At 60.8% G+C, this 55859-nt stretch carries 57 protein-coding genes and 4 pseudogenes (2 of these 61 only partly in view); 50 read left to right on the top strand and 11 right to left on the bottom strand.

Annotation, left to right across the window (positions count from 1 at the left end):
• The 6 genes and pseudogenes from ACMHYJ_RS08880 to ACMHYJ_RS08855 form a co-directional block, all read left to right on the top strand.
• Positions 1-626: the 3' portion of a branched-chain amino acid ABC transporter permease gene (locus tag ACMHYJ_RS08880; RefSeq protein ID WP_414245818.1), read on the top strand. 307 nt of this gene lie to the left of the window's left edge; the window shows 626 of its 933 coding nt (coding positions 308-933); its start codon lies beyond the left edge, outside the window; the stop codon is at positions 624-626.
• Positions 627-630: 4 nt separating this feature from the next.
• On the top strand, positions 631-1392 hold the full coding sequence (locus tag ACMHYJ_RS08875; RefSeq protein WP_414245817.1) for an ABC transporter ATP-binding protein: 762 nt from the start codon (positions 631-633) through the stop codon (positions 1390-1392).
• Positions 1358-1801 (top strand): annotated as a pseudogene (locus ACMHYJ_RS08870) (hemerythrin domain-containing protein); the annotation flags it as partial. The gene ACMHYJ_RS08875 and the pseudogene ACMHYJ_RS08870, both read left to right, overlap by 35 nt.
• Before the next feature lie 219 nt (positions 1802-2020).
• Complete coding sequence (locus ACMHYJ_RS08865; RefSeq protein WP_414245866.1) at positions 2021-2722, top strand: ABC transporter ATP-binding protein; 702 nt, start codon at positions 2021-2023, stop codon at positions 2720-2722.
• Between the two features lie 4 nt (positions 2723-2726).
• A complete protein-coding gene (locus tag ACMHYJ_RS08860; protein ID WP_414245816.1) occupies positions 2727-4382 on the top strand; it encodes an FAD-dependent oxidoreductase in 1656 nt (551 codons plus the stop codon).
• 4 nt (positions 4383-4386) lie between these two features.
• Positions 4387-4611: a DUF2783 domain-containing protein gene (locus tag ACMHYJ_RS08855; protein WP_414245815.1), complete on the top strand. Its 225-nt coding sequence runs from the start codon at positions 4387-4389 to the stop codon at positions 4609-4611.
• A gap of 160 nt (positions 4612-4771) precedes the next feature.
• Here ACMHYJ_RS08855 and ACMHYJ_RS08850 read toward each other — a convergent pair whose 3' ends face one another.
• From ACMHYJ_RS08850 to paaN, 7 genes are read right to left on the bottom strand one after another with little or no spacing between them, the layout of a single operon-like run.
• Positions 4772-5917 (bottom strand): ABC transporter substrate-binding protein, encoded by a 1146-nt coding sequence (locus tag ACMHYJ_RS08850; RefSeq protein WP_414245814.1) that lies wholly within the window; start codon positions 5915-5917, stop codon positions 4772-4774.
• Positions 5917-7140 carry a 3-oxoadipyl-CoA thiolase gene (gene pcaF / locus ACMHYJ_RS08845; protein WP_414245813.1) on the bottom strand — a complete coding sequence of 408 codons (1224 nt, stop codon included), beginning with the start codon at positions 7138-7140 and terminating at the stop codon, positions 5917-5919. The genes ACMHYJ_RS08850 and pcaF overlap by 1 nt, the downstream gene beginning before the upstream one ends.
• A 4-nt stretch (positions 7141-7144) precedes the next feature.
• Positions 7145-8467 (bottom strand): phenylacetate--CoA ligase PaaK, encoded by a 1323-nt coding sequence (gene paaK / locus ACMHYJ_RS08840; RefSeq protein WP_414245812.1) that lies wholly within the window; start codon positions 8465-8467, stop codon positions 7145-7147.
• A gap of 32 nt (positions 8468-8499) precedes the next feature.
• Entirely contained in the window at positions 8500-8961 is a 462-nt protein-coding gene (gene paaI, locus ACMHYJ_RS08835) for a hydroxyphenylacetyl-CoA thioesterase PaaI (protein ID WP_414245811.1), read from the bottom strand.
• Entirely contained in the window at positions 8951-10477 is a 1527-nt protein-coding gene (locus ACMHYJ_RS08830) for a 3-hydroxyacyl-CoA dehydrogenase (protein ID WP_414245810.1), read from the bottom strand. The genes paaI and ACMHYJ_RS08830 overlap by 11 nt, the downstream gene beginning before the upstream one ends.
• A gap of 3 nt (positions 10478-10480) precedes the next feature.
• A complete protein-coding gene (gene paaG / locus ACMHYJ_RS08825) occupies positions 10481-11275 on the bottom strand; it encodes a 2-(1,2-epoxy-1,2-dihydrophenyl)acetyl-CoA isomerase PaaG (protein WP_414245809.1) in 795 nt (264 codons plus the stop codon).
• A gap of 15 nt (positions 11276-11290) precedes the next feature.
• Complete coding sequence (gene paaN, locus ACMHYJ_RS08820; protein ID WP_414245808.1) at positions 11291-12958, bottom strand: phenylacetic acid degradation protein PaaN; 1668 nt, start codon at positions 12956-12958, stop codon at positions 11291-11293.
• A gap of 367 nt (positions 12959-13325) precedes the next feature.
• Here paaN and ACMHYJ_RS08815 point away from each other — a divergent pair, with 367 nt between their 5' ends.
• From ACMHYJ_RS08815 to ACMHYJ_RS08655, 33 genes and pseudogenes are all read left to right on the top strand, one after another.
• Positions 13326-14351 carry a hypothetical protein gene (locus ACMHYJ_RS08815; protein WP_414245807.1) on the top strand — a complete coding sequence of 342 codons (1026 nt, stop codon included), beginning with the start codon at positions 13326-13328 and terminating at the stop codon, positions 14349-14351.
• 94 nt (positions 14352-14445) lie between these two features.
• A complete protein-coding gene (locus ACMHYJ_RS08810) occupies positions 14446-15477 on the top strand; it encodes a 2Fe-2S iron-sulfur cluster-binding protein (protein ID WP_414245806.1) in 1032 nt (343 codons plus the stop codon).
• A 38-nt stretch (positions 15478-15515) separates the two neighbouring features.
• On the top strand, positions 15516-16472 hold the full coding sequence (gene paaX / locus ACMHYJ_RS08805; RefSeq protein ID WP_414245805.1) for a phenylacetic acid degradation operon negative regulatory protein PaaX: 957 nt from the start codon (positions 15516-15518) through the stop codon (positions 16470-16472).
• A gap of 148 nt (positions 16473-16620) precedes the next feature.
• The gene (locus ACMHYJ_RS08800; RefSeq protein WP_414245804.1) at positions 16621-17199 is read left to right on the top strand and encodes a YceI family protein; all 579 of its coding nucleotides are present in this window, start codon (positions 16621-16623) and stop codon (positions 17197-17199) included.
• A gap of 278 nt (positions 17200-17477) precedes the next feature.
• Positions 17478-17750, top strand: coding sequence for a BrnT family toxin (locus ACMHYJ_RS08795; RefSeq protein WP_414245865.1), 273 nt, complete (start codon positions 17478-17480; stop codon positions 17748-17750).
• On the top strand, positions 17710-17976 hold the full coding sequence (locus ACMHYJ_RS08790) for a BrnA antitoxin family protein (protein ID WP_414245803.1): 267 nt from the start codon (positions 17710-17712) through the stop codon (positions 17974-17976). Before ACMHYJ_RS08795 ends, ACMHYJ_RS08790 begins: the two co-directional genes overlap by 41 nt.
• A gap of 393 nt (positions 17977-18369) precedes the next feature.
• Complete coding sequence (locus ACMHYJ_RS08785) at positions 18370-18663, top strand: plasmid mobilization protein (RefSeq protein WP_414245802.1); 294 nt, start codon at positions 18370-18372, stop codon at positions 18661-18663.
• Positions 18664-18785: 122 nt separating this feature from the next.
• Positions 18786-19043 carry a type II toxin-antitoxin system Phd/YefM family antitoxin gene (locus ACMHYJ_RS08780; protein WP_414245801.1) on the top strand — a complete coding sequence of 86 codons (258 nt, stop codon included), beginning with the start codon at positions 18786-18788 and terminating at the stop codon, positions 19041-19043.
• A complete protein-coding gene (locus ACMHYJ_RS08775; protein WP_414245800.1) occupies positions 19043-19462 on the top strand; it encodes a PIN domain-containing protein in 420 nt (139 codons plus the stop codon). Before ACMHYJ_RS08780 ends, ACMHYJ_RS08775 begins: the two co-directional genes overlap by 1 nt.
• A gap of 68 nt (positions 19463-19530) precedes the next feature.
• A complete protein-coding gene (locus ACMHYJ_RS08770) occupies positions 19531-20208 on the top strand; it encodes a TrbM/KikA/MpfK family conjugal transfer protein (RefSeq protein WP_414245799.1) in 678 nt (225 codons plus the stop codon).
• A 12-nt stretch (positions 20209-20220) separates the two neighbouring features.
• Positions 20221-20919 (top strand): lytic transglycosylase domain-containing protein, encoded by a 699-nt coding sequence (locus ACMHYJ_RS08765; protein ID WP_269358226.1) that lies wholly within the window; start codon positions 20221-20223, stop codon positions 20917-20919.
• Between the two features lie 137 nt (positions 20920-21056).
• Positions 21057-21377, top strand: coding sequence for a TrbC/VirB2 family protein (locus ACMHYJ_RS08760; protein ID WP_269358224.1), 321 nt, complete (start codon positions 21057-21059; stop codon positions 21375-21377).
• 3 nt (positions 21378-21380) lie between these two features.
• The gene (locus ACMHYJ_RS08755) at positions 21381-21785 is read left to right on the top strand and encodes a type IV secretion system protein VirB3 (RefSeq protein ID WP_269358222.1); all 405 of its coding nucleotides are present in this window, start codon (positions 21381-21383) and stop codon (positions 21783-21785) included.
• Complete coding sequence (locus tag ACMHYJ_RS08750) at positions 21782-24211, top strand: VirB4 family type IV secretion/conjugal transfer ATPase (RefSeq protein ID WP_269358220.1); 2430 nt, start codon at positions 21782-21784, stop codon at positions 24209-24211. The genes ACMHYJ_RS08755 and ACMHYJ_RS08750 overlap by 4 nt, the downstream gene beginning before the upstream one ends.
• Positions 24212-24263: 52 nt before the next feature.
• Positions 24264-24815: a hypothetical protein gene (locus ACMHYJ_RS08745; RefSeq protein ID WP_368644360.1), complete on the top strand. Its 552-nt coding sequence runs from the start codon at positions 24264-24266 to the stop codon at positions 24813-24815.
• 190 nt (positions 24816-25005) lie between these two features.
• Entirely contained in the window at positions 25006-25386 is a 381-nt protein-coding gene (locus tag ACMHYJ_RS08740; RefSeq protein WP_269358216.1) for a hypothetical protein, read from the top strand.
• A 37-nt stretch (positions 25387-25423) separates the two neighbouring features.
• Positions 25424-26128 carry a type IV secretion system protein gene (locus ACMHYJ_RS08735; protein WP_269358214.1) on the top strand — a complete coding sequence of 235 codons (705 nt, stop codon included), beginning with the start codon at positions 25424-25426 and terminating at the stop codon, positions 26126-26128.
• Positions 26129-26200: 72 nt separating this feature from the next.
• Positions 26201-27091, top strand: a complete 891-nt coding sequence (locus tag ACMHYJ_RS08730; protein WP_269358212.1) for a type IV secretion system protein — start codon at positions 26201-26203, stop codon at positions 27089-27091.
• Between the two features lie 105 nt (positions 27092-27196).
• Positions 27197-27334 (top strand): conjugal transfer protein, encoded by a 138-nt coding sequence (locus tag ACMHYJ_RS08725; protein ID WP_269358209.1) that lies wholly within the window; start codon positions 27197-27199, stop codon positions 27332-27334.
• A gap of 3 nt (positions 27335-27337) precedes the next feature.
• On the top strand, positions 27338-28024 hold the full coding sequence (locus tag ACMHYJ_RS08720; RefSeq protein WP_414245798.1) for a virB8 family protein: 687 nt from the start codon (positions 27338-27340) through the stop codon (positions 28022-28024).
• A 27-nt stretch (positions 28025-28051) separates the two neighbouring features.
• Positions 28052-28879: a P-type conjugative transfer protein VirB9 gene (gene virB9 / locus ACMHYJ_RS08715; RefSeq protein WP_269358206.1), complete on the top strand. Its 828-nt coding sequence runs from the start codon at positions 28052-28054 to the stop codon at positions 28877-28879.
• Positions 28876-29979 carry a type IV secretion system protein VirB10 gene (gene virB10 / locus ACMHYJ_RS08710; protein ID WP_269358204.1) on the top strand — a complete coding sequence of 368 codons (1104 nt, stop codon included), beginning with the start codon at positions 28876-28878 and terminating at the stop codon, positions 29977-29979. Before virB9 ends, virB10 begins: the two co-directional genes overlap by 4 nt.
• Complete coding sequence (gene virB11 / locus ACMHYJ_RS08705) at positions 29957-30976, top strand: P-type DNA transfer ATPase VirB11 (protein ID WP_269358202.1); 1020 nt, start codon at positions 29957-29959, stop codon at positions 30974-30976. The genes virB10 and virB11 overlap by 23 nt, the downstream gene beginning before the upstream one ends.
• A 124-nt stretch (positions 30977-31100) precedes the next feature.
• Positions 31101-32021: a TrfA gene (locus ACMHYJ_RS08700; protein ID WP_269358200.1), complete on the top strand. Its 921-nt coding sequence runs from the start codon at positions 31101-31103 to the stop codon at positions 32019-32021.
• Between the two features lie 433 nt (positions 32022-32454).
• A complete protein-coding gene (locus ACMHYJ_RS08695) occupies positions 32455-32925 on the top strand; it encodes a hypothetical protein (protein ID WP_269358198.1) in 471 nt (156 codons plus the stop codon).
• Between the two features lie 20 nt (positions 32926-32945).
• Positions 32946-33428: a hypothetical protein gene (locus tag ACMHYJ_RS08690; RefSeq protein ID WP_269358196.1), complete on the top strand. Its 483-nt coding sequence runs from the start codon at positions 32946-32948 to the stop codon at positions 33426-33428.
• 4 nt (positions 33429-33432) lie between these two features.
• Positions 33433-34140, top strand: a complete 708-nt coding sequence (gene stbB, locus ACMHYJ_RS08685) for a StbB family protein (protein WP_269358194.1) — start codon at positions 33433-33435, stop codon at positions 34138-34140.
• A complete protein-coding gene (locus ACMHYJ_RS08680; RefSeq protein WP_414245797.1) occupies positions 34112-34594 on the top strand; it encodes a hypothetical protein in 483 nt (160 codons plus the stop codon). Before stbB ends, ACMHYJ_RS08680 begins: the two co-directional genes overlap by 29 nt.
• Before the next feature lie 16 nt (positions 34595-34610).
• Positions 34611-36209: a type IV secretion system DNA-binding domain-containing protein gene (locus ACMHYJ_RS08675; protein WP_269358190.1), complete on the top strand. Its 1599-nt coding sequence runs from the start codon at positions 34611-34613 to the stop codon at positions 36207-36209.
• Between the two features lie 185 nt (positions 36210-36394).
• A complete protein-coding gene (gene tnpA / locus ACMHYJ_RS08670) occupies positions 36395-36763 on the top strand; it encodes an IS66 family insertion sequence element accessory protein TnpA (protein WP_269360395.1) in 369 nt (122 codons plus the stop codon).
• The gene (gene tnpB, locus ACMHYJ_RS08665) at positions 36763-37119 is read left to right on the top strand and encodes an IS66 family insertion sequence element accessory protein TnpB (protein WP_269360396.1); all 357 of its coding nucleotides are present in this window, start codon (positions 36763-36765) and stop codon (positions 37117-37119) included. Before tnpA ends, tnpB begins: the two co-directional genes overlap by 1 nt.
• A 206-nt stretch (positions 37120-37325) precedes the next feature.
• Positions 37326-38849 (top strand): IS66 family transposase, encoded by a 1524-nt coding sequence (gene tnpC, locus ACMHYJ_RS08660; RefSeq protein WP_414245864.1) that lies wholly within the window; start codon positions 37326-37328, stop codon positions 38847-38849.
• 22 nt (positions 38850-38871) lie between these two features.
• A pseudogene (locus ACMHYJ_RS08655) lies at positions 38872-39261 on the top strand (DUF3363 domain-containing protein); the annotation flags it as partial.
• Positions 39262-39344: 83 nt separating this feature from the next.
• On the opposite strand, the gene ACMHYJ_RS08650 reads toward ACMHYJ_RS08655, so the two are convergent.
• The 3 genes from ACMHYJ_RS08650 to ACMHYJ_RS08640 all read right to left on the bottom strand — a co-directional run bounded on the left by ACMHYJ_RS08650 (position 39345) and on the right by ACMHYJ_RS08640 (position 42691).
• Positions 39345-40751 carry a Cu(+)/Ag(+) sensor histidine kinase gene (locus ACMHYJ_RS08650; protein WP_269360380.1) on the bottom strand — a complete coding sequence of 469 codons (1407 nt, stop codon included), beginning with the start codon at positions 40749-40751 and terminating at the stop codon, positions 39345-39347.
• Between the two features lie 3 nt (positions 40752-40754).
• On the bottom strand, positions 40755-41438 hold the full coding sequence (locus tag ACMHYJ_RS08645; protein ID WP_269360379.1) for a heavy metal response regulator transcription factor: 684 nt from the start codon (positions 41436-41438) through the stop codon (positions 40755-40757).
• A gap of 218 nt (positions 41439-41656) precedes the next feature.
• Complete coding sequence (locus ACMHYJ_RS08640; protein WP_269360378.1) at positions 41657-42691, bottom strand: cytochrome D1 domain-containing protein; 1035 nt, start codon at positions 42689-42691, stop codon at positions 41657-41659.
• A 452-nt stretch (positions 42692-43143) separates the two neighbouring features.
• Here ACMHYJ_RS08640 and ACMHYJ_RS08635 point away from each other — a divergent pair, with 452 nt between their 5' ends.
• From ACMHYJ_RS08635 to ACMHYJ_RS08600, 8 genes are all read left to right on the top strand, one after another.
• Entirely contained in the window at positions 43144-43392 is a 249-nt protein-coding gene (locus ACMHYJ_RS08635) for a DUF2933 domain-containing protein (RefSeq protein WP_269360377.1), read from the top strand.
• Between the two features lie 12 nt (positions 43393-43404).
• Positions 43405-45375 (top strand): protein-disulfide reductase DsbD, encoded by a 1971-nt coding sequence (dsbD, locus tag ACMHYJ_RS08630; protein ID WP_269360376.1) that lies wholly within the window; start codon positions 43405-43407, stop codon positions 45373-45375.
• Positions 45376-45511: 136 nt separating this feature from the next.
• Entirely contained in the window at positions 45512-46093 is a 582-nt protein-coding gene (locus ACMHYJ_RS08625; RefSeq protein WP_269360375.1) for a M23 family metallopeptidase, read from the top strand.
• 254 nt (positions 46094-46347) lie between these two features.
• Entirely contained in the window at positions 46348-48186 is a 1839-nt protein-coding gene (locus ACMHYJ_RS08620; protein WP_269360383.1) for a copper resistance system multicopper oxidase, read from the top strand.
• A complete protein-coding gene (locus tag ACMHYJ_RS08615; RefSeq protein WP_407932668.1) occupies positions 48183-49391 on the top strand; it encodes a copper resistance protein B in 1209 nt (402 codons plus the stop codon). Before ACMHYJ_RS08620 ends, ACMHYJ_RS08615 begins: the two co-directional genes overlap by 4 nt.
• A 76-nt stretch (positions 49392-49467) precedes the next feature.
• A complete protein-coding gene (locus tag ACMHYJ_RS08610) occupies positions 49468-49977 on the top strand; it encodes a cupredoxin family protein (protein WP_269360374.1) in 510 nt (169 codons plus the stop codon).
• A 4-nt stretch (positions 49978-49981) separates the two neighbouring features.
• The gene (locus ACMHYJ_RS08605; protein WP_269360373.1) at positions 49982-50461 is read left to right on the top strand and encodes a c-type cytochrome; all 480 of its coding nucleotides are present in this window, start codon (positions 49982-49984) and stop codon (positions 50459-50461) included.
• Between the two features lie 66 nt (positions 50462-50527).
• A complete protein-coding gene (locus ACMHYJ_RS08600) occupies positions 50528-50944 on the top strand; it encodes a DUF411 domain-containing protein (protein ID WP_269360371.1) in 417 nt (138 codons plus the stop codon).
• Positions 50945-50961: 17 nt separating this feature from the next.
• Here ACMHYJ_RS08600 and ACMHYJ_RS08595 read toward each other — a convergent pair whose 3' ends face one another.
• Complete coding sequence (locus tag ACMHYJ_RS08595; protein WP_407932667.1) at positions 50962-53211, bottom strand: heavy metal translocating P-type ATPase; 2250 nt, start codon at positions 53209-53211, stop codon at positions 50962-50964.
• Positions 53212-53660: 449 nt separating this feature from the next.
• Here ACMHYJ_RS08595 and ACMHYJ_RS08590 point away from each other — a divergent pair.
• The 3 genes and pseudogenes from ACMHYJ_RS08590 to mobF all read left to right on the top strand — a co-directional run.
• A pseudogene (locus ACMHYJ_RS08590) lies at positions 53661-53786 on the top strand (LysR family transcriptional regulator); the annotation flags it as partial.
• 49 nt (positions 53787-53835) lie between these two features.
• Positions 53836-54362, top strand: a pseudogene (locus tag ACMHYJ_RS08585) (IS3 family transposase); the annotation flags it as partial.
• Between the two features lie 1217 nt (positions 54363-55579).
• On the top strand, positions 55580-55859 hold the 5' portion of the coding sequence (mobF, locus tag ACMHYJ_RS08580; RefSeq protein WP_368644364.1) for a MobF family relaxase. The gene runs 2618 nt beyond the window's last position; 280 of the gene's 2898 nt are visible here — the first part of the coding sequence; it begins with the start codon at positions 55580-55582; its stop codon lies beyond the right edge, outside the window.

Below are 55859 nucleotides of genomic sequence, written 5' to 3'. Positions count from 1 at the left end.
TCCTGCGCCTGAAAGGCCACTATCTGGCCATGGCCACACTGGGGCTGGGCATCATCATCCATATCGTGATCACCAACGAAGCCGCCTACACCGGCGGGCCGGACGGTATGCCGGTGCCGTCCATGGACGTCCTGGGCTTTTCCTTCATGCGCGACCAGCAGTGGTATTGGGTCGTGGCGATTTTGCTGGTGTGCAGCGTCTGGGGCGCCCTGAACCTGATCAATTCGCCCTTTGGCCGGGCCTTGCGCGGCCTGCACGGTTCCGAGGTCGCGTCCCAGGTGGTGGGCATCGACGTCCCCCGCTACAAAACCGTGATCTTCGTCCTGTCGGCCGTGGTGGCGAGCATCATGGGCAGCATCTTCGCGCACTACATCGGCTTCATTACGCCCGACGTGGCCAATTTCTTCCACTCGATCGAACTCATCACCATGGTGGTGGTCGGGGGCATGGCCTCGGTGTTCGGCTCGGTGCTGGGCGCGGTGCTGCTGACCGCCCTGCCCCAGCTGCTGGCCACCTTCGAAGGCTGGGAAATCGTCATCTACGGGGCCATCCTGATCCTGTGCATGATCTTCCTGCCCCGCGGCATCGTCCCCACCCTGGCCGCCCGCCTGCGCCTGGAGAACTGACACCATGCCATTGCTCGAAGTCAACAGCCTATCCATCCATTTCGGCAGCGTCCGCGCCGTGCAGGACGTCAGCTTCTCGGTGGACGAAGGCATCGTGTATTCCGTCATCGGCCCCAACGGCGCGGGCAAGACCACGCTGTTCAACCTGATCACGGGCCTCTACACCCCCACGTCCGGCAGCATCCGCCTGAACGGCCAGGAAATCCAGGGCCGCAATCCCTGTGATCTCGCCTGGCGCGGCATGGCGCGCACCTTCCAGAACCTGCAGATCTGGATGAACATGAGCGCCATCGAAAACGTCATGGTGGGCGCCCACCAGCACCTGGACACCAGCTTGTTCAAGGCCCTGCTGCGGGTGCGCTCACTCAGCCGGGGCGAAGCCGAACTGCGCCGCCAGGCCGCCGATCTGATGGGTTTCGTGGGGCTGGACGCCTATGTCGGCGCGCGCGCCGACAGCATGCCTTACGGCGCCCTGAAGCGCCTGGAAATCGCCCGCGCCCTGGCCATGAAGCCGCGCCTGCTGTTCCTGGACGAACCGGCCGCCGGCCTGAACCCCAAGGAAACCCAGGAAGTCGACGCCCTGGTGCGCCGCATCGCCAACACCGGGGTCACCGTGGTGCTGGTCGAGCACGACATGAAAATGGTCATGAACCTATCCGACCGCATTCTGGTTCTAGACTACGGCAAGCGCCTAGCCGAAGGCACCGGGGCCGAAGTCCGACGCAATCCAGATGTTATCGCCGCCTATCTGGGCGGTCACGCCTGACCAGGGATCACAGATGCACGCACTCGAAATCATCCAGGAAGAACACCGCAACCTCTGGCGCATTGCCCGGACCATTGATCTGGTCATCGACGAACTGCAGGCCGGCACCCCGGTGGACGCCGATTTCTTCCACGCGCTGTTCGACTACATCCAGGAATTCATGGATGGCTGCCACCACGCCAAAGAAGACCAGCACCTGTTCAAGGCCATGCGCCTGCGCGCGCCCGACGAAGTCGCCGGGGTGCTCGACGCCCTGGAGGCCGAACACCAAAGCGGCCCGGGCCATCTGCAGGCCCTGCGCCAACAGCTGGCATCCGGCCAGCCGACCACCCAGCCCGAATTCATCGCCGCCCTGCGGCGCTACATCGACGGCCTGAAGCAGCACATCACCACCGAAGAAACCCAGGCCATCCCCCTGGCCAAAAAACACCTGCTGCCGGAAGACTGGGCCGAGATCCTGGCGGCATTCTCCGACAACCACGACCCCCTGTTCGGCGAAGACGCCCGCGCCGAATACCGCGAGCTGCACCACCGCATCGTGTCGCTGGCGCCGGACTCCGTCGGCCTGGGCGCCACCCAGGCGGGCGGGTTCCGGCACCTGTCGGCCAGCGCGCCCAGCCAAAAACCATTGCTTCAGGTCACCGACCTCGAATCCTGTTATGGCCGCATCCAGGCCCTCAAAGGCATCAGCCTCGAAGTCTACAAAGGCGAACTCGTGTCCCTGGTCGGGGCCAACGGCGCCGGCAAGACCACGTTCCTGCGCACGCTCTCGGGCATCCAGCCCATGAGCGGCGGGATCGTCCAGTTCGCCGGGCGCGACATCTCCCGCCTGCGGGCCGACCGTCGCGTCCAGGCGGGCATCTGCCACAGCCCCGAAGGCCGCCAGGTATTCGGCCCCCTGTCGATCGAAGACAACCTGCTGCTGGGCGCCTACCTGCGGGCCAAGGACAAAATCCCGCGCGACCTGGATCGCGTCTACGAGATGTTCCCGATCCTGCACGAGAAACGCCACCTGCCCGCCGGCACCTTGTCCGGGGGGCAGCAGCAGATGCTGGCCATCAGCCGGGCGCTCATGGGCGGGCCCAAGCTGCTGCTGCTGGACGAGCCCTCCATGGGCCTGGCGCCTTTGCTGGTCGACGAAGTCTTCAACGTCATCCGCACCCTGAAATCCCAGGGCATCACGATCCTGCTGGTCGAGCAGAACGCGTTCGCCGCCCTCGGGATCGCCGACCGCGCCTATGTGCTGGAGACCGGCAACATCGTGCTGTCGGGCACGGGCAAGGAAATGATCAGCAATGAGCAGGTCCGGGCCGCCTACCTGGGCATGTAGCGCCATGATGAACACCTACCGGCTCCAGGCCCGCGCCGCCGCCGAAGCATCCACCGGCGCCCCGGCCCGCCACCCCGTGGCGATCGTCGGGGCCGGGCCCGTCGGCCTGGCCTGCGCCATCGACCTGGCCCAGCACGGCGTGCCGGTCGTCCTGCTGGACGAGGACGACACCCGAACCATGGGGTCGCGCGGCACCTGCCTGGCCAAGCGCACGCTGGAAATCCTGGATCGCCTGGGGGTGGGCGACGAATGCGTGGACAAAGGCGTCGGCTGGGACATCGGGCGCACTTTTTTCCGCAACGAGGAAATCTACTGCTTCAACCTGCAGCCCCAGCCGGATCACCACCGCGCGGGTATCGTCAACCTGCAGCAGTATTACCTGGAAGACTTCCTGCTGCGGCGGGCGCAGTCGCTGCCGCTGCTGGACATCCGCCGCCAGCACCGCGTGGTCTCCGCGCAGGCCGGCCCGGACGGCGCCGTCCTGCGGATCGACGCCCCCGACGGCGCGCATACCCTCGCCGCCGACTGGCTTGTGGCCTGCGACGGCGCGCGCAGCACTGTGCGCCGTTCGCTGGGTCTGGACATCGAGAGCACGCCGTTCATGGATCGCTTCCTGGTGGCCGACATCCTCATCAAAACCGATTTTCCCTCCGAACGCTGGTTCTGGTTCGACCCCCCGTTCCACCCCGGCCAGTCCGTGCTGCTGCACCATCAGGCCGACAACGCCTGGCGGGTCGATTTCCAGCTGGGCTGGGACGCCGACCCCGAACTCGAAAAACAAGCCGACCACGTCATCCCCCGAATCCGGGCCATGCTGGGCGAAGACCACGACTTCGAACTGAAATGGGTCGAAGTCTATACCTTCCAGTGCCGCCGCATGCCGCACCTGCGCCATGGCCGGGTGCTGTTCGCCGGCGACGCGGCGCACCAGGTCTCGCCCTTCGGGGCGCGCGGCAGCAATGCCGGCATCCAGGACGCGGACAACCTGGGCTGGAAACTGCGCCTGGTGGTGCAGGGGCTGGCCCCCGAAACGCTGCTCGACAGCTATTCGGCCGAGCGCCTGGCGGCGGCCCAGGAAAACATGCAGAACTCGGCCCGGTCGATGGACTTCATCACGCCGAAAACCCGGACCACGCTGGCCTTTCGCAATGCCGTCCTGGGCTTGGCGCGGCATTACCCCTTTGCCCGGGCGCTGGTGAATGCCGGGCGACTTTCCGTTCCCACCGTACTAAAGGAGTCCACCTTGAATACCCCCGATACCACCCAATACACCGGCGACATGGTGCCCGGCGCCCCCTGCGACGACTGCCCCATGCGCGCCCAGGTCGATCACTTCTGGCTGCTCAGTCGCCTGGGCGGCGATTTCAAGCTGCTGGTCTACGTCGAAGACCCGGCCAATGTCGAGCAGGGCACCGCCCTGCAAAGCCTGCACGGCGGCCGCCTGTCGGTCGACGTCATGCTGGTCACCCCGAAGGGCGGGCGCTCGCCGCACGGCCTGCTGGTGATCGAAGACTACACCGGGCGCTTCGCCGAGCGCTACGACGCGCAGCCGGGCGCGGTCTGGCTGATCCGGCCCGACCAGCACATCGCGGCCCGCTGGGATCACCTGGATGTGGCCCTGGTGCGCGAAGCCATCAGCCAGGCGACGGCGCAGGCATAGCGGCATGGGCCTGAACCTGGATCTGAATTTCCACGAACCGGGGCGGCAGTACCTGCGCCCCTACACGCCCGGCGACGATTTCTACGAGGCGTTGATGCAGTTGCACCACGACCTGAACGACGAGCAAAGCGCCCAGGTCAACGCCCGCCTGATCCTGCTGCTGGCCAATCATATCGGCGATCTCGGCATCCTGCGCGAAGCCATGGCCATCGCCCGGCAAGACCCCTGACCCGCAAGACATCCCCCTCCCCCACCCCGCGCACCGAAAAACGGCACAGGCTGCTTCAGCACCGTGCCGTTTTTTGCCTTGGGCCGCCTCAAGGCGAAAACGCCCCCCGCAGCTCGTGCCGCGGGGGGCGTCTTTTGCCGAGAGGGGGTTCAGTCCGGCGTCAGTCCACCAACGTCCACTTGCCGTCCTTGATCTCCAACAGGCGGAAAGCAGTCAAGTCCAGGCCCATGTGGTCGGTGGGCGAAAGGTTGAATTCGCCGCCGGTGCCCATCACCCCCTGGGTGGTGTTCAAGGCATCCAGCACCTTGGCCTTGTCGGTCGAGCCGGCGCGCTTGACGGCGTCGACATAGATCATCAGCGCGTCATACGCGTGGCCGCCGAACGTCGACACGTCGGATTTCCAGCGCTGCTGGTAGTCATGGGCGTAAGCCGTGACCACCGGCTTCTGCAGATCGGAATCCGGCAGATCCTTGGCCACGATCAGCGCGGCGCAGGGCAGGCGGGTGCCTTCGGCGGCATCGCGGGCCAGCTTGATGAATTCATCGGAACACACGCCGTGCGATTCATAGACCGGCAGCTTGATGCCCAGCTGTTTGTAGTTGCGCTGCACCAAGGCTGGCCCCTGCCCCAGGCCGAAGATCAGGACGGCCTGGACATTGGGGTTGTTCTTGATGTTGGTCAGCTGCGGCGTCATGTCGGTATCCTTGGGGCCGTAAGTTTCCTGGGCCACGATATCAATACCGTACTGAGGCGCGACAATCTCGGATTCCTTCTTGCCGGATTGGCCGAACCCGCTGGTTTCGCTGATCAGGGCGATTTTGGTCAACCCCTGCTTCTTCATGTCTTCAAAGACTTTTTCGGCCGCCATGCGATCCGTGTGCGGCGTCTTGAAGACCCACTTCTTGACCGGGTCGATGACCACGACGGCCCCGGCCAGCGAGATGAAGGGGATCTCGGCCTGTTCGACCAGCGGCACCATCGACATGGTGGCCCCGGTGGTGGTCCCGCCGATGATCACATCCACCTTGTCGTCATAAATCAGGCGCTTGGTGAAGCTGTTGGCCTTGCTGGCATCCGTGCCGTCGTCGTAGGACACGAGTTCCAGCGGGCGATCCAGCACACCGCCGTCCTTGTTGATTTTTTCAACATACATCTGCAGGGTCTTGGCTTCCGGGTCGCCCAGGAAAGCGGCCGGCCCCGTGACCGACAGCACCGAGCCGATCTTGATGGGATCGGCCGCCTGGGCAGTCATCCCGAACGAGACCAGGGCAATCCCGGCCATCCAACGCCATGTTGTGGTTTTCATCAGTTGTCTCCTTGGGTGGGGGTAAGGTTTTCGATAATCATGGCAATGCCCTGGCCCACGCCGATACACATGGTGCACAGGGCATAACGGCCGCCAATGCGCCGCAATTGCGCGCTGGCGGTGGTCACCAGCCGGGCACCGCTCATGCCCAGCGGGTGGCCAATGGCGATGGCGCCGCCATTGGGGTTGACGTGAGGCGCATCGTCCGGCAAACCCAGATCGCGCAAGACCGCCAGCGATTGGGCCGCAAAGGCCTCGTTGAGTTCGATCACATCCATCTGTTCCAGGCGCAGGCCCGTCTGGGCCAGGACTTTTCGCACCGCGGGCGCGGGCCCCATGCCCATGACGCGCGGGGCCACCCCGGCGGCGGCCATCCCCAGTATCCGGGCCCGGGGCGACAGCCCATACTGCCGAACCGCCTGCTCGGAGGCCAGCAGCACGGCACAGGCCCCGTCGTTGACCCCGGAGGCGTTGCCCGCGGTGACGGTCAGATCGGGCCCATTGATGGCCTTCAGGCCCGCCAGGGCCTGGACGGTGCTGTCCGGGCGCGGGTGCTCGTCGGTGTCGATGACCAGATCCTCGGCCTTGCGGCGGGGAATCCGCACCGGAATGATTTCGTCGGCGAAGAACCCGGCCGCCTGGGCCTGCGCCCAGCGCTGTTGGCTGCGCGCGGCAAAGGCGTCCTGATCCGCGCGCGAGATGTGATAGTCGTGCGCGACGTTATCGGCCGTCTGCGGCATGGAATGGGTGCCGTAGGCTTTTTGCAGCAGTGGATTGACGAAGCGCCAGCCGATGGTGGTGTCGTACATCGCGGCCTGGCGCGACCAGGCCTTGTCTGCCTTGCCCACCACGAATGGCGCCCGCGACATGGACTCGACCCCGCCCGCCAGCATCAGGTGGGCCTCGCCCGCCCGGATGGCCCGTGCCGCCATGCCGATGGCATCCATGCCCGAGCCGCACAGGCGGTTGATCGTGGTGCCCGGCACGGTTTCGGGCAGTCCCGCCAGAAGCACCGCCATGCGCGCCACGTTGCGGTTGTCCTCGCCCGCCTGGTTGGCGCAGCCCATGATCACATCGTCAACCGCCGACCAGTCCAGGCCGGGGTGGCGCTCGGCCAGCGCCTTGAGCGGCAGCGCCGCCAGGTCATCGGCCCGCACGGCCGCCAGGGCGCCGCCGTAACGGCCGATCGGGGTGCGCACCGCATCGCAAAGATAAGCATGCATGGCGTTATTCCTGGCGAGGACGCTGGTCGAACACGCGCCGCGCCTTGCCGGTCTGCGAACGCGGCAATTCGCCATAGCGCATTACCGTGACCTGGGTGCTGATGCCGACGTTGGTCTTGATGTAATGCTGCAGCTGCTTCGCGCAGCGCGCCACCGCCTCGGCCGACGCCGCGTTGGCCTCGTGCTGCAGTTCGCAGCGGATCTCGACATTGTCCAGGTGGCTGGCCTTGGACACGACGATCTGGTAGTTGCAACTGAGCATCGGGTCACGCATGATCTGTTCTTCGATCTGGGTGGGGAAGACATTGACGCCCCGGATGATCAGCATGTCGTCCGACCGGCCCGTGATGTGCCCCATGCGCCGGAAGCTGCGCGCCGTGGGCGGCAGCAGGCGCGTCAGGTCGCGGGTGCGATAGCGGATCACCGGCAGCGCTTCCTTGGTCAGGGTGGTGAAGACCAGTTCGCCTTCCTCGCCGTCGGCCACGGGTTCGCCGGTCTCGGGGTTGATGATCTCGGGATAGAAGTGGTCTTCCCAGATCACCGGCCCATCCTTGGATTCGATGCACTCGGACGCCACCCCCGGCCCCATGACTTCGGACAAGCCATAGATATCCACGGCATCCAGGCCCAGCTTGTGCTCGATCTCGTTGCGCATGCCCTCGCCCCAGGGCTCGGCGCCGAAAATGCCGACCTTCAGCGAGATGTCTTCGGGGGCGATGCCCTGGCGGTCGAATTCCTCGGCGATCACCAGGGAATACGACGGCGTGACCATGATGATGTCGGGCTTGAAGTCCATGATCAGCTGGACTTGCTTTTCGGTCTGGCCGCCCGACATCGGCACCACGGTACAGCCGGCGCGCTCGGCCCCGTAATGGGCCCCCAGCCCGCCGGTGAACAGGCCATAACCATAGGCCACATGCACCGTATCGCCGGGCCGCCCGCCCGCTGCGCGAATGGAACGCGCCACCAGGTCGGCCCAGGTGTCGATGTCCTTCAGGGTATAGCCCACCACCGTGGGCTTGCCGGTCGTGCCCGACGACGCATGCAGGCGGGCGATGCGGTCGCGCGGCACGGCAAACATCCCCATGGGGTAGTTGCGCCGCAGGTCTTCCTTGGTGGTGAAGGGAAACTTGCTGATGTCCGCCAGGGTCTTCAGGTCGTCGGGATGCACGCCTTTGGCGTCGAACGCCTGGCGGTAATGCGGCACATTGTCGTACACGTGATGCAAGGTCTGCCGCAGGCGCTGCAGCTGCAGCGCGGCGATCTCGTCGCGGCTGGCGGTTTCGATGGGGGCCAAATCCCCCGGCTGGGCTGTTTTCACAGGCATGGATTGTCTCCTACTACATTTAAATTCTGGTATCAGCTGGCTTCGGCCGTCAGGGACTCGGTGACTAGGCCCTGGATGCGATGCGATTTCCCCCGGAACAGCGCCACATCGCGCCCAGACGTCAGGTTGTGCACGGTAATGTCGTACACCCCGGTGCGCCCCCCCTGGGTGCGCACCTGGGCATGCGCCTGCAGGCGGTCGCCCAGGCGCGAGGGCGCCAGGAAATCGATATAGGCCGCCGAGGCCACGGTGTTGTGGTTATCGCTGTTGCAGGCATAGGCAAAGGCCGTATCCGCCAGCGTGAACAGCATGCCGCCATGGCAAATGGCATGGCCGTTGAGCATATCGGGACGCACGCTCATGGAGAGGCGCGCACTGCCGGGGGCGATGGAATCCAGTCGCATGTCCAGGGCATGGGCGGCGTGGTCGCGCGACCACATGGCCGTCGCCACGGTTTCGGCCAGGGTTTGAGGATCTAGGGCTTCATGCGACATGGAGAGGGATTCCTGAATAGATAGAGGATTTCAAGGCTGCGCAGGGCAGGTAGCGTTCGCCATAGGCGGCGTGCAGGTGCGTCAAGACCGTGCCGACGGTGTCCGCGCCGATGCGGGCGCACCAGGCCAGCGGCCCCAGCGGGTAATTGACCCCCAGCCGCATGGCCTGATCCACGTCCGCCGCGCTGCAGACCCCCTGGCTGACGGTGTCCAGGGCTTCGTTGGCCAGCATGGCCACCGTGCGCATGACCACCATGCCCGGCACGTCGCGGATGGGGGCGACGTCCAGGCCCGCCGCCTGCAGCAGCCCCGTGGCAGCGGCCACGGCGGCCGGCGGGCACTGGCGGGCGGCCGCCAGCGGCATGCAGCGCGCCGTCGCGGGATCCAGGGACAGATCCAGCAAAAGCGTGGCGGGCTGGCCGAGATCGTGCGCCCGCTGGGTGGCCGAACGGCCATCGGTCAGGTACAGCAGGGCTTCGTCCGCCTGGGCGACACGCCCGTCGCCCCGTTCGGCACAGGCCTGGAAAGGTACGCCCGCCGCCCGCAGGCGGCTGCCCAGGGCCTGGGCCAGGGGACTGCCGCCGAACAGCGCGATGACGTCCGGGCGCGGCTGGGACGCAGCCAGGGACGGCGCCGGCGCGGGCGCCCCGTCGGCATAATCAAAGAAACCCCGCCCGGCCTTGCGCCCCAGGCGCCCCCCGTCCACCAGTTCCTGCTGCACCAGCGACGGCTCGAAGCGAGGGGCATGATGAAACGCGGCCCAGACGCTGCGGCTGACCGCCGCATTGACGTCCTGGCCGATCAGATCGGTGAGTTCGCACGGCCCCATGCGAAAACCGCCGCAAGCCCGCGCAATGTAATCCAGCGTGGCGGCATCGACCGCCTGTTCCTGCAGCAGGCGCAGGCCTTCGCCGTAAAAAGGGCGCGCCACCCGATTGACGATGAAGCCGGGGGTGGATCGAGCCCGCACCGGGGATTTGCCCCAGGCGAAGGCCGTGTCGAACAGGCACTGCGCCGTGTCCGGGCGGGTATCCAACCCGGAAATGATCTCCACCAGCGGCAGGCGCGGCGCGGGATTGAAGAAATGCATCCCGCCCAGGCGCCCGGGATGCTTCAGCGCGGCGCCAATGGCGGTCACGGGAATGGACGAGGTGTTGGTGGCCAGCAGACAGGCGGGCGACACGATGTCTTCCAGCGCGGCAAACAGCTGCGCCTTGGCATCCAGGCGCTCGACGATCGCCTCGACCACCAGCCCGCAATCGGCCAGATCCGCCAGGGTTTGCGCCGGTTTCAGCGCCGCCACGGCCCGTGCCGCCTGGGCCGAATCGACTTTCTGCCTGGACGCCAGGGTTTGCAGGGTTTTGCCGATGCCCGCAATGGCCTGGGCCGCCGCGCCTTCGCGGGTGTCGTACAAAATGACCGGGTGGCCCGCCATGGCCGCCACCTGGGCAATCCCGGCGCCCATGGTGCCCGCACCGATGACGGCCACGGCGCGCTGAGAATCCAGTGTGGCCATGGCTTATTCCCCCGTAAAGCGCGCCGGGCGCTTTTCGAGAAAGGCGGCCACCCCTTCGGCGTAATCGTGGCGCCAGCCCAGTTCGCGCATGAAGCCGGCTTCCATGGACAGCTGTTGTTCCAGCGTGTGCGAGGCGGCGGCCTGCATGGCCTGGCGGGTGCGCACCAGCGCCCGGGTGGGCGCCTGGGCCAACAGACCGGCCAGGCGGTCGATTTCATCCGGGAACGCGGCATCCGGCACACAGGACCAGATCAGGCCCCAGTCGGCCGCCCGCTGGGCCGGCAGTTTTTCAGCCAGCAAGGCCAGCCCCATGGCGCGGGCCAGGCCGATGCGCTGGGGCAGCAGCCATGTCCCCCCGGTATCGGGAATCAGGCCGACCTTGCTGAAAGCCTGCAGGAAATAGGCGGATTCGGCGGCCACCACCAGGTCGCAGGCCAGGGCCAGCGAGGCCCCGGCACCGGCCGCGATGCCATTGACCGCCGCCAGCGTGGGCACCCGCAGGTTTTGCAGGGACAGGATCAGGGGCTTGTAGAATCGCTCGACCGTGGCGCCCAGGTCGGGCGCCTGGCCGGCGGCCATTTGCATGCCGCGATCGCCCAGATCCTGGCCGGCGCAAAACCCCCGCCCCGCGCCCGTCAGCACCAGAACCCGCGCGTCGGCGTCATCCTGCACCCGGGCCAAGGCGTCGCGCAGTTCGAGGTGCATGGCCTCGGTGAAGCTGTTGAGCTTGTCGGGGCGCGCCAGCGTGACGCGCGCGACGCCCTGTTGAACAGTGAACTGAATATGCTGATAAGTCATGTCGAATACAAGTAGTCAGGCGTGGCGGCGGCGTTGGACGACGCGGAAGCGGTTGGCCACGAACGCCGAATCGGCATACGAAGCGTTGGCCGCCGGATTGCCCCCCGTGCCGTGAAAATCCGAGAACGCGGCGGACTGGTTGACGAATACCCCGCCGGTGAGGTTGATGGACAAGGCGACCTTGGCGCGCCAGGACGCCTGGATGGCGGCGTCGATCACGGCTTCGTTTTGACTGTACACGCCCAGGGTGAGCGCGCCATGCTGGCGGGTCAGGGATTCGACCAGTTCGAGGGCGGCGGCGGTGTCGGCCGCTTTCACCAGAAAGCTGATGGGGCCGAATTGTTCCTGGGCATAGTGTTGCGCATCCGCCGCATCGCAGGCGACCAGGACGGGCGTGCGCACCCGGGCCTGGGGAAAGTCTTCGTAGCGCAAAGCGCGGGGCGCCAACACCACCCGGCCCATCCCACCCTGGCCGGCCTGTTCGATGCGCTGCAGCGTGGCATCGGACTGCACCGCGCCCAGCACCGCCTGGGCGGTTTCCGGCTTGGACAGGAATTTGTCGATGGCCCCGGCCAGATCCTGGCACACCTGGTCATAGGACTTGTGGCCGTCGTTGGTCTCGATGCCCCCGGCGGGCACGACCAGCGCCTGGGACGTCGTGCACATCTGCCCCGAATACAGGGACAGCGTGAAGGCCAGATTGCGCAGCATGCCGGCGTAATCGTCCGTGGAATCGATGACGATGCTGTTGACCCCGGCCAGTTCGGCATAGACCTGGGCCTGGCGGCAGTGATCGACCAGCCACTGGCCAAAGACGTTGCTGCCGGTGTAGTCGATAGAGTGCACGTCGGGATGCTGATACAGCGCCTGCGCCGTCTTGCGATCCTGCGTCAGGCACAGGCTGACGAGGTTGGGATCCAGGCCGTTTTCGGCCAACACCGCGCGGATGGTGCGCACGGTGATGGCGGCGGGCAGCACCACGTTGCCGTGCGGCTTCATGATGACCGGGTTGCCCGTGGCCAAGGCGGCGAACAGGCCCGGATAGGTGTTCCAGGTGGGGAACGTCGCGCAGCCGATGACGACCCCCACCCCGCGCCCGACGATTTCGTAGTGTTTCTGCATGACCAAGGCGGGGTGCTTGCCCTGGGGCTTTTCCCAGGTGGCCTGCGCCGGGATGAAAGACATCTCGCGCCAGGCGTAGGCCACGGCTTCGAGCCCGCGATCCTGGGCGTGCGGGCCGCCCGCCTGGAAAGCCATCATCCACCCCTGGCCGCTGGTCATCATGACGGCATGGGCGATTTCGAAGCTTTGGCGGTTCAGGCGCTGCAGGATTTCGAGGCACACCCCCACGCGGCCCTCTGCCCCCAGCGCCTGCCAGGCCGGCATGGCGGCCAGCGCAGCCCGAACCAGCGCGTCGGGATCGGACACGGGGTAGCGGATGCCCAAGGCCTGCCCATAAGGCGAGGTTTCCTGGTCGTGCCAGCCCACTTGGCCGGGCTGGTCGAGTTCGAACGCCTTGTCCAGATGGGCTTCAAAGGCGGCCCGGCCTTCCGCCGGCGCGGTTTCGCCATACGCCTTGGGGCTGGGGGATTCGGCAAAAGCGGACCAATAGCCGCGGGTGGCGATGGTGTCGAGCGCACCGTCCAGCAGCGCGCGGTGCTGATCCAGCAAGGGGTGAGACATGAGTCCTCCGGTGCCGGGCAAGCCCCCGGCCTGTGACGTCAAAATACCAAAACAAACAGATTTGTCTTGGACAATGTATCACTTTTCAAGCGATGTTTTTCAATTTTGGTTTATTTATCTGAATATCTAATGAATACATTAGCACAGCCTATATCTGCGTATTTGCTTGCATTCCCGCGAGGATCAAGGGGGGAAACCGTGGCTTTCCTTAATGATTAAGGAAAACCCTAGGTAATAAGCGATACAAATAAATTGACAAACAGGCCTATTACGTAACATGATGTCGATACGCCAGGCATTCGCCGGGTGTACATGATTCGAATCAGCCTGAAACCACATTGCCCCACCCCACTCAAGGAGATTATTTATGTCCAGCAAGGAACGTTTCGCGGACAAGATGGAGTTCCCGCCCGAAATCGAACAACCCAACGTCTACCCCCTGTCCTGGGTGCGCAAGACCACCAAGCTGCAAGAGATCTGGGAAGCCTCGTTGCGCGAATACTGGAAACCGGAGGAACTCCCCTGGGATACTTTCGACGTCGAAAGCTACACCTGGGAAGAACGCGAAGCCATCGCCTACTGGTGGACGCTGCTGTCCGTCTTCGACGCCTCCGCGCCGCCGGTGTTTGCCGCGGCCCTCATCAAGACCTACGAGGATCACGAAGAAGACCCCGTTCGCAAATGCTTCTTCTCGGTCACCAGCGACGAGCAGAACCATGAAATCATGTGCGGCCTGTCCATCACCAAGCTGCTCGACCATCCCGATCCACTCACCTACGAACCCAAGACCGACCTGGGCCGCCGCCTGCAGAAAAACGCCAAATGGCTGTACTTCAACGGCGCGCGCTACTGGAACGGCTTCAAGAGCGCCGCACCCAAATACGATTTGGCGGTATTGTTCAGTTCGTTCCTGATGGGTGAAATCGCCGCGGCCACCATCTTCAAGCAAATGCACGACAACACCCGCGAGCCCGTCTTCAAAGAAGCCTTCAAGAACGTTGGCCGCGACGAAGGCCGCCACATGGCCATCTGTATGGCGGTGATGGAACGCGACTACCCCGGCCTGTCCGAAGAAAACCGCTCCATCGTCACCAAGCAGATCCGCGCAGGCTACCTGTTCCTGTCGGCCGTGCTGTTCGAACCGCCCGCAGACTTCTGGGATCTGCCGCCCGATTTCATCGAAAACCAGCGTGCCGGCGAAGAAGTCGCCCGCAATGCGGGCTTCGGCATCCCCACCTACGAAGCCAAGCGCGAAAACTGGCGCAACGCCATCATCAACCTGAAGGGTGTGCTGGATCACTACAACATCCCCTTCCCCGCCATTCCCGAAGTCGGCATCTCCGGCGAGGAAATCTCGGACGTCGCAATGGAAGACATCATCCCGGTGTTCTAACCGGCTGATCCCCATTCAAAACCCCGGCCCGGTCGCTGTGCACAACGCTCGACCGGGCCTGCCTTTCAAAGTTTTGCATCATTACGGAAGCACTATGGCACGCATCGTCATCCAACCCTCCGGCAAGGTCGTCGACTGGAAAGAAAGCGACACCGCCCTCATGGCCCTCGAACGCGCAGGCTACGCCCTGCCGAACAATTGCCGGGCAGGCGCCTGTGGCGAGTGCAAGGTCAAGGTTCTGGAGGGCCAATACGACCAGGGCATGGTCATGGACATGGCCCTGACCGCCGAAGAACGCCGCCAGGGCTATGGCCTGATGTGCATGTGCAAACAGATTTCCGAGGAAATGGTGATCGAATGGGGTACGGCCGACGCCCGTCCCAAACTGTTCCCCCCCCGGGAAAACGCCATGTATGTGCTGGTCGACCGCCGCGAAGTGGCCTCGCGCACGCTGGAAATCCGCCTGCGGCCCGTGGGCAAGGCCATCCGCTACTGGCCGGGCCAGTACGTCACGCTGGGCGACGACCGCAACGGCGTGCCCCGCCGGGCCTATTCCATCGCCAATGCCCCGCGCCCCGATGGCGAAATCACCCTGCAGGTGGCGCGGGCCGAAGGCGGCACCACCAGCGCCTGGGTGCACGACACCCTGAAAGTGGGCGACAGCGTCAAGCTCAATGGCGCCTATGGCACGTTCATCGGCGATCCATCCGCCGACACCCCGGTTTTGTGCCTGGCCGCGGGCACCGGCCTGGCCCCGATCATGGACCTCGCCGAAGCCGCGCTGGCGCGCGGATACCGCAAGCGGGTGGATCTGATTTTCTCGGCCCGCACCGAGGCAGACATCTATGGCCAGGGCCTGATGGCCTGGTGGCGCACCAAACACCGCAATTTTGACTATAAAATCACGCTGACCCGCGAAGAAAAAGAAGGCTTCCTGCACGGCCGCATCAATACCTTGCTGGGCGGGCTGTATCCCGATCTCTCCAGCCACAGCATTTTCATCGCCGGCAGCCCGGAATTCGTCGACGATTGCCTGGCCGCGGTCAAAGCCCTGGGTGCCCAGGAAGAACTCATCCACAAGGAAGGCTTCTTCCCCATCCAGAATACGGCCATACAAGGCCGCTAACCTTAAATCCAAGGGGCATCCCAGCCCTTTCCAGTCCGTTGATAGCCTCCATCCAGCACCGCATCGATACCTTCCGTCAACAACAGCGCGTCCGTGCGGGTTCGCTGATCATGTCGTTTTTCGGTGATGCGGTGCTGCCCCGCGGGGGGCGCATCTGGCTGGGCAGCCTGATCCAGCTGCTGCAGCCCCTGGGGCTGAACGAAAGGCTGATCCGCACCTCGGTCTACCGCCTCAGCAAAGAACAATGGCTGCGCGCCGACAGCCATGGCCGCCGGGCCGATTATGTGCTGACGGACTCCGGCCGCCTGCGCTTCGAAGAAGCCTCGCGGCACATCTACTCGTCGCACGCCCCCATCTGGGATCGCCGCTGGCGCCTGATTCTGGTGGTGGGCGAGCTGGATGCCCGCCAGCGCGAGCGTCTGCACCAGGCCCTGCAATGGCAGGGGTTCGGGTCTTTGGGCAACGACTGCTTCGTGCACCCCTCCACCCAGTTGGACGCCACCTATGACACCCTGATGGCCGATGGCCTGGGCGAGTTCCTGGGCCACCTGCTGCCGCTGCTGGCGGCGGATGCCCGCATCGCCCTGACGGCATCGGACGCCGACCTGGTCTCCCGCGCCTGGAACCTGGAGCGCCTGGCCGAATCCTATGCCGGCTTCGTATCGGACTACCTGCCGATCCTGGCCGAGCTGCGGCGCGATCGCCACACGCGCCTGGAGCCCGAAGAATCCTTTCTGCTGCGCATCCTGCTGATCCACGACTACCGCCGCCTGCTGCTGCGCGACCCCGAACTGCCCGAAGTTCTGCTGCCCGCCGACTGGCCGGGGCAGACCGCCCGCATGGTATGCCGCGAACTCTACCGCCGCCTCGCCGAACCCTCCGAACGGCACCTGGACGTCCACATGCACCTGGCCGACGGCAGCATCCCCCAGCCACTGGACAACGGCACGCCCCGGTTTCCGGCGGACGACCCCCTGATGGCGATTTCATTCTAAGCAACGCCATTATCCGGGCGGTCTTTGATGCACATCAGACACCGGCGGCCGCCGCGCGGCCCAGGCCGGCCCAGACCCCGTAGACTCGTTGCATGCTGGCTTGTCTTTCATCCGCCGGCCAGCGGCGCACTTGACGATGAGGATCGCCATGTCGAAACGACTGATCACCGCCCTGCTGGGCATCCCCGCCCTGGCCCTTGCCGGCCCGGCCCTGGCGCAAAACGCCACCTACGATGTCGAACCGGATCACAGCTTCGTGACCTTTGAGGTCGTGCACAGCGGCACTTCGACCACCCGCGGACGGTTCGATACCCTGACCGGAACCATCCAGCTGAACCCGGACGCCAAGACCGGACAGGCGGCCATCCAGATCGATACCGCCTCGATCAACAGCGGCTCCAAGGGATTTGACGAGCACCTGCGCGGCAAGGACTTCTTCGATGTCACGGCCTTCCCCGAAGCCCGCTTCCAAGGCAACGGTTTTGTTTTCGAGAACGGCCGGGTCAGCAGCGTGACCGGCACCCTGACGCTGTTGGGCGTGCAAAACCCCGTCACCCTCCAAGCCAGCCATTTCAACTGCTACCAGAACAAGCGCATCCAGCGCGACGTCTGCGGCGGCGATTTTGAAGCCACCATCCAGCGCAGCCAATGGGGCATGGGGTTCGGCCTCCCGGGCATCCCGGACACCGTCCGCCTGGTCATCCAGATCGAGGCCATCAAGCAGTGAGGCTTTGCGTCCATGCCCGCCCGCTATCGGGAGGGCATCGCGGTCGCCATACGCCACGGCACCGTTGATGAAACTTGGCATGGGCGACCGCTCTGCAGCGATCAAGGTAGCCGACCTCGCGACCGCGAGAACGCTCAAACTTTTGAGTACCCTGAATGCCCGGCTTACGCGCCATCAAAGTTCGTCTTCGTTCAAGAACCTCATGGCGGCTGAAATCGGAGCAATGTACTAACAAAAATTCCTTGCTCATGGAATTTTTTGTTAGTACAATTATCCTTATGGAAATCGAGTTCGACCCCGAGAAACGCGATAAGACGCTGACCGAACGCGGGCTGGATTTCGCTAGAGCCGACGAGGTGTTCGCGGGCCGTCACTTCACCCTGGAAGACACCCGCGAGGACTACAGCGAGCCGCGCTACATCTCGGTCGGCAAGCTTGACGACCGGATGGTCGTCACGGTTTGGACGCCTCGCGACGGGGCCCGCCGCATCATCAGCATGAGGAAAGCAAATGAACGCGAGCAAACGCGGTACGCCCACCGCTTGGACTGACCCGGACGACGCTCCTGAACTGACCGACGAGTTCTTCGAACAGGCAGACGAATATGTCGGCGAAAAGCTCATCCGACGTGGCCGTCCGGCGGGCAGCCACAAGACCGCCACGACCATCCGCTTCGACGACGAGGTCATCGAAGCCTTCAAATCCACGGGCAAGGGCTGGCAAACGCGCATGAACGCTGCCCTGAAGGACTGGCTGAAGTCACATCCGCCGGCATAGGTGGATATGTCAATCAACCGCCTGAAAACCGCCCGCACCAACACCATAAAAAAGGGGGGTGCTTCTTTCGGGAAGCACCCCCCTTTTTTATGAACCCAATCTCTGGTTTCCTACCACACTTTTGCGATAAAGCATAATGTGGCACTTCGTGAAATAAAGCATAAGGTGGCAATAGTGCCAACTTATGCTTAACTCCACAGTGACACATAGTGCGGCGTGGTGTGATCTGGTGGAGCCGGGGGAATTGAACCCCCGCTCTTCACTGTATTCATGCGGCTTTCCAGGAATTGCGTGGCGTAATCGTGCCATTCTTTCCGAAATCCTACTGCTGACGCTGCGCCATCATCACGAAGCCTTCTGGCCGCCGGACGGCCGATCCCGCAAGGAACCTTCATGAACGAACCTCTCTCCGAGGTCATCCGCATCCGGGTGACTTCGTCCCATGCTGCTCGTCTGGGCGACGCAGCGGCCCTGTCCGGATTGTCGCTATCCAACTATGTCCGTCGCCGACTGATGGCTGACGACACCCTGCAGGAAGAACTAACGTTGCTGCGCCAGATTGTGGCCGACCTAGGGCAGCTGCGGGATACGCGGATGGCGGCAGTCGAGACCGTCCATCTGGTGCGAGCCATGGCCAAGCCAGAGCAGATTGCAATCGCCGAGAAACGCCTGATCGGCTCATTCTGACAGGGCCGACACCGGCAGCTCTGTCATCCGCTCCCACTCCACCCCCTCACGCTATGCAAAATGAGTCCGAACCGATAGAATGTGTACGCACAGATTCACAAATAATGCAGGAGGACTCCATCATGGAAGCGACCAAAGTAGGCATTCGGGAGTTCCGGACGGACCTGGCTGAACTCATTTCATCAGGCAACCCTATCGTCGTCACCCGCCACGGGCAAACGGTTGGCTACTTCATCCCGACACGCAGCCAGGATGCTGCCGAGGTTGAAGCACTCAGGCAAGCCAGCGAGGCCCTGGACACCATGCTGGCCCAGCACAAAGTTGCCGCCGACGACATCATCGCCGACTACAAAAAGGCGCGCCGAAAAGGCTCTCGGTGATGCAGGCAAGGACGATTGTTCTGGATGCCAACATCCTGATTCGCACCATCCTGGGCACACGGGCGCGCCAATTGATTCTGGACCACGCGATGGCCGCCCGGTTCTTCGCGCCCGATGTGGCATACGCGGATGCAAGAACCTACCTGCCTGCACTACTCCAAAGGCGCGGCATCCCAGAGGGCCCGCTGATGGAGGTGCTGGACAGGCTGGAAGCAGTCGTCCGCCCGCTGACAGCAGAAATCTACGCACCTTACAGAGACCGAGCACTTGACCGCATCGCCACGCGGGATGCCAACGATTGGCCTATCCTGGCATGTGCTATGGCCCTGGACTGCCCAATATGGACCGAAGATGCCGATTTCTTTGGTACCGGCGTCGCAACCTGGACCAGCGATAGGGTCGCAATTTACCTGTCCTGACGCTCTCTTTCTTTCCTGACCCACCTGCGCGGTCTGATCTCTTCTCCCTTCCCCTGGAGACATCCCCCATGCAAACCCTTCCCGCCCTGCGGGCTGGGGCGCTGGCGTTCGCCTGCGCTCTGGCCCCTATCGCCCAGGCTGCCGACACCACCGATCTGCTGACCGGCATTCCGCGCCTGGCCTGCGAAGCCACGCTGTGCCTGTCCTCCAGCCTGCGGCCTGGCGAATGCAGTCCATCGCTGGAGCACTATTTCAGCATCAAGCGATTCAACCGCCATGGTCTGGACTGGGACGCCACCGTTGCTGCCCGCCGGTCCTTTCTGAGCCAGTGCCCTGCAGCAGCCGATCCCGGCATGCCCGAACGGGTGGAGGCTATCTCGCACGGCGCGGGCAAATGCGATGCCGATTACCTAAACCGCAGCTATGCCGACACCGCCTACAAATGGCGCAAGCGTGGCTATCGCTACGATGCGGCGACCGGCAATCGGGAGCCCGTCTATGAAGTTCAGACGCTGGAGACGGTGACACTCACCCAGCTGCCGACCTGGTGCGTGGCCTACAACGATCACGACTGGACCTATGAACTGTCCGTGCGCTATGTGGGCAGACCCACGATGGGCGGCCGCTGGATCAAGGCCGAAGACTACGAGGCCGCCCAGGCTCGCTGGGATGCAGAGCATGGCGGCCAATGGGCCAAGGGCTGGAACTTCTCGATGTCTGACCCCAGGCAGCGTGACAACCTTTGAAGGCGGCCATCCATGCTTGCCGAACTGGCCGCCCTGGCCCTGACCTGCGCACCCAATATCCACTCGGTCACCCTGAAAGCCCTGATCCAGCATGAGTCCGGTGCGCGACAGTACGCCATTGGCGTGAACCGCAAGGGCAAGGCCTTGCCCCAGCAACCGCATGATCTGAAAGCAGCCAGCCAGGCAGCCGAAGATCTGATCGCTGAGGGCATCGACTTCGATGCGGGCCTTGGCCAGATCAATGTGCGCAACTGGGCTTGGCTGGGGCTCGATAGCACCACAGTCTTCGATCCCTGCCAGAATCTGGCGGCTGCGCAGGCCATTCTGTCGGCCTGTTATGCGCGAGCGCTCGACACCCACCGCGATCAGCAACAAGCTCTACGGGCGGCCCTGTCCTGCTACAACACCGGGAATTTCACCAAGGGCTTTGTCAATGGCTATGTGGGCAAGGTCCTGGCCCAGGCCGGGATCCAGGTACCGGCGTTGAAACCCATCGCTCGTCCTGGCAGCTCATCTGTGGATCCCACAGCCTCTCTGGAACCGGGCACCACCACACCACGCCCAGCCATCACCGGGACTGGCAACAATCCGGAAATTCCGGATCGTTCACCCAATCAGCAGGACGGATCCCCTGACGCCAGCCAGCAGGGCACTCCTGACGGTTTCACAGCCCATCCCACAGCCGACGGCTTCACGCAGCCTACCCGCTGATTCACACCGCTGATTCAGCCCCCTGACCCAGAACGCTGATCAGGCCATCAAACCTGCGCTAGACCTGACCCGGTCACTTCCCATTCCTTTTCTCATCACCCCAGCGCACCACCGTGCCCTGGGGCAGGAGCCACACCATGCAAATACTGAACCACATCAAGAACAAGACCCTTCAAGGACGATTCGCCCGCACCCTGGCGACACTCTGGATACTGGTCGGGGTTCATCAGGGGGCGTTTGCCCAATCCATGGGTGGCCTTTCACGCGCCCAGACGACGCTGCAGACCTTGAAGGACAATCTGGATGTGATCCTGCCGATTGCCGCCGTCATCATTGGCGTCATCATCTTCGTGCTGTATTCCGCTGAAGTCATGAGGAAGGACGACGCCATCCGCTGGGGCATTGGCGTGCTGCTGGCGGGTTCCGCTGCTGAACTGGTCGTGCTGCTCTGGAAGTAAGCCATGGCCACACACACCAGCGACACACGGCCAGGACACCAGGACTCCACCGGCCAGACACACGCCACCCACCAGAACCCCAACACCTATCCCGTCTTCAAAGGCCTGGGGCGCAAGGCGACCTTCATGGGCATTCCCACGACGCTCATGCTCGGGGCCTTTGTCTGCGTGGCAGTCATCGCCATGACGGCGGGCCTTGCCTGGTGGGGGCTGCTCTTTGTGGTGATGCCAGCGCTGGCGATTGCCACCCGTGACGACGACAAGGCGCTCGATGTCCTGTGGCTGGAGCTCAAGACCCGCCGCATGAACCGTAACCAGCGCTTTTGGTGCGGATCCAGCTACGCGACCCAGGGCTACCACCGGCATCGCCCCTGGCACAGCCTTATTCACCGAAGGAATCACCCATGACAGCAGCCGCAGCTCTCGCCGTCGATGAACGGCTGGTTTCCCGCTACCTGCCCTATTCCCACCATGTCACAGACCACATCATCGCCTGCGACAACCATGAATACCTGGCGGTCATCAAAGTGGCTGGGCGGGCCCCGGACGCCTATGCCCAGGCGGAACTGAAAGAATGGATCGAAGCCCTGCACAATGTGCTGCGCGGCCTGCCCATGGGCTCGCTGGGCCTCTATTCACACATCATCCGCAGGCGCGTGACCGAATACCCGGACAGCACCTTTGCGCAGCCCTTTGCCGCGCAGTTCGACGCGGCCTATCGGGCCACGTTCGACGCCTCGGGCCTCATGGTGAACGACCTGTATCTGACCGTGCTGATTCATCCGGTCGAAGACCCGGTGCTGGGCACCTTTGCCAGTCTGGAGAAGGCCAACGGGCAGCGGCTGGCGCACTGGCAAGCCGAGTCCATCGAACGCTTGACCAGCACCCTGCGGGCGCTCACGGCCGGCCTGTATCGCTACGATCCACAGATCCTCGGCATCGTAGACCGCAGCGGCCTGGCCTTCAGCGAAACCGCCGAATTCCTGGGCTTCCTGCTCTCAGGTACCCACCGGCCCGTGGCGATCAGCCGGGAGCGCCTGCGCGAGACCCTGCCCCATGCACGGCCCATCTTCGGGCGGCACGGGGAACTTGGCGAACTGCGCACCGTGGTCGGATCCCGGATCTTTGGCATGATGGAATTACGCGACTATCCGGAAGCTACCAAGCCTGGCCACCTGGACCGGCTCCTGGGCCTGCCTCATGAATTCGTGCTGACCCAGTCCTGGGGTAGCCACACGGGAGCCGCCGCCAAGAAACTCGTGAAAAAACACCACAAGCTGCTGGTCGATTCGGGTGACGATTCGGCCAGCCAAGTGGCCCAGCTCGCGGACGTGATGGACGACCTGACCTCAGCCCGTCTGGGGCTGGGCGACCATCACGCCACGATCCTCATCTACGGCAACACGGCCGAAGGCGTGCGCCAGGCGCTCGCCCAGACGGCCACAACGCTCGCCGAAGACGCGGTGGGCTTTCGGCCACTGGATCGGGCTCTGGAAGCAGGCTTCTGGGCGCAACTGCCGGGCAACTGGCACTGGCGGCCCCGGCCGGTACCGGTCACGTCGCTCAACTTCCTATGCTTTTCCAGCCTGCACAATCAGCTGACCGGCAAGCCTGCAGGCAACCCCTGGGGGCCGGCGGTCACCATGCTGAAGACTCAGACTGGATCGCCCTTTTTCTTCAACTTTCATGCCTCTACCGAAGACCTGGATGAGACGGGCAAGCGGCGCCCCGGCAACACCATGATCATCGGCATGACCGGCACCGGCAAGACCGTGCTGCAGGGCATGTTGCTCACGCAAGCCCAGAAGTTTGGCGCGACCTGCGTGGTCTGGGACAAGGACCAGGGCATGCAGGTGCTCATCATGGCGCTGGGCGGGCGCTACTTCAACATCCGTCTGGGTGAAGCGACCGGCTGGAACCCATTTCAGATGGAGCCCACCAAGGGCAACGTCGCCTTCATGGTACGCCTGGTGGTGTTCCTGGCCGAACGTCGGGGCGAAGCAGTCAGCACCCGTCAGCGGGCCGACATCACCCAGGCCATGCAGCAGCTGGTGACGCTCATCGACCGATCTGCCAGGACCCTGTCCACCCTGAACACGCTGCTGCCCAATCCCTACAGCGAGGACGAGTCGCACAGCACCATCCACGCGCGGCTTGCCCCCTGGTGTCAGGGCGGCGAATACGGCTGGGTGTTCGACAATCCTGGCGATCACCTGGACCTGGAGACCACGAGCGGCAAGCCTGCGATCTTCGGGTTCGACCTGACCGAACTGCTGGACGATGATGACGTGCGCGGGGCCGCCACCCTGTATCTGAAGCATCGGATCGACGCCCTGCACGACGGGCGGCGCATCATCAATCTGTACGACGAGTGCCAACATCCCCTGAAGGATGCACATTTTCAGGAATCCATGCAGGACGCGAGCCGCACCATTCGGAAAAAGAATGGAGTGCTGGCCTTTGCCACCCAGGAACCGGGAGCCATCACTGAGAACCCCGTGGGGCCGTCGCTCGTGCAGCAGACCGCGACGCTCATCCTCTTGCCCAACCCCAAGGCTCGCGCCCGCGATTACATCGAAGGCTTTGGCCTGACGCCTGCGGAATTCGCCCTGCTGCAAAGCCTGGGTGAAGCCAGCCGCAAATTCCTGGTCAAACAGGGCGTCAGCGTGACGGTCGCCCAGCTGGATCTGTCCGGCTGCGAAGACGAGCTGCTGGTGTTCTCCGGCAGCCCCGACATGGCCGAGATTGCCGAACAGGCGGTAACCCAGGCGGGCCCAGATCCCGCCGTCTGGTTGCCGGTGTATCTGGCTGCTGTCCGACAGCCGCATCTGTAATCACCTGTTCCGCCTGCTAAGTCAGCTGGCCACCCTCACAAGGAACTACACCATGAAGCATGAACCCCATGCTCAGGATCAGCTACGCGCGGACGAATCGCGCCGCCAGGATCTGGGGCAAGCCCGACAGGATCACCACCACGACCCCGCCTTTTACGACCGCCTGGGCCTGGCTGACCCCGAACCGGAACCCGATCCTCCTGAAGAACGCTTCCTGATTTCGATCTATGGCGAACGCTGGACACTTGAAGACCGGGAAGCAGGCCAATTCAGCGAAGGCACAGCCGAAATCGAACGTGAAACAGTCGATACCGACGAGCTGAAGCGCATCGGCCAGGACTACGGCCTGGACCTGCCTTCTGCCTCCGATCCCCGCCACACGCCGTATCTCTGGTTTTCATCCAGCACCCCGCGCGAGGATCAGGAGTATTTCGGGCAAGGTGTACACAAGTATTACAGCCTGCACATCCACGAAGTGAATGGCCATCGGCCAGAACCGGCAGACATCCAGCGGATTGCCGATGTCATCGGTGTGCGCTTCGATCACCCTCTGCAGCTGCAGGCACCGACGCATGAAAAGGAGGGCCCCGACCTATGTCTGTGACCCCTGCAAACCTTGACCGGCCGCCCACCGCCGACGAAGCGATGGGCATGGCCTGGTGGAACATCCTGAAACCATCGGAACGCGCGACCTGGCTTACAAAAGCTGGGCCCGCCTGCAGCGTGGCTGATGCCTGGGCCGCCTTCAAACGGCACCAGGCGACCCACACCAACCCATCACCACAGGACACCCCATGAACCGACGACATTTCATTGCTGCCACCGGCGCCACCCTGCTGACCATCCTGGCCGGATGCAAGACGGAGCCGGATGGGGAGAAGTTCATCGGGTATTGGAAATCGGACAGCAAATATGATCCCGACGTGATCCACATTGCCCGCAACGGCGACAGTTTCCTGTTCACGGTGGTCGCAAAAGGGCCGCTGGGTGGCGATTATCAGGCACACAAGCTGCCCGCCAAGCTGGATGGGTCGAACAACATCCTGATCGTGGGCGAAAACCGCATCGCCTATGACGAGAAGGCCGACATGATTGTCTCGGGCCAGATGAAGGCACGCCGCGCCACCGAAGCCGAATATCAGGCCATCGCCAAACCGGCCACCACTCAGCCCTGACGCCAGCGCCTACGGGCGCATTCTCCGGAGATTTTCCATGACACGCTGCAAGCAATTCGCGGCGGGCATCGCCCTGTCCGCTGCTTTCATGAACCCTGCCCACGCCAGCGGCATCCCCACCATCGACGCCGCCACTATCGCCCAGCTGCAGGAACAGCTGCTCACCGCCCGAGACCAACTGCAGAACCTGACCGAACAGCTGGCCACCGCCAAAAGCCAGCTGGCCGCCTTCACCCAATCGAGCGGCTATGGCAACGTCGTGGGCAACCCTGACATCCGCCACCAGCTACGCGCTGCTCTGCCCGCCAGTGCTCAGGATCTGCTGGACCGGTCTGGCGGATCCAGTCTGGATAACGATGTCAGCCGGATCACTGATTCAGTGACCGCACCAGTAGACTTTCAGACCGACCGAGCCAAGCTGTCCCAACGCGCCCTGAATATCGAAGCAACCTCCAAGGCCATGAGCCAACGTGCCTACGATTCCATGACTCGACGCCTGGCCAATGTAGATACCCTGCAAGACAAGATCAATCAGACCACCAACCCCAAGGAAATTGCAGAATTGCAGGCACGCATCCAGATCGAACAGGCCAATATCCAGGCCGAACAGGTCCGGATCCAGCTGGCCTCCCAGCAACTGGAGGCCGAACGCAACCTGCTGCAGGCCCGTGCCGAGCGAGTGTATGGAGGCTGGTTTGGGGACAGCGAGACTACCGGCGATGGTGCCGGGACGACTGAGTAAGGCCGCATCATGTCTGGCCTGACTCCCCCCATTACTCAGCCGACCGCACCCAGCGATATTGCCCAGTGGGTCATGACCCAGACCCAAAACACCCTGAACGATGCCGTCACAGGCCCCATGCAAGCCCTGTTCGAAGCCCTGATGCCGGTCATCGTCGTGGGCCTCACACTGCAGTTCGTGGTCTACGCCTTCGCCTTGATGCACGGTCAGGGCGGCATGACCGTCACTGAGTTCTTTCGCAAGGCCATCATGGTCGCCATCATTTCGATCTTCTTCGGAGCCGGTGGCCTGTATCAGGCCGATATCGCTCAGACCATGATCGCTTTACCGGACGATGTCACCCAGATTGCTCTGGGCACCGGCAGTGTGGCCGAGGAAGTGGACAAGCTGCAGACAGAGACCAGCAAGGCCTCCAACACCATGATCGGCAAGGGTGGCAACGGAGCCTGGTACAACGTGTTGCCATCCACCAAAGAAGTCTTGGTCAGCATCCTCGCCACGCTGGTACGCATCAATGCCGCCGTCGTCGGCAGCATCATCATGGTGATTGTCGTCGTCTGCAAGGTAGGCATGGCACTTGTCGTGGCCGCAGGGCCCATCTTTATTGCGGCCACCCTGTTTGAACCCACCAAGCCCCTGTTCAACAGCTGGGTCTCCCAGGCCCTGAACTTCGTATTCCTGGCACTCCTGGCTGGACTCATCTTTGGCCTGCTGCTGCAGTTGAATATCCAGCTGATCCGCATGATCGTCGATCAGATCAACGGCGGTGCCAAGGATATCCTGGGTCTGTACGGTGCCCAACTCTTGGTCGGCATCGCCAGCCTGGTCGTCATGATCATGCTCCCCGGCCTGGCTGCAGGCCTATCCAATGGTTTTGGGGCCCGCCTGGGCATCGGTGCGGCCGCCCACGGTGCCTTCTCGGTGTTGCGCCTGCGCAGCATGTTGCGCCCCCGCGCCAAGTAACCCATCTGCCGACCCTCTGGCCTTCTCAGACCCAGCAATCGGAATTCCCCTTCTCTCATCTGCCTGCCCGGCACGCGCGTCCGGCAGGCCAGGAGCCCATTCCCCATGAAATCCCTCATTACCGCCCTGATGCTGGCTGGCTTTCTGGCTGGCTGCGCCTTTCACGCGCCCCAGCCCCCGCAGCCTGCCGATTCCCCCCGTGTGCCGGTCAATGCCACGCCCCCCTCGTTTGACGGAGCCTGAGCCATGGCCGACACATTGAAATCCGAAGACATCGCGGCCTACTTGGAGCGCTCCCGAGGCCTGGAGCGCGACCATCTGGGCGAACTCATCGCCAGTCGCAAACGGGCCTGGCAGGTGGCGCTCGCCGCTGGCATCCTGGCCCTGGCCGCCGTGGGCGCGGTACTGGGCCTCACGCCCCTGAAGCAGCCTCCGGAAATGTATGTGGTGCGCGTGGACGACGCCACGGGCGGCATCGAGCACGTCAGCCGTCTGGGCCAGCCGCTGGAGGACTACGGTCAGCGCATCGCCAAGTATTTCCTGAACAGCTATGTGCTGAACTGCGAAGGCTACAGCTGGCAGACCATCCAGGAGCAGTTCGATACCTGCGCCCTGCTGTCGTCGCCACCCATCCAGACGGTCTACGGCAAGCGCTTTGAGGGCCCCGAGGCCGTCACTACCCGCCTGGGCACCCAGGGCACGGTGGATGTGCAGGTGCATTCCATCACCCTGGGGGCCAACCAGGCCGCGATCGTGCGTTTTTCCAAGACCGAGCGCGATGTGACCACGAGCGAGACCACCAAGGTGCGCCACCTCATTGCCACCATGGCCTACCAATACGCCGATGTGCCGCTCACCGAAGCCGTGGCCCGGCGCAATCCGCTGGGCTTTCAGGTGACGCGCTACGACCTGGCGGCCGATCTCTCGCGTTGATGTCGAACCGCATCAGAAGGAAATCCCATGTTTGACCACCTCCCCAGTCGTCAGGCGCTGGCCCTGATGCTGAGCCTGGCGCTTGCAGGACCCGCCCTGGCCCTGGAAACCCCCAGATCCTCGCGCCTGGACCATCGTGTGCGCACTGTGAACTACAACGCGGCCGACGTGATCCAGCTGGATGCCGTGATCGGTGTGGCCACCCATATCGTGCTGGCCCCCGACGAACGCTACGTCTATCACGTCTTTGGTGACAGCCAGGCCTACGCCTTTACCTATAAAGACAATCACTTGTTCTTCAAGCCCACGGCCGAGGACGCGAATACCAACCTGATCGTGGTGACCGACCAGCGCGATTACAGTTTTCGGCTGTCCTACAGCGACAGCCGCAGCGCACCGGCCCTCTACAAACTGGTTATCCGGTATCCAGATGCAGAAGCCCGCAAGCGCGACCAGGCCGCACAGCAAGCCGCCATCGAGAGATCCCTGCAGGCCACCCCCACCCGCGTGAATTGGCTCGCCTACACCCGCAGTGGCGACGCCGCGATTGCCCCGGTCCATGCCTGGGACGATGGCCGCCAGACCTGGCTGCAATTCGCACCGGGCGCGGATATCCCGGCGGTCTATCGGGTCACACCCGACGGCCAGGAAGTCATCACCAACTTCCACATGGCAGACGACCGCACCCTGGTGCTGCACCGCACGTCCGCCCTGTGGCATCTGCGCTTGGGTGATCTGGTGCTGGCCATCCATAACGAGACCTTTGGTGCAACGCCGCCACCGGCGCATACCGGGACGACATCGCCTGCCGTGCAGCGCCGGGTGAAGAAAGCCCCAGCAAGGAATATCCTATGAACGATGAACAACCCCACCCGAAGCTAGAGCGCGCGCCGCTGGAGCGCGAACCCCTGGACCTGGGCGACACCGGCCGCAGTGCCCCGCGCGGAGCCCGGGCCTTTCTGTGGCTGACCATCCTCGTGGCCTTTGCAGTCGCTGCGGGCGTACTGGTGAAGGCCTGGAGCCGCGATTCGGAGAAGACCAGTACCACAGGCCTGGAATCTGACCAGAGCGGCATCACCAACCGCCTGACAGCCCCCAAGGTCGAGCGCCCAGCCCCAGCAACCAAGCCAGAAGCACCGCCTCCAGCCACAGAACCAAGCCGCTCCTACTATGTCCCCCCGCCCATGCCTGCCGCTCCGCCACCCGTGGATGAAGTCGCCCAGCGCAGGCTCGCCAGCCCCTTGAACGCGGGTGCGGCCGATGGCGGCGCTGCAGCCAGCCACCCCACGGGGCCCAGTGGGCCACTGGCCGATGCCGGGCCGCTGGCCGACAAGCTGCGGCCGCTGGAGCTCGCCCCATCGGTCGCGGGCCAACTGGGCGACCGCAATTTTCTGCTCACGCAGGGCACGATGATCGACTGCACGCTGCAGACCAAATTGGTCAGCACCCAGGCGGGGCTGTTGACGTGTCTGGCCACCCACGACGTGATGAGCGCTAACGGCAAGGTGAAACTGATCGATGCCGGAACCAAGTTCACGGGCTATCAGTCCGGCGGCATCGTGCAGGGCCAGGCCCGCGCCTTTGTCACCTGGAACCGGCTGGAGACACCCGCTGGCGTCATCGTCAATCTGGGGTCACCGGGCACCGGCCCCTTGGGTGAAGCGGGCCTGGATGGCCATATCGACAATCATTTCTGGCAGCGTTTTGGCAACGCCATCCTGCTGTCGCTGGTCGGAGACTTCGGCAGCTGGGCGGCCAACCAAGGGCAGTCTGGCAGCAACAACATTCGCTTTGACAACACCAGCGAAGGCGGCCAGGAAGTCGTGGCCAAGATCCTGGAAAAGTCGCTCGACATCCCTCCCACCCTCTACAAGAACCAGGGCACACGCATCGGCATCATGGTCGCGCGTGACCTGGACTTCAGCCAAGTCTATGACCTTGAACCCATCCCCTGAGCCGCTGCCCTTTGACCGGGCGATTGCGGTCAAGACCTTTTTGCGGCCGCTCGCCCCCCACCTGGCCGATCCCGCAGTCACCGAGATCGCCATCGTGCGGGCAGGTGAGCTCTACACCCGCATCCGTGGGACCTGGCTGCTGCACGAGTGCGAGATGCTGACCTACCCGCATCTGGAAGCCCTGGCCACGGCCCTGGCGGCCTACAACCACATGGCCAAAGCACCAATTCTGTCGGTGCTGCTGCCGGGCGGCGAACGCGGCCAGATCGTGCAGCCCCCGGCCTGCCTGGATGGGACGATGGCCATCAACATCCGCAAGCACACCCAGGCGGCCTTCACGCTCGATGAACTGCAGGCCCAAGGGGCATTCGATACGGTCGAGGACATCGCTGCGCAACGCGAAGCGGGTAGCCTTTCAGCCATAGACCAGCAGCTCATGGCGCTGAAATCAGCAGGCGACATCCCCGCCTTCCTGCACGCGGCCATTCAGGCACGCAAGAACCTGGTCGTGGCCGGGGCCACGGGATCGGGCAAGACCACCTTTGCCCGCTCGCTCATCGATCGGGTACCCGTCGATGAACGGCTCATCACCATCGAGGACGTGCACGAGCTGATCCTGCCGCGCCACCGCAACTGCATCCATCTCATGTATGGCGGCACGCGCGGCCGGGTCTCGGCCACCGACAGCCTGGCCGCCTGCATGCGCCTGTCCCCGGATCGAATCTTTCTGGCCGAACTGCGCGGCCCCGAGACCTGGGATTACCTGGCGGCCCTGAATACCGGCCATCCGGGGTCGGTCACGACCACCCACGCCAACAGTGCGGCCGATACCTTCGACCGGCTGGCTGTGCTCATCAAACAGTCGCCTACGGGCGGCAATCTGGACCTGGCCACCATCCAGGCCTTTCTGCGCCAGATCGTGGACATCGTGCTGTATTTCGAGCGGTTCCGGCTAAAGGAACTGTGGTTCGAGCCGCGACGGCTTGGGCCTGCGTAAGCAATCCGTCCCTTTCATCATCCACGGCCACGCAGCCTGTTCTGCTGGCCATACCCCCTGTACCCGTGTGAGGCGCTGCACACGACCAGGCAGGCCTTGTGCGGGCCTGTCTGGAGTATTTTTCATGCTGACCCACACCAGCCACCTGACCCGATCCCCTGCTGCCGCAGCCAAGCGCCTGGAAGACGCCATGCGCTTTGCCCACCGTAAGGCCGCAGAGGCCAAAACCCAGTCACCCACCGCAGGGCTCGATATCCGGCCCTTCGTTGTACCCGGTATTTCCGAGACCTCCCGGGCCATCCCCAACCACATCGCTCGCTCTGGCATCTTCGCGCCCATCCGACGCGGGGCCAGCATCATGCACAAGGAAACCATCTTTCTGTCCGCCCGCAACATTCAGATCACGGGCAGCGGCGAGCAGTTATCCGAAGACCATGCCGATATCTGGATGCACGCCATGTACCTGCAAGCCACCAGCCCCGCAGGCCAACAGCCCATCGTGAACCGCGCAGATTTCCTGCGCGGAATCGGGCGCAATACCAGTGGGGCCAGCTACCAATGGCTGCACGAAGGCATGAAGGATCTGGCCCGTTTTTCCCTGTGCATCGAAGCCAGGAGGCCAGACGGATCAGCCAAATACAGCTTTGGCATGCACCCGGCCTGCCGGGTACTGCCCATGATGGGCGGCTTCGACTACGCGGACGGCATCTACATCTTGGTCATCGACCCACGCTGGGCACAGATTTTCGGCAATCGGGAATATGCCCTGATTGACTGGGAGACGCGCCAGAAACTGCGCGGCAATCTCGCCCGCAGCCTGCAGCGACTGATCGCCACCTCCGCCGACACGCAGCAGCGCTACAGCCTGCAGTGGCTGAAGGATCGGGCGCATCACACCGGACACCTGAGAAATTTCCGTGCTGCCCTGCTCAAGGCCCTGGAAGAACTGACAGACCTGAACCTGATTGCCAGCCCCCAGATCGGACTGGAAAAAGGCCGGGAGGTGGCCAGCTGGGTCCGAAATAACGGCCGGTCGGCATCGTAATAACAAGGCGCTCGAAAGCCTGAAACCAGGACCAAAAAACCGGCTGAAATCAGCCTGTGGATAAGCGACCACGACCATCGTAATAAGAAGGCGGGCGCATCGTAATAAGAAGGCGCTTTATCGTAATAAGAAGGCGTTTTCGTCGTAATAAGAAGGCGGGAACAAGTGCTGAAACGCAGCATTCATGCGGGTTTCCAGCCATCGAAATCATGCTCTACCTTTCTTCTACCTTATCTCTATCAGAAGCGGTCTGTGGATAAGTCCGTCTGCCGTCCAGCCTGATCACCTCATCCCCAGTCCATCTCAGCCTGCCACGCTGCACAGCCGCTTTGGCGGCTGCATCGGTCAGCAAGTGATCGACATCGGCCCGCTCGGGCCACACCCCACCCATTCCCCCATCACCGCCCTGAACCCGCAGGGCCAAGGAGTTCTCATGTCCCAGAACCCACACGCAAATCTCGACACCCGGCTGCTCGCCATCGCCCATCGGGCCGCCCGTGAGGGCATCGGCGCACTGAGCCTGGGCGAAGCGCTAACTGCCGCCCTGGTGCTGGATCGCGGCGACTGGCTGCAGGAACGCGGCTACAGCATCGCTGACGCGCTGGATCGCATCGGCTGCGACTGGGCCGCCCGCATCCCGACGGTTGCCCGGCAGTTCCAGATGGAGCTGGCCCAGGCCCGGCTGCGCTTCTCGTTCGAGATCGTGCCGCGTGAAGGCGACGGCGAAGGCTACCTGCTGCGTCTGCTCGATCACAACCAGGAAGTCGGCTGCGGGTACTTCCCCGCCCGTGGCCAGTCCGTGCGCTTTGCCGACGATCAATGCGCCTACGACGAAGCCCACGCCGCTGGCCTGGCCTGGCTGGACGGCAAACAAGCCGCCGTGCTGCCCGCCCTGCATCACTGAATCCTCACTCAAGGCCTTTCATGACTGACAACCCGCTCAAACCCGATCCCATCGCCCGTTATCGTGCCGTGCTGGAGAGTCTGGATCCGCGCCTGCGCCAGGCCGCGAAGCTGCGGGCCCTGTACCCGATCATCGAACCCCAGGTGGCTGCAGGCGTGCCTCACGCCGCCATCATGGAGGATCTGGCCGCCGCAGGCCTGCCGGTGCGGCATAACACCTACATCACCACGCTGCGCCGCTGGCGCAAAGCCAGGCGGCAGGCCGCTGAAGAAGCAAGTCAGGCGACCGCCACACCCGCAGTCGAGCCTGACACGACACCCGACTCCAAACCCACTGCACCACCACTGGATGCCATCCAGGGGAGACCGAGCCGCATCCAGACCCCAGGGGATCTACGCAAGATCCGCGACATGCGCATCGACCTCGATGCCCTGCGCCGCGAAGGCCTGGCCAACCGGGCCAAGACCTCCCAAAACACCGAAACCCAACACGACAAGGAATAAACCCATGAAAGTCGCAGTCCTGAACTACACCGGATCGGTCGGCAAGACCGTCGTCGCCTCGCACCTGCTCGCGCCCCGCATGAACGGCGCCCAGATCTTTGCCGTGGAGTCCACCAACGAAACCGGCGCGGACCTGGGCCTGGAAGTCGATCAACTGCGCGGCGAACACTTCGGCAGGCTCTTTCGAGAACTGCTCACCCGTGACGATGCCATCGTGGACGTCGGGGCCAGCAACATCGAGGATTTCCTGAACCACATGATGCGCTACGAAGGCGCGCACGAGGAAATGAGCTGCTTTGTGCTGCCCGTCATCAACACCGGCAAGGCCCAGCGCGAAACCATTAAGACCGTGGCCGCCCTGGCCGAGCTGGGTGTGGATCCCGATCGGGTGCGCATCCTGTTCAACCGAGTCGAGTCCAGTGTCGAGGATGAATTCCCCTCAATCCTCGCCTATGCAGCGAAGACTGGCGAAGTGCAGGCTAACCCCAAGGCCGCCGTCTATGAAAACGAAGTCTTCGAGCTGCTGGCCGATCTGCGCACCACGCTCGCCGACGTGTTGGCCGATCAGACGGACTACCGGGCGCTCTTGAAGGCCGCTGACCGCAGCGACCATGCGCGGATTTCGCAGCTGAGCAATCGGCACGCCTTGCGCGCCCTGGCCCAGCCCGTGGATCGGCAGATGAATGCAGCCTTTGCAGCGCTCTTTGCCTGATCCCGCCATGGACGCGCCCCAGCCCCCAGGCCCGGCCCCGGGCCACGCCCGCACGAAGCTCGATCTGCTGTACCACGATGTGCTGGGCGAAGTCGCCAGCCTCGTGGATCGGCTCGAAGCGGTCAGCGCAAGCCTGGATGCCGCCCAGCAGCAGATCCAGGCCGTGGCCGACACCCAACAGATCCTGCCCCAGCAACTGGCCCGGCATCTCGCCACCACCCTGGAAGCCACCGCCAGGCCCATCCACCTGCAGCACCGGCAGGCCATCCAGGCCATGCTGGATGCGACCGGCACCCGGCTGGATCGCCTGGCCCAGGAGGCAGCCCAGTGCGCCCGCGTCACGCACCAAGCCGCCCGGCGCATGGCGCTCATCGCCGTGGTTGTTGGCGGTACCGCCGGGGTGCTGGGCGGGCTGCTCGCTGGCCTGGCGCTGGGCCAGTGGCTGATCCTCTGATTCTGCAAAGGCCATCATGTCTACCTTGGTCTCCCCCATCACCCGGCGGCGTATCGCCGCCTTTTCCCTGGCGCTCTTTCCCATCGGGACCTGGACGACCGCTGCCACCTACGGCAGCGGCATCGCCTGGCGCGACTGGAATCGCCAGATGGCCTGGCATTTCGTGAAACTCACCCCCAGCTATCCCTTGCTCTATGGAGCGCTGGGTGTGGGCCTGGTACTGGCCCTGGCCTTGATCCTCTTTATCGGTCGCACCGCGAAGACCGAAGGTTTCGAGGGGGCCGCCTACAAGCGATTCGTGCGCGGCACCCGGATGACCACGGCCAAACACCTGGCAAAGCTCTGCACAGAACCTGGCAAACAACAGATCGACGTGGCAGGCATCCCCATGCCCACGGCGAACGAAAACCTGCACCTGTTGGTGAGCGGTGCCACGGGGTCCGGTAAGTCGGTGCTGCTGCGCAATATGGCGGCGTCTGTGCTCGCGCGATCTCGCAGCCGCCGGTACCAGCTGCCCGGCCAGGCACCCGTGCGCAACGACCGCATGATCGTCATCGACCCGAACGGCGATCTGCTCAGCAAATTCTGGCAACCCGGCGACGTGATTCTCAACCCCTATGATGTCAGAAGCGAAGGCTGGTCCTTCTTCAACGAAGTTCGTGCCGACTACGACTGGAAGCGCCTCGCGCATTCCCTGGTGCCCATGAGCCAGGACAAGAACGCCGAGGAATGGAACGATTTCGGGCGGCTGCTGCTGCGCGAAACGGCGAAGAAGCTGCACCAGTTGCAAGGGACGGAGGCCAGCATCATGGATCTGTTCCGGCTGTGCACCATCGAGGATCCCAAGGTGCTGAAGCAGTTCCTGGACGGCACCTTGGCCGAATCCCTGTTTGTCGGATCCAGCGAAGCCAGCAAGGCCCTGTCGTCGGCCCGGTTCGTGCTGTCCAACAAGTTGTCGGAACACACCAGCATGAAGCCTGGCCCCTTCTCCATCCGCGACTGGCTGGATCAGCCCGACGGCGGCGACCTGTATATCAACTGGCGCGAAGACATGATGAGCTCCATGCGGCCCCTGGTGTCGTCCTGGGCGGATGTTTTCATCACCTCAATTCTGTCCATGCCCGAGGGCACCGACAGACGCTGGTGGCTGTTCATTGACGAACTGGCGAGCCTGGAGGCCTTGCCGTCACTGGAAGCAGGCTTGACCAAAGGCCGCAAGAATGGGCTGCGCATCATCGCGGGCCTGCAGAGCACATCGCAGCTGGAACATCTGTACGGGCGCACTATGGCCACCACCATCCGGGCGAGCTTCCGCAACCTGGTCGTGCTGGGTGGATCCCGTACCGACCCGCAGACTGCCAGAGACATGAGCGAAAGCCTTGGCAAACATGAGGTCGAGCGGCCAAAATACAGCGTCAGCCGCAGCGTCGATCATCGGAACACGTCGGATAATATGGATCGGACGATTGAGGACATCGTGACAGCGGCACAGATTCAGGCGCTGCCGGTGCTGGAGGGGTATGTGGCGTTGGCGGGGGATTTTCCGGTGGCGAGGGTGCGAATGCCGTTCCAGCGGTTCAATGGACACGTTGCGCCATTCCAGAGTGGAAAATGACTGCAATCGGCCACGACCCGTCGCTCGAATTCCTTGGCTGAACGGCAGAAATAGGTTGATTGCGGAAGGTCACTGCAGGCTGCTTGGTGGCACCTCCCTGGTAAACGCTCCATTTTTCCCATGATTGTTCGCGCCCGCTCTGTGGGGCATCGTATCGGTTCTGCAAGCAAACAGGAGAACCGAGGATGTCGACGAGTCGAGGACCAGGGCAGGCCTGGTGGGAAATGCACCTTGACGCGATAGCGCGCGAGGGCATTGGCGCCACGGCCTACGCGCAGCGTGAGGGGTTGCCGGTCTCAAGCCTGTATTATTGGCGCCGGCGCCTCAAAGCCCTGGAGCGGAAGGCTCAGGTGCCCGTCAAGGCGGTGGCTGCGCCGGTTGCGCGCCAGTTTGTGCCGGTCAGCGTGGGTCCGCTCGCCGCTGTCGATCACCCTGTCGCGGCGGATCGCCATGTACTGGTGCTGGGCGCTGGCCTGCGTCTGGAGCTGCCCGGCTTGCCCAGCCCGCAGTGGCTGGCGCAGGTGCGTCAGGCGCTGACTGAGCAGGTGCATTGATGCACCCGGGAGTGGCGATTGGGCAGGTCTACTTGTGCTGCGTGCCGGTGGACTTTCGCAAGCAGATCGACGGGCTGGCCGCGCTGGTGCAAAGCGAGCTGGAACTGGATGTCTTCGGCGATACGTTATTCGTGTTCGTGAATCGCCAGCGCAACCGCATCAAGATTCTGTATTGGCATCGCAACGGCTTTTGCCTTTGGCAGAAGCGGCTGGAGAAAGAGCGCTTTGCCTGGCCCGCGCCAGGCGCGCAAGCGACCGTGACACTCACCCCCAAAGAGTTGGAGTGGCTGTTGGAAGGGTTTGATTTATGGGCGAATTATCCTCATAAAACACTGAAATATCAGTCAGTTATGTGATAATTCTGGTATAATTATGCATGTCTGATCGCCCTGCAGCCACCCCATCCTTCCCCCCTGAGCTCAGCCCCGAAATCGGCGCTGTGCCGACCTCGGTTGAAGCCTTCCAGGCGGCATTGAAAGCCGAGCGCGAAAAGACGCTGGCCGAGTTACGGGCCACGCTGCAGGCGCAGAACGAAACCCACCTTCACGCCTTGCGTTCGGCGATGCAATCCGAGTTCGAGAGGAAGCTGCAAGAAGGGATTGCCGCCGGCGTCGCCACAGGGGTCGCCGAGGCGGTGCAACGCATCCTTGAGCAATGGCGCTTGGCCCGGCATCAGGTGTTCGGCCCCAGTAGCGAGTCGCACCAGGGCGAGCTGTTTAACGAAGTGGAAGCCTTGGCCGAGCAGGCCGCTGATCTCGAAGACGCACACGAGGGCGCGCCCGCGCACAACACGCCTCGCCCCAAGCGCGGTCATCGCCGCGCTTTGCCGCCCGAGCTGCCCCGCGTCGAGTTCCTGGTCGATGTCCCCGAAGCAGAACGCCAATGCGCCTGCGGCACCCCCATGGTGCGTATCGGCGAAGACGTGAGTGAACAGCTGGACATCGTGCCGATGCAAATCCGCGTGATCCGCACGGTGCGCCCGCGCTACGCCTGCCCCAAGGGCGATCAGGCACCGGTACAGCAGCCGGCACCGGCGCAGGTCCTGCCGCGCAGCAACTTCAGCGCCGGGTTCCTGGCGATGATGGCGGTGGTGAAGTATGTCGACGGCCTGCCTCTGGCGCGCTTCGAGAAGGTGATGGCCCGCCACCAGGTGGACGTCCCACGCCAGAGCATGACGCGGGCCATGATCAGGCTCGCCCAGGCCTTGCAGCCGCTGCACAATCTGGCCCGCGACACCTTGCTGGATGCGCCCGTCATCCACATGGATGAAACCACGGTTCAAGTGTTGAAAGAACCAGGGCGAAGTCCGACCTCTAAAAGTTATATGTGGGTGCAGCGCGGCGGGCCGCCGGGGCGCACGGTGGTGTTGTTTGATTACGAGGCGAGCCGTTCGGGGCAGATACCGGTACGCCTGCTCGAAGGCTGGCAGGGTTACCTGATGACCGACGGGTACGAAGGCTACGCGCCGGTGGCGCGCCTGCCCGGTGTGGAGCACCTGGCGTGCGCAGCCCATGCTCGGCGCAAGTTCGTCGAAGCCAAACGGGTCAGCCCCAAAGGCAAGAGTGCCCGCGCAGACCACGCGCTGGATCTGTTCGCCCGGCTGTATCGTATCGAGGCCAAGCTGAAAACAGCGAGCGATGCGCAGCGCTTCGAGGCGCGCCAGACCCACAGCCTGCCGATCCTGCAAAAGCTGCGTGCATGGTTGGATGAAACCCTGCCGGGGGTCACGCCCAGGAGCAAGCTGGGCGCGTTGGGATATCTGCACAAGGTCTGGCCGCGCCTGATCCGCTATACCGAGTGCGGCGATTTGCCCATCGATAACAACCCCGCAGAAAACGCCATCAGGCCGTTTGTGATTGGCAGAAAAGCGTGGCTTTTTGCGGATACCCCGGCGGGTGCACACGCCAGCGCGGTACTGTATTCGCTGCTGGAAACGGCCAAGGCCAACGGGCGCGAGCCCTATGCGTGGCTGCGCTTTGTGCTGGAACACCTGCCGATGGCCCAAACAGTGGACGAAATCGAGGCGCTGTTGCCGTGGAATACTCATGACCAAGATTTAGCCATGAATCTCGCCGCCTGGGAATAATGGGGGAGATGCACCGCTTACCGGCGGTGAGGCCAAGTTAGCTTTGCAGCGGCGTGCCGACTTTCTCGAAGAACAGGGACTGGCCCAGCGGCGCGGGCAGCGCGTGATTCTGGTGCGCAACCTGCTAGGCACACTGCGCGATCGGGAACTGACGCAGGCCGCGAAGGACATTGCCGCCGATATCGGACTGGAGCATCGACCGGTAGCCGACGGGCAGCGCGTGGCCGGCATTTACCGGCGCTCTGTCATGCTCGCCAGCGGGCGCTACGCGATGCTCGATGACGGCATGGGGTTCAGCTTGGTGCCGTGGAAGCCGGTGATTGAGAAGAAACTGGGACAGCAGATCGCCGTGACGGTGCGTGGCGGGAGCGTGTCGTGGGAGATGGGGAGGCAGCGTAGCCTTGTTGTTTGAGATTTGCTTTGCCATTAGCTGTCAACCTCAGTGAATAGTCACTTTCTGAACGTTACTATCCAGTGATGGATAGGCATTGATTCTCAATAGCTGATCAATGGCAGACTGATTTTGAATTCCGTGGCTTCAGAGGTGGAGCTTGCCCGGATCTTGCCGCCATGGGCCTCCACAATAGATTTGGCTATCGCCAGCCCTAGACCCGCTCCTTCTATGCTGCGTTGACGTGAAGCATCCATCCGGTAAAACCTTTCGAAAATTCGGTCAATGTGCTCCGCGGGAATGACGGGGCCCGGATTCTTGACGCGTATCGTCGCGACTTTCTCGCTCGACTCCAGGATCACGTTGATGATGTGTCCTGCCGGTGTATAGCGAATGGCATTGGATAGTACGTTGCTCAGCGCTCGGCGAATCATCAGCCTATCCCCTTGCACGCATATCTGTTTGCCGGAGAGTTTCAGCTCCACCTCACGCTCTTCAGCCCATGCGCCAAAGTAATCGAAGAGATTGCGCATTTCGGCCTCCAAGTCAACCTTGACGAGTTCGGGCTTGAGCAAATTGTTATCTGCTTGCGCTAAAAATAGCATGTCGCCAACCATTTTTGCCATACGTTCGTACTCTTCGAGGTTGGAGTACAGAACCTCGCGATATTGCTCGATGCTGCGTGACTGAGAAAGAGCGACTTCAGTCTGTGTTTTCAGATTTGTAATCGGCGTCCGTAATTCATGCGCAATATCCGCAGAAAAACCAGATAAACGTCGGAACACATCCTCCAGTCGTTCGATCATGTCATTGAATGAAATGGACAGTTCCACCAATTCCGCTGGCACGGTGTGAGGTTCCAGCCGGATATGCAATTGATCGGATTTGATGTTTCGTATTTCCCGGCTGATTCGCCGAATGGGGGCATGCCCTTGATAGACGGCCAACCAAGTGGCCAGAATCGCGATCAGGCAGGCAACAGTCGTGATGATGCGAAGATAGGTGCGAAAGCTTTCCAGATAGTGCAAATGGAAGTTGATGCCAGTTGCAACTGCGATAGTGAATATTTTCGCTCCAGGAGTGCTGTCTGAGATGGTGCGTAGAACGGCTCCTCGGAATGTTTCCCCATGATCTTGCCATGTCCCGACAGTTTCGATGGAAATCTTCTGGACGGGTCGGGAAACTTTCGCGAAACGACCCAGATCTGATCCAGGTGAGGCATAAATCTGCACACCGGTTTCAGAGGAAATATAGTATTGCGCATTGTGGTGTCCGGATACCGCAGTGGCAAACCGCTCTTTCAAGTCGTCAGGCGTGGCATTTGAAGGTAACGTGGCCAAGGTATGCTGTAGAACCTGAACAACAGCATTGAGTTCATCGACATCCTGCTGGACGAAATGCTCATTAATGGACCGCTCAATCATCCAGCCGAAGGTGAGGAGCACGAATGTAATCACAGCCCCTATTGAGACGGTGAGCCGTACTGCCAAGGAAGCGGGGCGTCGAGCCATCTGTCAGTCCGGGAGAGTGACATCCAGCATGTAGCCCATGCCGCGTACCGTATGGATAAGCTTGGGCTCGAAGTCGTCGTCGATTTTTGCGCGCAGGCGTCTTATTGCGACATCAATGACATTCGTATCGCTGTCAAAATTCATATCCCATACCTGGGACGCAATGAGCGACCGGGGCAATACCTCACCCTGACGACGAACCATAAGCTCCAGCAGTGCGAACTCTTTGTTGGTAAGGGTGATGCGTCTCTCCTGGCGTTCGGCACGACGGCGTGGGATATCAAGGACAAGGTCAGCGACCTGCAGCTTGTCTTGAAAAGCGGAGGCGGCACCGCGACGCAGCAAGGTACGTACGCGCGCCAGCAGTTCCGAAAAAGCGAATGGCTTGACCAAGTAGTCATCAGCGCCAAGCTCCAGCCCTTTTACGCGATCTTCCACGCTGTCTCTTGCCGTCAGAAAGAGCACGGGTGTAGAGGACTTCGCATCCCGAAGCGCCTGCACGATTCGCCAGCCGTCCACATCCGGCAACATGACATCCAGAATGATCAGATCGTACGCACCTGTAAGCGCCAAGTGATGTCCATCAAGGCCGGTACGAGCCAGATCCACAATAAATCCGGCTTCTGTCAAGCCTTGACGGACATAGTCTCCTGTTTTGACCTCGTCTTCGACCACGAGCAGCTTCATGGCTGGACACCTCTCTTCATCAACATTATGTGGATGACTGTAATCCTACCGTACTGTCGTGGACATGACATAAGCATTACATTTATGTAATGCTTATGTCATTCTGATGAAATGGATCCACCATTTCGAAGTCGCAATATTTGTTTTTTTGTAGAACGGGGGTCGGTTTGCAATCCGCATTGACTGCGCGATAAGCTTGCCCGCATACCCTCCCTCGGTTAAGGGAGGCTACGATATGTGATCCCGTTGGGATTGGGTCCGACCTGGTAGGTGGCAACCACTTTTTTGGTGCCGACATCGATCGCGCTCACGCTATTGTCAAGGGTATTGGTGACGAAGACATATTTTCCGTCTCCGCTCGCGACTACCCCATGGGCGCCTTTGCCCGTCACCACCGTCTCGATCACGCTCTGGTTTCGGGTGTCGATAACCGATACCGTATTATCCGGCTTAGTGTCGCTTCCCTGGTTGGCCACAAACATCGTATCGCCGGCGCCGGCATATAGCTGGATTGGGCCACGGCCGACATTGATCTGGTTGATGACTTTTCTTGTAGCAATATCGATGACTGCGACGCTGTTCTCATCTCGCAATGAGACATATACCTGCTTGCCGTCCTTTGTGAATGCCACTTGCACGGGCGCTTGCCCAACAGAAATTCTGGCTGTTTCCTTGATGGTTTTAGGATCAATGACGGACACAGAGTTATCGCTGAGATTCGCGACGTAAAGTTCGCGTCCATCCGGGCTTAACCGCAGGCCGTGAGGATAAGCGCCGGTGGCAACTTCAGCGGTAAGTTTCCCTGCTTGGGTGTCCACGACGGACAATTGGTTTGCATCCGCGTTCGTGATATAGGCGTAGCGGCCATCCGGGCTGGTGACGACATGAGCAGGATGGTCGCCTGAAGGCAGCGTTTTCAGCACTTTATCAAGTTGATCTACATCCAGGATCAGCAGGCCAGCATCCCCATGGCTGTCGATGTCAACACCATGCCCATTACCATGCCCGCCTCCTTCCGCTTTTGCTGTGCCGACAGCGAGCAATGTTTTTCCGTCAGGAGCAATCTGCACATTGTGGGGTATGACGCTGATCTGAGTCGTTTTTACATCGCCTGTGTTTAGCGTGATTTTGCTAATGGATCCGTCTCCTTCATTAGCGCTATACACGACTCCGTTAGGAAGGGATGATGCATGGACCATGCTGGCGGAAAAAGCGAGGGTGACAGCCAGAAGAATGGGACGAAGTTTGAGCATGATGCCTCCAATATAGACAGGAAAAGAGAACCTGCTTGCTGACCAAGTGCCAGAGCGAAAGTCTCACCTTTCGGACGAGATCAAGCGAAGCAATATCAATGCGACACCGGCGATGCCCTTGCATCGTGGCGAAGAAACTTCGACCGACGGGTCGGAGCTCTTCACAACAGGGCCGATAGTCGAAACTATATGGTTTCGCTTCTGACGTAACTATTACCCTGAGATTACATGTTTGTAATACATGTCCCTGCAATGTATGCAAGGTGCTGCATTGCCTGGGTTTTCAATGGAATTTCAAGAAAGTCAGGAGTGCAATATGAAGATGACAAAGATGTAATGTTGAAGCAATCCGCCTGACAGGTATGGATCGCTATAGTGGTGTCATCGTTGGATATGTAAATTAGCTCTGGCGAGCATTCAGGCAACAGGAGTTTCGAGAAATGAAATGCGATATGAAGACCATGTTGAAAGGTGGCCTAGGGCTGGCTGTGCTGGTTGCGTTGGTTTACGCGACGTTACCGACCGCGCGTGAGTGGATTGTCGCCGCAAGCCCCTTTTTATTCTTCTTGATCTGTCCGTTGATGATGCTCTTCATGATGAAGGGAATGCAATCATGTCATTCCGAGCATAGCGGAAAGAAAAACGAACCCGCGCCTACGCCGGTTCGTGAATCGACTACTAAAACTAAACATTTCGGATGATGAGTAGTTGAAGTGACATCGATCCGTTTTTTATTAACCATGCTGGTGCTGACACTGGCATGGTTGCTTGGCGTTGGTGCCGCACAGTCCTTTGAAATGTCGGCGGGTTCCACGAGTGTTGTGGCATCGGTGCCTACCTCTTCAGCCAGAGGCGTCTTCGATTCGCTACGAGGCTGGTTTGGTGGCGAGAATTCCGACCAGGAGTTGTTGCCGCCGGACGAAGCGTTCAAATCGTTCGCAAGCGCAAGCGATCCCAATACGCTGGTCGTCACGTTGGTAGCAGCCGAGGGCTACTATCTTTATAGGGATCGAATTACCTTCGATCTGCAAGACTCGTCGCCGGACGTCTCGATCAAGGGCGTTGCGCTACTTCCCGGGCAGATCAAGGACGACCCCACTTTCGGGCAGGTCGAGGTGTATTACGGATCCGTCCAGATTCCAATTACGTTGAATAGAAGCAGTGGGTCGGCAGTCAACTCGCTGGATCTACGAGCTTCTTATCAGGGCTGTAACGATCCGACCGGCGTTTGCTACCCCCCGATAGAGAAAACACTGTCTGTGGCGCTCGTGGACACCAGCCAACTCCCTGCCGCTCCAGATAGCGCTATTGTTGTTGCGTCAGAGCAAAGTGGGACGAGCAACAGCATTCAGCAGAGTGCCATCAAGGCTCCTGTATCGGAGACAAGCCTTGTAGGAGAACTGTTCGCCAAAGATAATGCATGGGCTCTCATTGCTGCATTCTTTGGCTTTGGGCTGGTATTAGCGTTTACTCCCTGCATGCTGCCCATGATACCGATCTTGTCGGGACTGATTATTGGACAAGGGCGCTCCATGAGCCGCCGCCATGCCTTCGGTCTTTCCTCGGTCTACGTGCTGTCGATGGCCGTCACCTATGCGATTGCGGGTGTGGCCGCGGGGCTGGCAGGCACGATGCTCGCGGCCTATTTGCAAAATCCATGGGTATTGGGAGCCTTCGCCGCCATCTTCGTGCTGCTCGCCCTGTCAATGTTCGACTTTTATCAGCTCCAGATACCAACTTCCATTCAAAGTCGTCTGACAAGCGCAGCCAACCAATCTGCAGGTGGAAAAGTTCTGAGTGTATTCGTGATGGGCGTATTGTCCGCCATCATCGTCGGGCCTTGCGTTGCGGCGCCGTTAGCCGGTGCGCTGCTTTACATTGGGCAGACCGGGGATGTCGTGTTGGGCGGCGTTGCGCTGTTCTCGCTAGCTATAGGAATGGGGGTTCCGCTTCTGATCTTTGGCACGACAGCGGGTGCGCTTTTACCTAAGGCTGGTCGGTGGATGAAATCCGTGCAGCACTTTTTTGGCGTCACGATGCTTGCTGTTGCCATTTACATGATTTCGCCAGTCATACCTTCCGTTGTCCATATGAGCTTATGGGCCGCTTTGCTCATCATAAGCGCGATGTACCTGAAGACGTTGGAGCCGCTGCCTGATGATTCGCCCGGATTTGCGAGGTTTGGCAAAGGGGTAGGATTCATTGCTTTAGTTTCTGGCCTCGCCATGCTCATCGGGGTGTTATCAGGGGGCAGCGATGTATTGCAGCCGTTAGCAGGCTTACGGACGGGTAGCGTTGCAGTCGCACAGACGAATGGTTCACCCGAGCTCCAGTTTAAGAAAATCACGAGTCTGGCTGATCTGGATTCGCAGGTAAAGGCAGCTTCGGGGCATTACGTCATGCTCGACTTCTGGGCCGACTGGTGCATATCGTGCAAGGAAATGGAGCGCTTCACGTTTACGGATATTCAGGTGAGAAATCGTCTCAAGGATGTCGTTTTACTTAAGGCGGACGTGACTGCGAACAATGCGGACGACCAGGCATTGCTTAAGCGTTTTGGGCTCTTTGGCCCGCCCGGAATTATCTTTTTCGATCGACAAGGAAAAGAAATCAACTTTCAAGTTGTTGGGTTCCAATCCTCAAGAAAATTTCTAAATTCTTTGAGGGCGGCGATTCCACTTTGATTTCTGTTCTTTCGATGGCGGAAAAGCGATAAGCAATAGAACGGTCATTTGACGGACAACCCCGGCATGATTCACGCCTGCTCCGAGCTACAAAAGGTGAGCCACACTATTTCAATTCAGTTATTTTCTATATGACATGCATCCTAAATTAAAAAGCTTTCTTCTCATTTTTGGTTACCTTGTGACGAATGCCGTTATGGCATCGGAAGTTAGGCAGACATCTATCGCTGAAGGCCCTGTTTACATGTTGGGTAAACACTCTCATAACCAAACTCCTCGACTTGAGGGCTTGCAAAAGATGTTTCTTGATACGCCACTTATCGAACACCTGCGTATCAATTCAGGTTTTGGCTACCGGCTTCATCCCTTATCGGGCGAGTGGGCAGGCCATCAAGGTCTTGATTTTCCAGCCCCTAAAGGTACGCCTATCCGTGCAACTGCTCGGGGGAAGATCTCCTTTATTGGAACTCAAAGCGGATATGGAAAAGTGATCTTCGTCGAGCATAATTATGGTTATTCAACGGTCTATGCGCATCAAAGTCGTTTTAAGAATGGCCTAAGAAAAGGGGTTGGGATAGAAAAAGGACAAATCATTGGGTATGTTGGTTCGACCGGAATATCCAGTGGTCCTCATTTGCATTACGAACTGCGCGTCAATAATCGGCCAGTAGATCCCATCCAAGAAAAACAACAACTGGTCTCACATGTCCAAAGATGAAGCTATGTTTGTGCGGTATGAAGGTGGAAATGAAAGTGAGGTTTTGGCTCTTTCTTCTTTGACTTGGGATAGGGCTGATCCATTGATTACAAAAAAGTAATCAACCTGTCATTAGCCTGACAGCCGCACTTGATTAAAGTTAAGTAATGGCGTCTGTCGTTTCAATCTTCGACAGGCAAATGTCAACAAAAAATCAATACACAGGATTCTCACGCGTGAAACGTCTGCCTACGCTAGCTGTTCCCGTACCGTTCATGCCTCGCCGCCGCTTTGTCCAAGGGTTGGCAGCGGGAGGTGTACTTCTTGGCCTGTCGCCTTATGCCCGAGCAGTTGGTGCGCAGTCAACTCGCACTAGCACGGGTTCCGCACAGATACTGGTCGGAACCGAATTTAATTTGGAAATTGGCGAGTCGCCCGTCAACTTTACCGGTAATCCAAGAATCGCCACGACGGTGAATGGTTCGCTACCGGCGCCCACCTTGCGTTGGCGCGAGGGCGATACGGTCACTATCCGGGTGAAAAATCGTCTGAAGGAAGCCACCTCCATCCATTGGCATGGCATCATCCTGCCGTATCAGATGGACGGCGTGCCAGGGATCAGCTTTGCGGGGATCCCGCCGGGCGAAACCTTCACGTATCGGTTCAAAGTGCAACAAAGTGGCACCTACTGGTACCACTCCCACTCGGGCATGCAGGAGGCCACCGGAGTCTATGGGGCGATCATTATCGATCCGGTGGACAGAGACCCTATACGGGCCGATCGTGAGTACGTGGTTCAGCTATCTGACTGGACCGACGAGGATCCCATGCGGGTGTTGGCCAAGCTCAAGATGCAAGGCGACTACTACAACTACAGCCAACCCACTGCCGTGGATTTCTTCCGGGACGCCTCGCAGATGGGCCTGAAGGCTGCCATCGACAAGCGCAAGATGTGGAATGAGATGCGCATGAGCCCAACGGATTTGGCCGACCTGTCTGCCAATGTGTTGACCTATCTGATGAACGGCACGACGCCCGCGGGCAACTGGACGGGTCTGTTTCAGCCAGGAGAGCGTGTGCGGTTGCGTTTCATCAATGGAGCCGCCAACACCTTCTACGATGTGCGCATTCCCGGTCTTCAATTGACTGTGGTGCAAGCCGACGGCGTCAATGTCGAGCCGGTTACCGTCGATGAGTTCCGGTTCGGTCCGGGGGAAACCTACGATGTGCTGGTGCAACCGAAAGATGATGCCTACACGGTTTTTGCACAAGCCATGGACCGTACAGGCTACGCCCGCGGGACGTTGGCCGCCCGCGCAGGCCTGGAAGCACCCGTACCAGGCCTTGACCCCGTTGAATGGCTGACCATGGCGGACATGATGGGCGCTATGGGAGCTGGCGGCATGGCGGGTATGAGTCATGGTGTGGCTGGCCAGCCTTCGATGGGTGGCATGAACCACGGCGGCATGGCCGCAATGGACCACGGCAATATGGCTGCGATGAACCATGGCGGGATGCAGGGCATGCAGGGAATGAGTCATGCAGGCATGGCCGGCATGAAGCACGGCGCCATGCCGGTGGCCGGCGCCAGCGCCCAGGTGCGCCATGCCAGAACGGAATACGGGCCGAGCATCGATATGCGGGTAGACATGCCGCGCACCAACCTGGACGACCCAGGCATCGGCTTGCGCAGTAGTGGCCGACGCGTATTGACACTGTCCGATCTGCATACCGTGGGTGGGCCAATGGATTCGCGCGGCGCAGAGCGTGAAATCGAGCTGCACCTGACTGGAAATATGGAGCGCTACGCCTGGTCATTCGACGGGGTGGAGTACGGAAAATCGACGCCGGTTCATTTCAGCTATGGCGAACGGGTCAGAGTCATATTGCACAACGACACCATGATGACGCACCCCATGCACTTGCACGGTATGTGGAGTGAGTTAGAGACACCGGACGGACAGTTCCAGGCCAGGCGGCACACGATTCCGGTGCAGCCGGCTCAGCGGATCAGCTTCTTGGTGACGGCGGATGCCCTTGGGCGCTGGGCATGGCATTGCCATCTGATGTTGCACATGGACGCGGGGATGTTCCGCGAAGTGGTGGTGGCATGAAGAATATGAACAATCCGTTAGGCATTCTGGTTATGAATAGTCAATTGAAGAAGAAGTTTCTTGCGGCGACCATCATTACAGCGGGGATGACGCCCATGCTTGCCTACGCGCAGGCAGATGGGGGTCATACCGGCCACGCGTCGGAATCCTCAAAGGCTACCAATACGCCGGTGACGGCTCCAGGCATGAATCACGGTTCGATGAACATGCCCGGCATGGATCATGGTTCGATGGATATGTCGGGCATGAATCACGGTTCGATGGGCATGCCCGGCATGAACCATGGTGCAGAGCAAGCTCCAGCACAAGGTCATGACGCTATGAAGGCGCCGACGAAGCAGGCTGAAACAAGCAAAGGTTCTTCCGCCATGTCGGGGATGACGCACGGCCAGCCGAGCTCCAGTGCACCAGCCTCCGTCCACAATATGGACGCCATGGATCACGGCGATATGCAAATGCAAGGCGGTTCGGCACCGCCGGATGCCCGTGACCCGAATGCGTATTCCGATGGTTACGTGCGCAATGCGGGCAAGTATGCGTTGCCACCCTCAGAAAAGTTGGTCATGTCCGACATGCACAACTTCGGTTCGGTGAGTTTCGACCGGCTGGAGTACGTCAGGGCACGAGGCGAGGAATGGGCTGCCTATGAAGGTGAGGCGTGGTATGGCAGTACCTATAACCGTGCCGTGATCAAGGCTGAAGGCGAAGTGGCGAGCGGCAAGCTGCAAGAGTCCAAGACGCAATTACTGTGGCGTCATGCGGTGTCAACATTCTGGGACACAGAGCTGGGTGTGCGTTTCGATCATGGTCAAGGAGCGCCAAACCGGGAATGGTTGGCATTCGGCTTCAAAGGACTGGCGCCTTACTGGTTTGAAGTTGATGCTACCGCTTATGTTGGCCCGAGCGGCCGCACTGCTCTGGGGTTAAAGGCGGAATACGACATCTTGCTGACTCAAAAGCTCTACATTCAACCGAGCGTGGAAATGAATTTTTATGGCAAGGACGATGAGCGCTGGGGCATTGGCAGCGGCTTGACAGACGGCACGGCGGGCTTGCGCCTTAAGTACGAAGTCACGCGTCAGTTTGTCCCGTACATTGGCGTTGAATGGTCCAGTAAATTCGGGAAAACAGCGGATTATGCGCGAGCAGCAGGCGACTCCAAGCAGGAAACCCGTTTTGTGGCCGGCTTGAGCTTTCGATTTTGATGCCGCCTTATACCTTTTCACATGGGCGGCTTAAAACGGCTGCCTGCCAAAACAATCTCTTCAATAGACTACTCACATGAAAAAACCCCTTTCTATTTTGGTTTTGAGCATACTTCCTGCCTTCGCACTTGCAGCGGGCAACCATGCTGGCGGGCATGGCGCACCGGCGCATGGTATGCCTGGTCACGACATGTCTACGATGTCCAAGGCATCTTCGCCAACAGGCCAACCGGGCGACCCAGCCAAAGTCACCCGAACCGTTGAGTTGACGATGGACGACACCATGCGGTTTACGCCTGATGAGATCCAGGTAAGTGCCGGGGAGACCGTTCGTTTCTTTATCAAAAATACCGGCAAGATTCCCCATGAAATGGTGATCGGATCCCTTGCCGAACTGAAGGCTCATGCGGCTGAAATGAAAAAAATGTCGGGGATGCAGCATACCGAGCCGAATATGATTACATTGGGCCCCGGCAAAATCGGCGGCCTGGTATGGCAGTTCGATCAGGCGGGCACTGTGGATTTTGCCTGCCTGATACCGGGCCATATGGAGGCCGGGATGCTCGGCAAGGTAAAGGTCAGTTGATCCAATGTCCCAGAAGAAGTTGATCTTTGGGGTGGCGGGCGTCGTCGTCGTCATCATCGGCGCGGCTGCCATCCTTTACAGTACGATGCGGCCAACAGGCTCGGCATTCATTGACCCTGCGGATCAGTCTCTGGTGATTCAAGGTAAGGCGATCTATGCGAAAAATTGCGCGGCTTGCCATGGCGAGTCGCTGCAAGGGCAGCCCAGCTGGCGCGAGCGCATGGCCAATGGCCGGTTGCCCGCGCCGCCGCACGATAAGACAGGCCATACTTGGCATCATCCCGATGTGATGTTGATCGATATGGTGAAAAACGGTTTGGTTCCAGGCAAGACGGCACCACCTGGTTACCAGAGTGATATGCCCGCGTATGGTGCGGTGCTGACCGATGAGGAAATCATTGCAGTGTTGGCTTATATCAAGAGCACTTGGCCACCCAAGGTCTTGCAGGCCCAAAAAGAAGTGACTATGCAACGGCGCGATTAGAGCAGTACCCGCCATTGCGGTGCTTGCGACCATCCAATCAACCTATTCGATCACGGAGCTTTGCTCATGAGAATCTGGCTAACCGCTGCCGCTTTGGCGGCAGCTTCTACTTTTGCACATGCGAGTCAGAACGTCATCACCGTTTATCAGGATCCCAACTGTGGCTGCTGTTCGGGCTGGGTCGAGCATATGCGGGACGCTGGCTTTGAGGTAAAGGCCATCAAGACGACCGGCATGGTTTCGATCAAGCAAAAACTTGGCGTGCCGATGAACCTTAGTTCGTGTCACACGGGCGTCGTGGACAGTACAGGGCAGATCATTGAGGGGCATGTGCCTGCCCGCGCCGTGCATAAGCTCTTGGCGGACTCCTCGGTCAAGGGCGTTTCCGCCCCTGGCATGCCTTTGAACTCTCCTGGAATGGGTATGCTCGACGGCAACCTCGTTACCGTCGATTTTTCCGGTAAACCCTTTTCCAGGGATTAGCGCTTACCGGAGGCCTCTTATACCGATTTTCGCAGCCTGAGAGCGTTAAACACCACCGATGCCGAACTCAAACTCATCGCCAGGGCGGCGAACATCGGGGAAAGCAGCAGGCCTACGAACGGATACAGGACCCCGGCGGCCAGCGGCACACCCAGCGCGTTATAAATGAACGCAAAACCCAGGTTCTGCTTCATATTGCCAATCGTTTTTTCGGACAAGTGGCGGGCAATGGAGATGCCGCGCAAGTCGCCTTTGACGAGCGTGACTTGGGCGCTATTCATGGCGACGTCAGTGCCGGTGCCCATGGCAATGCCTACATCCGCCTTGGCCAGGGCAGGAGCATCATTGATGCCGTCGCCCGCCATGGCAACAATCCGGCCTTGCGTCTGAAGCTTGCTGACAAGCTCCAGCTTGTCAGCCGGCTTGACTTCACCGTGCACCTCATCGATACCCAACTGTTGCGCCACAGCGTTGGCGGTGGCGACACCGTCACCCGTGGCCATGATGACGCGAATGCCAGCGTTCTGCAGTTCTCGCACGGCTTCTGGTGTGCTTTGTTTGATCGGATCCGAGACGGCCAGCAAGCCGAGCAAGCGACTGTCCGCCGCCAAGTACATGACGCTCGCGCCTTGGGTGCGTAATGATTCGGCGGTATCGGCCATGACGCCGGCATCCACCCCTTCCTGATCCATCAGCGCGGTGTTGCCCAGGATGAGGCGTTTGCCGTCCACCTTCCCGCGCACGCCGATGCCGCTGCCGGATTCGAAGTCGTTGACGGCGCTGAGGCGCAGCCCGCGCCCGCGCGCGGCGTCGACGATCGCGTCGGCGAGCGGATGCTCGCTGCCCTGGTCCAGGCTTGCCGCCAGTCGCAGCACTTCGTCGGCGGGCAGGTCGCCGGCGGGAACAGCTTGCTCGAATGCCGGGCGCCCCTCGGTCAGGGTGCCTGTCTTGTCGACGATCAGGGTATCGACCTTGCGGAGGTTCTCGATGGCTGCCGCGTCGCGAAACAGCACGCCTTGCGTGGCGCCACGGCCGGTGGCCACCATGATGGACATGGGCGTAGCCAGTCCCAGGGCGCAGGGGCAAGCGATAATGAGCACGGCGACGGCGTTGATCAAGCCATACACCCAGCTGGGTTGCGGGCCCACCAGTCCCCAGACAATCAGGGTAAGAATGGCAATCGCCACAACCGCCATCACGAAGTAGCCGGCCACCTGATCCGCCATGCGCTGCATTGGCGCACGAGAGCGCTGCGCCTGAGCGACGAGCTGAACAATTTGCGAAAGCACGGTGGCCGAGCCGACTTTTTCAGCCCTGATCACTAGGGCGCCGGAGGTATTCATGGTCGCACCAATCACCTTGTCGCCGGGGCGTTTGCTGACCGGCAACGGTTCGCCGGTGAGCATGGATTCATCCAGGGAACTGGCGCCTTCTTCCACCATTCCATCGACAGGCACTTTCTCACCGGGACGCACCCGCAAGCGGTCGCCTTCGTGGACATGGGCAAGGGGGATGTCTTCTTCCGTACCGTCCGCGTTGATTCGGCGGGCTGTTTTCGGAGCGAGTCCCAGCAACGATTTGATGGCCGCGGAGGTCTGGGAGCGCGCGCGCAGTTCGAGCATCTGGCCAAATAACGTGAGCGAGATGATGACCACCGCCGCTTCGAAGTAGACGGCGATCCGGCCCATGGACATGAAGGTTTCCGGGAAGACTTCCGGTGTTACCGTAGCAACAACGCTGTAGATGAAGGCTGCGGCTGTACCTAGACCAATCAGCGTCCACATATTGGGGCTGCGGTTGATGACCGATTGCCAGCCCCTTATAAAAAATGGCTGGCCGGCCCACAGTACCACTGGAATCGACAACACCAGCTCAATCCATGTTTGGGTGGCCATGCTGAACCAGCCGAGTTGGGGGCCGAACATGGCCAGTACTGTCACGACGACCGTGAAGGGCAAGGTCCACCAGAAGCGCCGCGAAAAATCCTTCAGCTCTGGGTTGTCGTCTTCCAGGGTGGGCATCAGTGGTTCTAGCGCCATGCCGCATTTCGGACAGCTTCCGGGATGGTCTTGCCGGATTTCTGGATGCATGGGGCAGGTATAGATCGTGCCGGGCGCGGCTTCTTGAGAAGTGGCTTCGTCCTTCCTTTGCGGGGCGATGAACTTTTCAGGATCGTGCTTGAATTTTTCCAGACACTTCGTGCTGCAAAAATGGAAATGCCTGCCTGCATGCTCAAGGTGATTGGGCGAATCTTTTGTGACGTGCATGCCACATACGGGATCCGTCAGCCCGGAGGCATGGCCGGATGATTCTGCGTGGTGGTGCTTATGTCCCGAAGGTGAGCTTGTATTTGTCACAATGGCCTCTGCTGCAAGACTGGACGACGGAGTCACGAAGCCGACAGCGCCCCATGATGTACGTATACTCATTACATCATGCCATATGAAACTTGATTTGCCCTGACAATTCGATTACTCATCAATTACATTTTTGTCATTTTCGGATAAATGGTTGTCCTTCTGATAGCTTACGTAGTATTGGGTTGAATCAATATTATTTATGCCATTATTTTCAATTTCAAATGGATGTAAGAGGAGCGCTTGACGATGCCACTGACCTATCATGACGCACTCCGCATGATGTTGCACAGGCTTTGGTGCATTGATTGCGTCATGTTGATAGCTTCCGCCAGTGTTAAGGTTCTAAGTGAGGTTCGATGGAATTTCGACACCTACGCTGCTTTATAGCGGTAGCAGAGGAATTGCACTTTGGGCGTGCTGCAGAACGATTGCATATTGAGCAATCCCCCTTGTCTCGAACAATTAGGGAGTTTAAAGTGGACCCCGAAATCGAGACAGCGGTTTAAGCTGTAATCCGAGGAGGAAAGCAGCGTGACAGAGGTTAAGAAACGCAAGGTTCACAGCGCAGAATTCAAGGCGAAGGTGGGCATGGAAGCGATCCGCGGGGAGAAGACGCTCAACGAAATAGGACAACAGTACGGTGTGCATCCCGTGGTGGTCAGCCAGTGGAAGAAGGCAATCCAGGAACAGGCAGCCACGCTGTTTGCCAGCAAGCGTGGCCCAAAGCCTGCAGAGCACGCCGACGAGGACCGCTTGTACAGCGAGATCGGGCGCCTGAAGATGGAATTGGATTGGCTCAAAAAAAAGTCCGGACTATGAACGCAGACGTACGGATGAACTGGGTCATGCAGGACACGTCCCTGTCGATTACTCGCCAGTGAGAGCTCGCGCAGGTGCCCCGGGCAACTTTCTATGGCCGCAGGCCCGCCAATCTGGCCAGTGATGAAGACTTGCTGTACATGCGGCTGATCGACGAGGAGTACACCCGCCACCCGTTCTACGGCAGCCGCCGCATGGTGGTATTTCTGCAGCGTGGGGGCCACGAAGTGAACCGCAAACATTGCCCGTCGTGTGACGAAACTATCAAAATCGGCTTTCCAAACCATCCGCTCAAGTTTCTTGACATCCACTGTTTTGCCAGTCTTTGTGGTCGCTGAGGGACCTTTCCAATGTCCAATGAGCGCTCAATAATCGAAATTATATTTCTCGCTATATCGGAAAGGCTGAGATGATTCGTTAGCATTAGCTCGACTAGGTTGTACTTGTCACCACCGAGCTCGAATGATTCCTGAGTTAAAGGGGCATTCTGCATTAACCTCTTGAACGCGGAAAATTGGCGCCACCTGGTAGCTAGCGGCATGGACGAAAATTGTTGTTCAAGAGCCGCCCGATATAATGGTACGCTTACCTGCAATGACTTAGTTTCACGCATCGCGGCATTGACTTTATCACTCACAATTTCGGAGACTGACCGCTTTTCGAACCCAGGCAATAGTTCAAAAAGCACGCTAATGGTTCCATCCTCGTAAAGCCGGATCATTGGAGTACAAAGAGAGTACGCGTCATCACCATCTAAGCGGATTGCTACAGGGCTGACCTGGATTCTCACACTATCCACCGGAAACGAGGATGCGCCATTCGAAAACTTGCTATCAGAGTTCAGAAGGTGGAGCGCCTTCCATACACCCATTGTTGCTGCGTCAGTTGGATGGCATGCCAAGAATTTCTCAAGGCCAATAATTGAACTTCCTTGTCCATCTAATGATTGCTCTATCAGCAGCTTGTCGCAGGTGACCGAACGCTCCGACCGGTAATAGAGCGCACCTCGACTGCAGAGCGCAAAGTTGAACGCATCGGATTGGACCAGTATGCGGCATGCACGTTCTAAGTCAACGCGTTCGGAAATCTTCGAAGAGTAGAGGAAACAAATATTGCCGTTGTATCTATGCTCGGGCGATCGACGACGTTTCAAAAAACTCTGCATACTCATTTTTGAACTCTATAAATCATTGGTCTTCATTATCCTAATTTGCGCTAGTAAAGTTGCTCACTTCTGGGCCAATATGCAAAGTTTTGTTATCTATAGAGTCTCTAAAGAAACATACCTCAGCTGAGGAGGCTGTGTCTGCTCCTGGCCGATAGCTGACCGTGTTAATCCACAGCTCCTGTGGAAAACCCTGTGTAATCCCCTTGCCCTTCCCGCCAACAGCCAGCATCGGCGCACCTTTCGCGTCTGCTGGCTAATCTTTTACCACCCCCACTTTCCGGAGCACCCATGATCTCGCATAGCCAGATCTATCGGGCCCGTGCGGCCCTTGCGACCCACTACTATGCCGATCAGGCCGACGACTATTACAGCCGAGACGGCAGCGCTGCGACCTGGCAAGGCGAAGGTGCCCGGCGCCTGGGCGCAGTCGGTGTCATCGATCCCGCCCGGTTCAAAGCTATGCTGCAGGGTGATTTTGGCCACGGCATCACGGCCAGTCAATCCGTGCGCAAGGACGCCAAGGCCCGCGCGGCGCTGGATCTGACCTTCGGTGCCCCCAAAAGCATCA

This window comes from Castellaniella hirudinis (assembly GCF_047468865.1).
GTDB classification, from domain to species: Bacteria; Pseudomonadota; Gammaproteobacteria; order Burkholderiales; family Burkholderiaceae_B; genus Castellaniella; species Castellaniella hirudinis_A.
Note: the sequence above shows the minus strand (reverse complement) of the source record. Positions and strands in the feature narration are given on the sequence as shown.

Coding starts and splice junctions, on each gene's coding strand:
- virB10 (WP_269358204.1), top strand. CDS start 28,876: ATGAACGATGAACAACCCCACCCGAAGCTAGAGCGCGCGCCGCTGGAG.
- ACMHYJ_RS08725 (WP_269358209.1), top strand. CDS start 27,197: ATGAAATCCCTCATTACCGCCCTGATGCTGGCTGGCTTTCTGGCTGGC.
- ACMHYJ_RS08650 (WP_269360380.1), bottom strand. CDS start 40,751: ATGGCTCGACGCCCCGCTTCCTTGGCAGTACGGCTCACCGTCTCAATA.
- ACMHYJ_RS08760 (WP_269358224.1), top strand. CDS start 21,057: ATGCAAATACTGAACCACATCAAGAACAAGACCCTTCAAGGACGATTC.
- pcaF (WP_414245813.1), bottom strand. CDS start 7,140: ATGCATGCTTATCTTTGCGATGCGGTGCGCACCCCGATCGGCCGTTAC.
- ACMHYJ_RS08635 (WP_269360377.1), top strand. CDS start 43,144: ATGAAGACCATGTTGAAAGGTGGCCTAGGGCTGGCTGTGCTGGTTGCG.
- ACMHYJ_RS08690 (WP_269358196.1), top strand. CDS start 32,946: ATGACTGACAACCCGCTCAAACCCGATCCCATCGCCCGTTATCGTGCC.
- ACMHYJ_RS08790 (WP_414245803.1), top strand. CDS start 17,710: ATGAACGCGAGCAAACGCGGTACGCCCACCGCTTGGACTGACCCGGAC.
- ACMHYJ_RS08675 (WP_269358190.1), top strand. CDS start 34,611: ATGTCTACCTTGGTCTCCCCCATCACCCGGCGGCGTATCGCCGCCTTT.
- ACMHYJ_RS08750 (WP_269358220.1), top strand. CDS start 21,782: ATGACAGCAGCCGCAGCTCTCGCCGTCGATGAACGGCTGGTTTCCCGC.
- ACMHYJ_RS08625 (WP_269360375.1), top strand. CDS start 45,512: ATGCATCCTAAATTAAAAAGCTTTCTTCTCATTTTTGGTTACCTTGTG.
- tnpB (WP_269360396.1), top strand. CDS start 36,763: ATGCACCCGGGAGTGGCGATTGGGCAGGTCTACTTGTGCTGCGTGCCG.
- ACMHYJ_RS08615 (WP_407932668.1), top strand. CDS start 48,183: ATGAAGAATATGAACAATCCGTTAGGCATTCTGGTTATGAATAGTCAA.
- tnpC (WP_414245864.1), top strand. CDS start 37,326: ATGCAATCCGAGTTCGAGAGGAAGCTGCAAGAAGGGATTGCCGCCGGC.
- ACMHYJ_RS08795 (WP_414245865.1), top strand. CDS start 17,478: ATGGAAATCGAGTTCGACCCCGAGAAACGCGATAAGACGCTGACCGAA.
- ACMHYJ_RS08785 (WP_414245802.1), top strand. CDS start 18,370: ATGAACGAACCTCTCTCCGAGGTCATCCGCATCCGGGTGACTTCGTCC.
- ACMHYJ_RS08735 (WP_269358214.1), top strand. CDS start 25,424: ATGACACGCTGCAAGCAATTCGCGGCGGGCATCGCCCTGTCCGCTGCT.
- ACMHYJ_RS08755 (WP_269358222.1), top strand. CDS start 21,381: ATGGCCACACACACCAGCGACACACGGCCAGGACACCAGGACTCCACC.
- ACMHYJ_RS08730 (WP_269358212.1), top strand. CDS start 26,201: ATGACCCAGACCCAAAACACCCTGAACGATGCCGTCACAGGCCCCATG.
- paaG (WP_414245809.1), bottom strand. CDS start 11,275: ATGACTTATCAGCATATTCAGTTCACTGTTCAACAGGGCGTCGCGCGC.
- ACMHYJ_RS08740 (WP_269358216.1), top strand. CDS start 25,006: ATGAACCGACGACATTTCATTGCTGCCACCGGCGCCACCCTGCTGACC.
- ACMHYJ_RS08860 (WP_414245816.1), top strand. CDS start 2,727: ATGATGAACACCTACCGGCTCCAGGCCCGCGCCGCCGCCGAAGCATCC.
- ACMHYJ_RS08645 (WP_269360379.1), bottom strand. CDS start 41,438: ATGAAGCTGCTCGTGGTCGAAGACGAGGTCAAAACAGGAGACTATGTC.
- ACMHYJ_RS08610 (WP_269360374.1), top strand. CDS start 49,468: ATGAAAAAACCCCTTTCTATTTTGGTTTTGAGCATACTTCCTGCCTTC.
- ACMHYJ_RS08595 (WP_407932667.1), bottom strand. CDS start 53,211: ATGCACGTCACAAAAGATTCGCCCAATCACCTTGAGCATGCAGGCAGG.
- ACMHYJ_RS08600 (WP_269360371.1), top strand. CDS start 50,528: ATGAGAATCTGGCTAACCGCTGCCGCTTTGGCGGCAGCTTCTACTTTT.
- ACMHYJ_RS08765 (WP_269358226.1), top strand. CDS start 20,221: ATGCTTGCCGAACTGGCCGCCCTGGCCCTGACCTGCGCACCCAATATC.
- ACMHYJ_RS08780 (WP_414245801.1), top strand. CDS start 18,786: ATGGAAGCGACCAAAGTAGGCATTCGGGAGTTCCGGACGGACCTGGCT.
- virB11 (WP_269358202.1), top strand. CDS start 29,957: ATGACCTTGAACCCATCCCCTGAGCCGCTGCCCTTTGACCGGGCGATT.
- paaI (WP_414245811.1), bottom strand. CDS start 8,961: ATGTCGCATGAAGCCCTAGATCCTCAAACCCTGGCCGAAACCGTGGCG.
- ACMHYJ_RS08815 (WP_414245807.1), top strand. CDS start 13,326: ATGTCCAGCAAGGAACGTTTCGCGGACAAGATGGAGTTCCCGCCCGAA.
- ACMHYJ_RS08775 (WP_414245800.1), top strand. CDS start 19,043: ATGCAGGCAAGGACGATTGTTCTGGATGCCAACATCCTGATTCGCACC.
- stbB (WP_269358194.1), top strand. CDS start 33,433: ATGAAAGTCGCAGTCCTGAACTACACCGGATCGGTCGGCAAGACCGTC.
- ACMHYJ_RS08720 (WP_414245798.1), top strand. CDS start 27,338: ATGGCCGACACATTGAAATCCGAAGACATCGCGGCCTACTTGGAGCGC.
- ACMHYJ_RS08800 (WP_414245804.1), top strand. CDS start 16,621: ATGTCGAAACGACTGATCACCGCCCTGCTGGGCATCCCCGCCCTGGCC.
- ACMHYJ_RS08620 (WP_269360383.1), top strand. CDS start 46,348: ATGCCTCGCCGCCGCTTTGTCCAAGGGTTGGCAGCGGGAGGTGTACTT.
- ACMHYJ_RS08875 (WP_414245817.1), top strand. CDS start 631: ATGCCATTGCTCGAAGTCAACAGCCTATCCATCCATTTCGGCAGCGTC.
- paaK (WP_414245812.1), bottom strand. CDS start 8,467: ATGCCTGTGAAAACAGCCCAGCCGGGGGATTTGGCCCCCATCGAAACC.
- ACMHYJ_RS08830 (WP_414245810.1), bottom strand. CDS start 10,477: ATGGCCACACTGGATTCTCAGCGCGCCGTGGCCGTCATCGGTGCGGGC.
- ACMHYJ_RS08700 (WP_269358200.1), top strand. CDS start 31,101: ATGCTGACCCACACCAGCCACCTGACCCGATCCCCTGCTGCCGCAGCC.
- tnpA (WP_269360395.1), top strand. CDS start 36,395: ATGTCGACGAGTCGAGGACCAGGGCAGGCCTGGTGGGAAATGCACCTT.
- paaN (WP_414245808.1), bottom strand. CDS start 12,958: ATGTCTCACCCCTTGCTGGATCAGCACCGCGCGCTGCTGGACGGTGCG.
- ACMHYJ_RS08810 (WP_414245806.1), top strand. CDS start 14,446: ATGGCACGCATCGTCATCCAACCCTCCGGCAAGGTCGTCGACTGGAAA.
- ACMHYJ_RS08695 (WP_269358198.1), top strand. CDS start 32,455: ATGTCCCAGAACCCACACGCAAATCTCGACACCCGGCTGCTCGCCATC.
- virB9 (WP_269358206.1), top strand. CDS start 28,052: ATGTTTGACCACCTCCCCAGTCGTCAGGCGCTGGCCCTGATGCTGAGC.
- ACMHYJ_RS08850 (WP_414245814.1), bottom strand. CDS start 5,917: ATGAAAACCACAACATGGCGTTGGATGGCCGGGATTGCCCTGGTCTCG.
- ACMHYJ_RS08680 (WP_414245797.1), top strand. CDS start 34,112: ATGCAGCCTTTGCAGCGCTCTTTGCCTGATCCCGCCATGGACGCGCCC.
- ACMHYJ_RS08745 (WP_368644360.1), top strand. CDS start 24,264: ATGAAGCATGAACCCCATGCTCAGGATCAGCTACGCGCGGACGAATCG.
- ACMHYJ_RS08855 (WP_414245815.1), top strand. CDS start 4,387: ATGGGCCTGAACCTGGATCTGAATTTCCACGAACCGGGGCGGCAGTAC.
- ACMHYJ_RS08770 (WP_414245799.1), top strand. CDS start 19,531: ATGCAAACCCTTCCCGCCCTGCGGGCTGGGGCGCTGGCGTTCGCCTGC.
- ACMHYJ_RS08605 (WP_269360373.1), top strand. CDS start 49,982: ATGTCCCAGAAGAAGTTGATCTTTGGGGTGGCGGGCGTCGTCGTCGTC.
- ACMHYJ_RS08640 (WP_269360378.1), bottom strand. CDS start 42,691: ATGCTCAAACTTCGTCCCATTCTTCTGGCTGTCACCCTCGCTTTTTCC.